Genomic DNA, 57,671 nt, shown 5'->3' with positions numbered 1-57,671 from the left:
GTATCGCCACTGTCCGGGCCGATCAGAAACAGTTCTTCGGTAAAGATGGTGCGCTTGTCGATCAGCGGCGTATCGAATGTGTCGTACAGGACCGCGACGTCGATGCGGCCCATCATCAGCCATTCAATCAGATAGGTGGACAAGCCTTGAGCCACCGAGATGGTCGCCCCGGGAAAGGAGGAACGAAAGCCACGGACGAGTTCATGCGTGGCGACTCTCGCGAAGCTGGGGGTAATGCCGATGCCGAAATGACCGCCGGGTGCGCCGTGCAACTCGTCCAGATCCTGCGAGGCGCGTTGCACCTGCTGCAGGATACCTTTCGCATGCGCAAGCATCCGCTGGCCTGCCGGCGTTAGCGTTACGCCGCGGCCGGTCCGCTCGAGCAGCGTATGCCGCAATTCCACTTCCAGGTGCCGCACGAGCCGGCTCAAGGCGGGCTGGTTCGTGTCCAGCGTAATCGCGGCACGTGTAAAGCTGCCGAGTTCAGCGACGTGAACGAATGCCTCGAGCTGCTTCAGGTCCATTGTTGGCAACTCATGTGAAATTCACATATCAGCTAGTTCAATATGGCGATTGTACCGATCCATCATCGTCGCCACAATGCATGCAGCCCATACCAAGCCGCGCCACGCGGCATGACTTCGAGACGACGTTCCATGAAATCCTGCTTGCCGCCCGATTCCCATCCCGTTCGACCCGCTCAACACCTTCCTGCCGGCGCGTGTGACGCGCACTGCCACGTATTCGGCCCTGCCGATCGGTTTCCTTATGCGCCGGATCGCAGCTACACGCCGCCCGACGCCCCGTTTGAGCGTCTCGTTGCGTTGCACGATTTTCTCGGCGCGAGCCGGGGCGTGATTGTGCAGGCGAGCTGCCATGGCACGGACAACACGGCGATGCTGAATGCGATCGCGCGCGGCAATGGGCGCTATCGCGGCGTTGCGATCGTCGACGGCGATGTGACCGACGAACAATTGGCCGACCTCGACGCGCGCGGCGTGCGCGGCGTGCGCTTCAATTTCGTCGCGCATCTGGGCGGGGCGCCCGATCTCGACGTATTCGACCGGGTGCTCGAGCGGATCGAGCGTCTTGGCTGGCACGTCGTGCTGCATCTCGACGCGCAAGACATCCTGCAATATGGCGAGCGGATCGCGCGTATCAAGGTGCCGTTCGTGATCGACCACATGGGCCGTGTACGCGCGGAAGCCGGCGTCGACCAGCAACCGTTCCGGCAGCTTCTGGAACTGATGCGCAACCCGCTCGCATGGGTCAAGGTGTGTGGCGCCGAGCGCGTGTCCGCCGGCCGCCGTCCGTTCGACGACGCGATCCCGTTCGCGCACGCGCTGATCGAAGCCGCCCCCGACCGTGTGCTGTGGGGGACCGACTGGCCGCATCCGAACATCAGCAAGGACATGCCGAACGACGGCGAACTGGTCGATTTGCTGTTCCGCTTCTGTCCGGACGCGGCGCTGCGCGAAAAACTGCTCGTCACGAACCCGGCACGGCTTTACGGATTCTGAGCGAACCGTTTGCTTTATTCACGATTCACTTTTGAACTGCCACATCAAGAATGGCAGCCAGGCGGAAATCCGGAATCGACCGGCTTTCCGCGCGCCATTCGTATCAGGAGACAACAATGACCGGTATGCATTGCCACGGGGCCCGTTCGGCCCATTCGCGAGCGGCGTCATGAACGACCGCGCCGTCATGACATCCCCTGCGCGCAGCGCGAAGAAACCCTTCTATCGCGCACTCTATTTTCACGTGTTACTCGCGATCCTTCTCGGCGTGCTGCTCGGTCATTTCGCGCCGTCGCTCGCCGTGCAGATGAAACCACTCGGCGACGCGTTCATCAAGCTGGTCAAGATGGTGATTGGCCCGATCATCTTCTGCACGGTCGTCACCGGTATCGCCGGCATGGGCGACATCAAGAAGGTTGGGCGTGTCGGCGGCAAGGCGCTGCTGTATTTCGAAGTCGTATCGACGCTGTCGCTTGTGATCGGGCTTCTCGCCGGACATCTGTTTCATCCCGGCACCGGCTTCAATCTGAATCCCGCGACGATCGACACCAAAGCACTCGCCGGATTCGCAACGGCCGCGCATGAACAGAACACGGTCGAGTTTCTGATGCACATCATTCCCGACACCGTGGTCAGCGCATTCTCGAGTGGCAACGTCCTGCAGATTCTGCTGGTCTCGGTGCTGTTCGGTGCGGCGCTCGCGGCTACGGGAGAATACGGCCAGCCCCTGGTTCGCATGATCGACCGCTTCGCGCAGACGTTCTTCGGCATCGTTAACATCATCATGAAGGTCGCGGCGATCGGCGCGTTCGGATCGATCGCGTTCACGATCGGCACCTATGGCATCGGTGCCGTGCTGCCTTTGCTCAAGCTGATCGGCACGTTCTACCTGACGCTCGTCTTCTTCGTGCTGGTGGTGCTCGGCGTGATTTCGCGCCTGCTAGGTTTTAGCATCCTGCGCTTTCTGAGCTATATCCGCGAGGAAATCCTGATCGTGCTCGGCACGAGTTCGTCCGAAGCCGCGCTGCCGCGGATGCTCGAAAAACTTGAACGGCTCGGCTGTTCGAAGTCGGTAGTGGGTCTTGTGATTCCAGCCGGCTACTCGTTCAATCTCGACGGCACCAACATCTACCTGACGATGGCCGTGCTGTTCATCGCCCAGGCATTCAACATCGAGCTCAGTTTGACCCAGGAACTCACGCTCGTGGGCGTGGCGATGCTGACGTCGAAAGGCGCGAGCGGCGTGGCTGGCGCGGCCTTTGTGATGCTGACCTCGACGCTGCTGGTGTTCCCGATTATTCCGGTGTCCGGGATGGTTCTTATCCTCGGCATTCATCGTTTCATGGGAACGGGGCTCGCAATCGCCAACACCATCGGCAACGGTGTCGCCACGCTAGTGGTGTCGGCATGGGAGCACGAGCTTGACCGTTCGAAACTGAACGCCGAAATGTCGCGCCGTCACGCCGAATGACGGGCTAGCCGGCGAAAGACCCCCTCGTGTGTTTCGCTGTCTGCGTGCGCGGCGCGTGCACGCAGCGGGGGCGCGCACGCGCATAAAACAACAAACTGGTTTGGAGACGAAAACATCATGTCAGTGAAAAGAAATGGATTGCTCGGGCGCGCAAATCTTAACGCTGCCTGCGTGGCAACAGCATTGTTGGCGGCTAACGGGGTCGGCGTCGCGCATGCGGACGATTCATCGGCGGCAACTGGCGCAGCGGCGACGCCATCGTCTTTCGTGCAGCTCTATGGACTCATCGGCATGTATATCGACAGTTCGAAACTGAGCACAACGCGTGCGAGCGCGGTGCAGATGGGGGGCGGAGGGATGACCACGTCGTTCTGGGGCATACGCGGCCGCGAAGACCTCGGCGGCGGCAATGCCGTGATCTTCGCGCTCGAGAGTTTTTTCAGACCGAACACGGGACAGATGGGGCGCAACACCACTGATGGTTTGTTTTCGCGCAATGCCTATGTCGGCCTGAGCGGCGCATATGGCACGTTCAAAGTGGGGGAGCAGACCAACCCGACTTATTACAACCAGCAGCTCGTCAACCCGTTCGGCTCGTCGGTGGTGTTTTCGCCGTTGATCGTGCAGTCGTATACCGCGAGCTATAGCAATACGCAGATCGGCGACACGGTCTGGCAAAACGCCGTCGAATACGTTTCACCAAACTACGGTGGTCTCACCGGCACCGTGATTTACGGCGTCAGCAGCACGACGGGTCAACAGGGGAAGGACAATATCGGTTTGCATCTGACCTACGCAAACGGGCCGCTCACGGCAGTGTTCTCCGCGCAGCGTGTACGAACGACAGCGGTTGCGCCGTCGAGCGGCCAATATCTTTATCTCGCAGGCGCGGCTTACGATGCAAAGATCATCAAGTTCTATGGCGCTGCGCAGATGACAAGCAACAACGACGTTGAGACCGGCTCACATACGTATGAGCTAGGGGTTTCCGTACCGTTGTCGCCGTCGAACACGATCCTCGCCGAATGGGCGCGCACGAAGCACAGCGCGCCGTCGAACCAGAGCAATGTGCGCAATACCGGTTCCATTGCCTATAACCATACTTTGTCGAAGCGCACGTATGTGTACGCGGTCTATTCCTACGACAAGCTGACGGCCAACCCATCGGGAAGCACATACGGTGTCGGCATGCAGCATACGTTCTGACGATTCCCTGCTGTTACACCGACCCGGAGACTCGGTGAACAAAACTCGACAAATCTCTACAGCGCCAGCCAACCCGGCTTGCAGGCATCACGCTAGAATTTACCTAAAGCAACGTAGAGAAAACGAACAGCCGGCGGGGAATCTGTCTGGAACGGCTGGAGTTTGAGAGGTACGAGTTAAAAGAAATGAAGTTTCGAAAACGAAATTGCACCGTCGACGCAATCCAGTGGTTCAAGCCGGGTGACCATGCTGCGGTCGAGATGCACGAAGGACTGTGGCGTGTTCTGACGCCTGAGGGGTGGCGGGCTGTTGCACCGGGTAACTGGATCGTGACGGACGACGGCAAAAACGCGTTCCCCATGAAAAATCAGCTGTTCATCAACATCTACGAACCAGCAACCGAAGCAGACTGAGGCCGCTACCTGGTTGATTTCAGACGGACCGGCAGGTCTTTGGCGCTGCCGGTCCGTTATCTCAGACTGCCTTGCGAGGAGCAAAGCGTCGCTTTCGAAGGGCTGGCGTAATGCGCCGGAAGCGCTCCTTCTTATGCTCTTCTTCAAAATGGCTGAGCGACGGCTTGATCAGATCGCTGCGTGACACGATCCCAACCAGGCGCATCGTCTCCCGGTCAGCGACGACAGGCAAACGTTCCAGACCCTGTACTGCCAACCTCGTAGCAACGAGCCGGCAGGTTTCGTCGGGCAAAGCAAAAGCGGGGGGCCGTTGCCGCAGCACGTCGGCCAGACTCAGACGGGCTTTGAGTCCCGAGTCATCCTGACACAGCTGTTGAAGGAACATCCGGTCGATCATGCCAAGCACCGCGCCATCTTGTACCACCGGGTAGGCACGGCGTGTCTGTGTCTCGCCAAAGTACGTTGTCAGTGCATCGGCAACCGTCATGACGGCATCGATCGATTCGACCGACGGCGTCATGACCTCGTCGACATAGTGGCGCTCCAGCGGGTCAACGCCATACTCCCGATAGATGTGATAGCCGCGTCGCGCGATTTTTTCCGTCATGATCGAGCGACGCATCACTACCGTCGAGAATCCGTGCGCAACCAGTGTTGCGGTCAGAAGCGGCAGCAGCGCATTGCTGTCGTGCGTGAGGCCGAATGCGAATACGATCGCCGTCAAAGGCGCGCCGAGGGTCGCACCGAGGGTTGCAGCCATGCAGACGAGCGGCCACAGCGCCGGTTGATTGCCGGGCAGAAAGTGGGCAAGTACGGTCCCGAGTCCGGCGCCGAGCATCAGCAGCGGTGCGAGCACGCCGCCAGAGGTTCCCGAACCAAGCGCAACGACCCACATGACAGCCTTGACGGCCAGTAACGCGAGCGCAATTTGCAAGGCGATATTCTGGTGAAGCAGATCGCCGATCACGTCGTAGCCGACGCCGAGTGCGCGTGGCTCGATGAACCCGCCAATGCCGACGATGACACCGCCGAGCGCGGGCCACCACATCCAGTGAATCGGCAACTTGCCGAATAGATCTTCCGTCTTGTACAAGGCGGCCGAGAGGCCCGAAGCCAGCGCGCCGGACAGCAGTCCGGCAATGACGCAGGAAATGAGCGACCAGCCGTCAGGCGCTCCCGTTTCCAGCGGGAACAACGGTCCCGTGCCAAAAAACGCGGCGCGCGCGAAACCGGCGACAGCACAGGCGAGTGCGACAGGCAGGAAGCTGCGCGGCCGCCATTCGAAAAGCAGCAGTTCGACAGCGAGCAGTACTGCGGCCACCGGTGTGCCGAACACAGCGGTCATGCCCGCAGCGGCGCCGGCGACCAGCAGCGTTTTGCGCTCCGCCGAGGTCACCTTCACACATTGTGCGATCAGCGAGCCGAGTGCTCCGCCCGTCATGATGATCGGCCCTTCAGCGCCGAACGGGCCGCCGCTGCCGATCACGATGCCCGACGACAGCGGTTTGAGCACGGCGATTTTCGGCGACATCTTGCTCTTTCCAAACAGGATCGCTTCAATCGCTTCCGGAATGCCATGTCCGCGGATTTTTTCGGAGCCGTACCGCGCCATCAGGCCGACGATCAAACCACCCGCCACCGGCACGAGGATGACCCATGCACCGAGTGCGTTGTGGGCGGGCGAGCGATCCTCGAACGAGAGGATTCCGAAGAAAAACAGATTGGTGAACAGATGGATCAGATTCAGTAATACAAATGCGGCAAGGGTGCTGATTGCGCCGATGCATGCAGCCAGTACGAAAATGCCAGGCAGGCGCGTATTAGTTGAAAAATCGCGCTTATGAGAATCGGTGCTCATAATTACTCGAAGTCGATCTGTGGAACCTGGAAAGCACCCTCGAGCGATTTCAGCTCGGCACGGTGCAGTTCCGCCAGTTTTGCAAGTACCTTTTCACCCGCTTTCTCCAGATGGACCTCAACCTGACGGCGGTCGGCCTCACTGACCTGACGGCGGACCAGACTGAGTGCTTCACAACGCGATACCAGCGCGACGACACCGTGATGCTGGGCCTGAAGTCGCTCCGCCAGTTCGCCGACGGTTGCCCAGTCGCGTTCCGGATATCCCTTGATGTGCAGCAGCAGCAAATACTGGAGCGGCGTGATGCCCTCGCTTTGGGCGGCCTGCTCCGAGAACCGTTCAAAGCGCCGCATCTGGTAACGAAACTCCGACAACTGCTCGAAGTTGGCCTTGCTCAGCCCGCGAGTCCGTTCTTTCATTGGGTGTATCTGTCAGCGTAAAAACGATAATTATATCATGAGATGATATAAATGGTTGCGAGCCGGCCGTACCCGCCGCATCTGCGGGGGTCGTCGTTATACAGTCTGATTGTCTTTGGCGAACGTCTGACGATACAGGCCGGAGATCAGGTCCACCTGCGTAATCATGCCCACGACCTGGCCGGCAGCATCGAGTACCGGAATGTGATGGTGGCCGTAGTTCGCGAACATGGGCACGAGTTCGGTGATTGGCGAAGCCGCGTCGACCGTGCAGACTTCGGTACTCATCACGGAGCCGACATTTGGCGTGGAGAGTGGATCACGGCGAAGCCAGCCATCGACGTAACTGGTAACAGAGGACAACTTCCCGAATGTTCGCTTATCGATCAGATCCGCCCGGGTCACGATACCCACGAGCTTGTGCGCCGGATCGGTGACAGGCAGGGCTTTTACGCGATTACGTTTGAGCAGACCCCACGCGGCCGCAGCCCGGGTGTCCGGCGCCAGCGTGACGACGTGACGCGACATGATGTCCTCGCACGTCAGTTCGTTAAAGGTCCGCGAAAAGGCCTGAAGCTGCGTCTCGCGCAGCAACGATTCGAGGTCGTCCGGATCGATGTCCAGCATTTCGCTGCGCCTTTTCAGAACCGTTTCCAGATCCGCTCGGGTGAAGCCCGAACGCGACGCCTGTTCGGCAGTTGTGCTGGGATTACCCTGGTTTTGCCGGCCGGCGTGCGGATAGCGATGGCCGGTAGCCACGTGATAGACGATTGCGGCGCAGAGTAGCGCAAGCGACTGCACGGCAATGGGCTCAAGCACGAAAGCGTAGCCCAACGCATGGACGGCGGGGCCGCCCAGCACGGCCGTCAGCGCGACGGCACCCGAAGGCGGATGAACGCACCGAAGCGCGAACATTCCGCCGATCGAGAGCGCGGCCGCGAGCGCCGATGCCAGGATCGGATCCGCAATCAGGCTTGCGCAGGTCACGCCAATCGTTGCGGAAACCAGGTTGCCGCCGACGATGGACCATGGCTGCGCGAGCGGACTGGCCGGCACCGCAAACAGTAATACCGCGGATGCGCCCATTGGTGCGACGAGAAGCGGAATGTTCGCCGCGGACCCGAGCAGGAGATGCATCGAGCCGCCGGTGAACGCAATGCCGAGCAGTGCACCGAGGCAGGATCGCCAACGCTCCTGCCATTTAACGGCAATTGGGGCTGGGATAAAGCTGGAAATCCAGCTGAGTGCGGTGGAGCGGGACAAGATTTGACCAAAAGAAGGTTGGACGAAGTCAATCGCGAGGTCATGACCTTAAGGGGGAACCGTCGCGACACGAAATAGACAATCGCCATTATTATATGGCATTGTGATATAACCTCGCGATTTCCGCTGCCTGCTGTGCATGTGAAACCATTTGCCAACTTTGTCGCCGATCTGCACGGATGAGATGCGCCGAATCTCCAAAAAAAGTCATCAGCTATCAAAATTGCTCATGTTGTGACGTAAAATCCCTGCGTGGTCGATGTGCGAGTGAAGTCCATGCGACCGTGATTCACTCTATAAGATAGGGGCCATCATGAGCGGGAAGAGGAGGTGATGACATGTCGAGTTTCGGCCGTGTGCTTCTTTGTTATGACGCAACCCGTGAGGGACAGCAGGCTCTTGGAGAGGCGGCCGCGCTGGTCGAACAACTCAAAGCGGAAACGCACGTTCTTTCCATTCTGAACAACTCGGCGTGGATACAGGGTGCGGATATCACTTCTGCCGTACCCTTTGACGTCGTGAACAATGCCGCCAAAGAGTTGCTTCAGGACGGGTTGAAGAAGCTCGCAGCGCGCGGAATCCAGGCAACGGGACATTTCGCCGTCGGGGACCCGTTGGATCAGATTCCGCTCTTTGCGAAAGATCTGAACGTTGACCTCGTCGTGGTGGGTCACCGCCACGCCACACGGTTGGCGCGCTGGTGGGCCGGCAAAAATGACGGGCTGCTGCTGGACCGGGTCAGTTGCAGTGTGCTCGTCGTGATGTGTCCGGACGGGCAATGACCGCGTATGGCGCGGAATGGGTCCTCAGACCTGTTCATCGGGGGATGGAGTGCGCGCGGCGCGGGACGTCGCCGCGATCATCAGCGTGTCCTGGCATAGACCATCCTGAGCGATGATCACTCTATCGCGCCGCACTCCGCCTGCGCGGTGATTTGCCGGCAGTCTTTCCGCCGGCGCCGGCGCCGGCGCCGGCCAGTCCAGTCACTGGCAACTCACGTGCCGTTTCCCTCAGCAGTGTGCGCAGCCATGAGATCGCGGGATCGCGTTCCTGATACTTATGCCATTGCACCTTTTCCGCGAACGTCGGAATGTCGATTGGACACTGCAGGATGCGCAGTGGAAATCGCTGCACCATCTGCAAGGCTAACCGTGTCGGCAGGGTGGCGATTCTCGATGTACCGAGGAGTAGTTCCGGGACGAGCGTGAAGGTGGGCGAAATCACGTCCTGCCGCCGAGCGCGTTTTCCTGCGGAGATCAGGCGCGCATCATAGGTTACTCGCCTGCCGCCGCCCCATTCGACGCCCACGTGCGCCAGTTCAAAATATTGATCGGCGGTGATCGTGCCGCCTTTCACCGGGTGGTCCGCGCAGACCAGACACGAGAATGTGTCTTCAAACAACACTTCGGCTGGGTGCCCCGCAACCGTGTTGAATACCGGTGCGATGAGCAATTCGACCTCGCCTCCCTCGAGATGCTCCGGCGACTGAGGGCTGATCGCTCTCAGGTCGAACTGCATCAATGGGGCGAGCGTCGACGCCTTTCTCACTACTTCGGAAAGAAACACGCTGATCACATAGTCGGACGACTCTATCGTGAAGCGCCGTGTCGATGTCGCCGGATCGAATGTTGGTCTGGCTCGCGTGATCGTTTGAATTTGCAGCAGAACGTCTCTGACAGGCTTGACCGGTTCGGTAGCCAGTGGCGTTAGAACCTGAGTCTTTCCGATAGGCACCAGAAGCTCGTCTTCGAAATACTCGCGCAGGCGGGCGAGGGAGCAGCTCGTTGCCGGCTGGCTGAGAAACAGCCGTTCGGCGGCGCGGCCGACGCTGCGGGTGGACAGGATCGCATCGAGCACGACCAGCTGGTTGAGGTCCAGTTTGTTGAAGCGCATCGTCACGTGACCTTTACGGGATAAATGCTCTTCATTTAAACAATAAATTTGGTAAATGTCTCGCGAAATCTATACTTGGTGCAAATAGCGGCCCTCTGTGGCGCGCACAAAACCTTCGGAGACAGAGAATATGGAGGACCGCCGTAACCGCAACTCGATTCCGCGGCAGTGGGGGCTGGTGGCCTGCCTGACCGTCGTGAGCATGCTGGCCCAGATCGACAAGAATATTCTCGTACTGATGGTGGGGCCAATTCAGCGGGATTTCGGCGCGAGCGACGTCCAGATCAGCCTTCTTATCGGCGCGGCATTTGCCGTTGCCAATATTGTGGTTGGGCTGCCGTCCGGCTGGTTAGCAGATCGATTCAACCGGCGCGTTGTCATTGCCGTGGGCGTGGCGATCTGGTCGCTTGCCGTGGCTTCCAACGCAGTCGCGTCGGCGTTCGTGGCGCTCCTCGTGGCCCGAATCATCGTCGGCGGCGCGGAGGCATTGATTCCGCCTTCGTCCTACTCGTTGATTCGCGACGGGGTCGACGAACAGCGTCGGGCACGTGCTTTGTCCGTGTACACCATGTCGCTGATGCTCGGAACCGGGCTGTCGCTCGTACTGGGTGGCCCGTTGCTGGGCGCAATTCAATCCGCGGGTATCCGCTCCATCCCTTTCATCGGCACGGTCTCTGCGTGGCAGGTCACGTTATTTCTGATCGGTGTCATCGGGTTGCCCATGAGTCTGCTCATTTTTCTTGCGAAGGAGCCGGGGCGGCAACGGGAAGCATCCTCGGATGCGAGCCGCGGTCTGTCGGGAATCGGCCGTTACCTGGTCGCCAATCGAGCGATATTTCTGCCGCTATTCATCTTTGCCGTCTCTCACGCGATGATCACTTTCGGGCTTGGGAGCTGGATGCCGACCATGACCGCGCGCCGCTTTCATCTCGGTCTGCGTGAAATCGGCCTGATGCAGGGCGGCCTGTTACTGACGATGGGCCCGCTCGGTTTGTGGCTCGCCGGCATGGCGATGGACCGGAAAGGGGGCAGGAGCCTGGCGGGCGTTGCACGTGTCGGCGTGCTCGTGACGATCGCTGTGACGGTGCTGACAGTCACGATGTGCCTGATCGGCTCGGTGACCGCGTTCTGGATCGTCGATGCCATGGTGGTGCTGTTTTCATGGACGTTTATGGCGGTCACGTCGACGGTCGTTGCGAAAACCGCGCCTGCGTCGATCGTGGGCGCTGTCATGGCGATCGTCCTGGTTTTGAACGGCTTGATTGGACAAGGCGGCTCTCCCACGTTGATCGCGCTGGTCAGTCAGCATGGGTTTGGGGGCGGCCACGACGCGTTGCCCCAGGCGATGGCTTCGGTATTCGCCGCCGCGGGCGCCGTCGCGCTCTGGGCCGCCGTCGTGCTTTATCGCAACTTTCTTCGCTGGGACGGCGTGGGCGCCCCCGTAGCATTGCAGGCTCATATCGGCGACGCGCGATGAAAATTGAACCGTAGGCCAGAAGGGTTGCAGGAAATCGCTACCTCATACAACGATTGGTCTGCTCCCTGTTCGAGTTGCGAATCGCAGTTATAGCGATCGCCTCCGGGCAGGGTTTATGGAGGAGACAAGGAGACATGGAAATGAAAACAAAACTATTAATTAGTATAACGATGTACATGGCGATTTCAGGCAGCGCTTTTGCCCAGTCTAGCGTGACCCTTTCGGGCCTGCTCGGAACGGGCATTGCGTACAGCAACAATGCGGGCAAGGGGAGCAGCCTGTATCAGATGACCGGATCCCATGCGGTGCCCTTCTGGGCGATATCGGGCAGGGAGGAGCTGGATACGGATACATCCGCGTTCTTTCGGCTGAGCCAGTACGCTTTTCTGAACAACGGCACGAGCTCGCCCTTCGAAAGCTACCTGGGTCTGAAATCAAACAGAGTGGGTACGGTCACGCTGGGGTCCATGTATGACCTTCTAGCCGACCTTGTTCCGTTCACGTCTGAACGCTTCACTTCTTTTCTGGCGACTCATCCCGGCAACCTGGACCGGACCGTCGGCAACTCGCTGAACAACCTGGTCAAGTACAAATCGCCTGTGTTCGGCGGCGCGCTTCAGTTTGGCGCTCAGTACGGGTTCGGACAGCAGGGTTCGACCACCAACACGGGTCGTACCGTTGGCGCGGAAGCCAGCTTTTCCAGCGGCCCGTTCCAGTCGGTGCTCGTTTGGGAATCGGTGAATGGCGTGCCGTATGCGCCATACACGAGGCTAGGCGTGAGTGAGTTGTATGGCATCAATTTCAGTGCCAATCCCTCGCGGACTGTCAGCCAGAACCAGAACACGACCACACTCGGCGTGGCTTACGCCGGCGACACAGTACGTGTCATGGGCAACTACAGCTATACGCACCTGACGGCCGCGGGCCAGGCGGAAACGGCGCAGTCCATCGATGTCGGTGCGTACAAATACATCACGACGCAAATGCGCATCGGCGGCGGCTATTCATACACGAAGCTGGACACCTACAAATGGAACCAGCTTCATGCCCACCTCGACTATGCGCTTTCGAAGCGCACGAGTCTTTACCTGCTCGGCGTGCTGCAAATAGCCGGCAGCGGGCAACTGGCCGTGCTTCGAAACCAGGCGCCGGCGTCGTCGTCGCGACAACTGGAGCTTGAGGCCGGGATGACGCATCTTTTTTAAGTAGAGGGCCCGTCTGGCGCTTTTATCACACGGGCGCGGCTGGGCTCGGCATGACGGGGTCGCGGTGCAGGATCGAAATTCACAAGGTAGATGGAGAAATACGATGCAGTGGGATGTCATTGTGGCCGGCGGCGGTCCGTCGGGCCTAACCGTTGCCGCGGAACTGGCGGGATCCGGCGTCAAAACGCTGGTGCTGGAGCGACGTACCGAAGGGGTTCAGTCACGCGCCGGCACGATCCTGCCACGCGTGCTTGAGTTGTTCGATGCGCGAGGCATCGCGGACAGGTTCATCGAGAAAACGCGCAAGATTGCCGAGTACCCGTTCCGTCCGTCCCACATCTGGGCAGGCTTCCATCCGATCGAATGGAAGTATCTGGAAACGCGCTTTGGTTTCACGTTGGGCTTGCCACAGAATCTCACCGAGGAGCTGCTGTGGGACTGGGCCGTGGAAAGCGGTGTGAAGGTGCAGCGCGGCGCGGAAGTACGGGACGTCCGCCAGCACGCCGATGGCGTTGAAGTCGATGTGGCCGATGCCTCGGGTGTCATCTCGACGCTGCGCGCGCAGTACCTGATCGGCGCCGACGGCGGCCGCAGTACCGTCCGCTCGAAAGTGGGCCTGCCGTTCGAGGGGCGTTCCGGCACATTCCGCGGCATCGTGCTCGATGCTGAATTGAAGGCGCCGTGGCCCGGCGGACGGATCAATGTCGACAATGAAATGGGCTGGGTGCGCGGCTACACCTTTGGCGAGGGGATTACCCGATTCAATATCGTGCATCGGGACCGCCGCCATGCGCCGAAAGACGAGCCCGTTACGCTCGAGGAAGCACTGCAGTGCATTCGTGACGTACATGGTACCGATTACGGCATCGAGAAGTATCGCTGGGCATCACGATTCGACGATCAGATGCGCGCGGTGCCGAGCCTGCGCCAGGGACGTACTTTCCTGGTTGGCGAATCCGCGCGTATTCATTACCCGGCAAGCGGCGTGGGCATGAATTTCTGTTTGCAGGACGCGTTCAATCTCGGCTGGAAGCTCGCCAACGTCATCAACGGTGTCGCGGATGTGGCCACGCTGGACACTTACGACACGGAACGTCTTCCCGTCATGCATGCGCTGCTCGACAGCGTGAAGGCGCAGTGCGTGCTGCAGTTCAACTTCGAACCGGAGGCGGTGGCGCTCAAGCGTCGCATGCAGGAGCACATCGTTCCGTTGCCCGATGTGCAGCGCAAACTGGTGCTGGAACTATGCGGTCTGGAAGCGCCTTATCCGCGCGACGCGGATAGCCATCCGTTGACGGGCCTGCGTTGTCCGGATTTCGATCTCGTGTTGCTTGACGGACGTTCCGTCGCGGTGACGGAGACTTTGCGGAATCGGCACTTCGTGTTGCTCGATCTCGAAGGATTCAGCCGCCAGTTCGGGACGCTCGATGTGTCCGGGTTGCCCGTCACAGTGTTGCCGGCACGCGCCGCGCATATCCCTGCGTCGATGGACGGCGTGAAAGCACTCCTGGTGCGTCCGGATGGATACGTGGCGTGGGCGAGCACGGAGGTGGCGCGTGCCGGCGAAGCTGAAGCGCAACTCGGCAAATGGCTCAAGCGGTGACATCATGAACGAACGACGAATTCTGCTGACAGGTGGCTGGATCCTGAGTATGGATCCGGCGATCGGCGACCTGCGTAAAGGCGACATTCTCGTCGAGGGGACGGACATCATTGCCGTCGAGCCTCACATCGACGCCCCCGATGCCGAGCATGTCGACGCGCGCGGCATGATCGTGCTGCCTGGGTTTGTCGATACGCATCGGCACACATGGCAAACCTGCGTGCGCCATCGCTATGCGGATATCGATCCGCAGATTTACTTTGCCGAGATGCTGGGCGCCAAAGGTGCCGCGTTCCGGCCGGAGGATGTCTACATTGGTACGATGCTCGGCGCCGTTTCCGCGCTGGACGGCGGTATCACCACGATGCTCGACTGGTCGCATGTGCAGAACACGCCGGAACATTCGGACGCGGCTATTTTAGGCCTGAGGGACGCAAATATTCGCGGCGTGTTTGCCCACGGCTGGCCGCTGGTCGACGGTGCTTCGTGGATGTTCGACAGCCAGCGCGACCACCCCGATGACATCCGGCGTCTACGCGAGCGGTTCTTCTCCTCAGACGATCAACTGCTCACGCTGGCGATGGCGGCGCGCGGCCCCGAAATGGCGCGTCGCGACGTCTGGCTAGCCGATTTGCGACTCGCCCGCGAACTCGACATCCGCTCGACTATCCACATGGGCGCATACGCGCGCAACGCGTCTGTGAAGGCCATCGCGCAGATGCATGACGCCGGCGTATTGTGCGACGACCTGACCTTCGTGCATTGCTGCTTCTGCGGCGCGGACGAGATTGCGATGATGGCCGACGCCGGAGTCAGCGCCTCGCTTGGCGTGCATTGCGAATTGAATGCGCAGGGCATCGGCGACATTCCGCTGGATCGACTGCTTGCGGTTGGCATCCGGCCCAGCTTGAGTGGCGACACCGAAACAAAATGCTCAGGCGACATGTTCACGCAGATGCGGCATGCGTTCGCCTATTACCGCTCGTGGATGGGCGGCAACCATTCGAGCGTGCCGAACGCGCCAGCCACGCTGTCCATGCGCGACGTGCTCGAGTTCGCCACAGTCGCTGGCGCGCGCGCGAACGGTCTCGATCACAAAGTCGGTTCGCTTACGCCAGGCAAGCAGGCCGACATCATCATGATCCGCTGTGACGACCTGAATCTCACACCGGTTTCCGACGCGGTGGGCGCCGTTGTGCTGGCCGCCCATCCGGGCAACGTGGATACCGTCTTTGTCGCGGGGCGCGCTGTGAAGCGGCATGGCCACATGCTGGATGTCGACCTCGACGCGCTACGGCAGCGCGCGCTGGCCTCCCAACAGTACATTCTCGGACTGCAATGAGAGACGCCGCCATGCCCTTGCCGCTCGATCCTGAACTGGCCGCCATTGTGTCGGCCCTGCGCGCCGCTCACGCACCGCCACCGTTTTCCGGCACGCCTGAGCAAGCCCGCGAGCGGATGCGGCGCGCCATCATGGCGGCGCGCGAACGGTCTCCGTTGCCCGTCGTCGGCGTGGTGGAAGATGCGCTTGCCGGGTTCGGCGGTGCCCACGTGCCGGTGCGTGTCTATCGTCCGCAAGATGCGCAATCCGGGTTGGCGACGGTGGTGTTCTTCCACGGTGGCGGGTTCGTGCTCGGCAGCATCGAGCTGATGGACGACATCGCACGCAAGCTGTGTCGGGACCTGAACGCGGTCGTTGTCTCTGTCGAGTACCGGCTGGCGCCGGAGCATCCGTTTCCTGCTGCCCATGACGACGCGGTGACGGCCACGCTATGGGCCATCCGCAATGTCGCGGCGTTGGGGGGAGACGCATCGCGTATTGCGGTGGCAGGGGAGAGCGCCGGTGGCAACCTCGCTGCTTCAACGGCCCTTACGCTGCGCGATCGGGGAGAGCGTCTCACGGCACAACTGCTCGTGGTGCCCGGTGTCGATCTGGCTCGAGACACCTTGCGGATCGAAGCGAAACGGAGCGACTTCCCGATGCTGTCGCCGTCGGATCTGCGCGATATTTCGCGGCTTTACTTGGGGTTGAACCCGGCGCAGGGAGGGATGTTTCCGCCGTCTCCTTTGCACGCTGCGGATTTCTCCGGGTTGCCACCCGCCGTGATCGCCGTTGCCGGGCACGACCCGCTTTGCGAGGAAGGACTCGCCTATGCGGAACGTCTTGGCGCTGCCGGCGTGCCCGTGCAGGTGCACTGGTTCGAAGATATGTTCCATCCATTCCTGGCCTTCTTCGACGCTTCAGCAGCGGCGCGCCGCGCGAATGACGAGATTTGCCAGGGCTTTGCCGCGTGGCTTGAGCAATGCGCGGTGCCTGTCGCCCGGTGAAAGAGACACCTCAAGGTCACGATTAATGTAAATTGGTCGTACTTGAAAATGCCTTTCAGCGGAGAGACCCATGAAAAACGGAAAACCAAAACGGACGCGTCAAGATGCGGACAATCTTTTCCCCGACCTGCAGCACAGCGGCACCCATCTCGCGAGCCGCCCTGATAACCCGTTCGGAGAAAAAGTAGCTGCGCCGATCGCTCGACGTGAGCGTGACGAGGCCTCGTTGTGGAAAGATAACCTCGTCACCTTGCCGGCAGCGATCGAGTTGCCGCCGGGATATAAGTCGGTGCCGCACGTGCGCGAGGCGATGGAGAAGGCATGGCGTATGAAATGGGTCAGGGAAAGCGGCAATGAGGTTGTCGCAGAATTTCCTGAGGGCTGGGCGGCCATTCGACCCCCGAGCGGCGCAGTGGAATTGAGGGACGCGACCGGCGTGGTCCGTGCCGTGTACGGCTGGGCAGAGGATGCTGAAGTGAGACTCCTGCCGCGCTATAGGGTCGAATCGCAGGCGAACAGTTCGAGCGGTCTCGGCAGCCTGGTCGTGCGTGATCGCGAGAACGGAAACATTCTTGAGAGGTCGTCGATCTGGTCTGCTCAGACCGGGACAAACCACCCCGATTGGGCGAGGCTTTCGACATGGCTGGACAAGCAGTATCCCGGCCACCGCGATCCCCTGCGTTTGTGGGCGGATTGCGAAGACAACCTCAGTTGAATTCAGCTGATCGAGAATCCGGCTCCCAATGAAGCCGTTCCCAGGAAATCAAACGCTGCTATCTCGTGCGAGGCAAGCGAGAAAAGCGGCAATCGCGGGGCTCTGCCCACGTTCCTTCAGGTAATAGATGTATTCATCGATCGTCGTGCGTACGCCGCGCAAGCCAAGCACGCACAGATCGGGATGCTTTTCGACCTCACCGAGTGGAAACAGGCTGCCGCCGAGCCCGCGCAGGATCGCTTCCCGAATGGCCTCCCGGCTGCCGATCTCCGCGACTCGCACTGGCGCGACCCCCGCGGCTGCAACGATCTCTTCGGTGCGCTGACGTGTCACCGAACCATCTTCCCGCATCAGCAGCCGCACCTCGCCCAGCATCGACGCGTCGATCTCGGTGAAGCGCGCCAGCGCATGCGTGCGGTGGACGACCAGCACCAGTGGATCCGTGGAAATCACACGCCGCGCCAATCCCTCCGCAGCGTTGAGTTGCGAGGACACCGCGAGATCGATGCGGAATTCGTGTAACGCATTGAGCATCTCTTCCGAATTGCCGATCCGGCAGGTCAACTCAATGCTCGGATAGGCCTCCGAAAAGCGGCCGATCGCATCCATGATGTAGTACGGCCCGGTCGCCCCGAGCCGCAAATGACCCTCGAACAAGCCGCCTGCATGACGCAGCGTCGTGCCGGCTTGCGCTTCGAGGGCGATCATTTTCTCAATCACCGGCAATAGCTTGACGCCTGTCTCGGTCACTTCAAGCCTGCGTCCACTGCGATAGAACAACTCCGCACCGTAGGTCTGTTCGAGTTGTCTGATCTGCGCCGCGATGGTCGGCTGACTCAAGCCGAGATGCCTCGCTGCGCGCGTGATGCTGCCCTGTTGCACGGTCGCGTGGAATGCTTTTAGCTGATCGTACAAACTCCGTCTCCTTTATTTTCAGAACCCTTCAGGCTAACGGTGCGTTATGTCGAGCGTGTGAAACGGTCCCTATCTCGACGACCGCAAAGGTTTGCGCGGCCGCCTTTACCCCAGAAAGCTTGGGGGCCTACCCAGGAAACCTCGGGGAACTGGTCAAGTCCGCGACATGTGCGGCAAGTACTAATAGGGGTGTTCTAAACGACTGGACCATTCAACCATGCACAGACTCAGATCGGCTGCGCGCTGCGCGGCTTTGCTCCTCACAGTCGCGCTGGCGGCTTGCGGGGACGGCAGCAGCAGCGGTTCGTCGGCCGCGCCAGCCGCTAACAGCCAGACGCCCGCTTCTGACGCAAATGCACAGGAGTCGTCGTCCGGCACACCCGTCGTGCATTGGGCGCCGGATTCTGGCGCGAGCGCCGCCCACTGACCCGTGAATCGGGCCCTGCATCGCCTCTTCCCACATCACCAGACTTCTCATGTCCTCTAAAAACAGACGCGATTTCCTGCGCCTTGCCGCGACGTCGGCCGGTGCGCTGGCCACTTATGCAGGCTTTCCTCCGGCCATTCGCAAGGCGCTCGCCATGCCCGCGGCATCGCGCACCGGCACGATCAACGATGTCGAACATGTCGTGATCTTCATGCAGGAGAACCGCTCGTTTGACCACTATTTCGGTGGCATGCGCGGTGTGCGCGGTTTCAATGATCCGCGTCCGCATCTGCTGCCCAACGGCGCACCCGTGTGGCAACAGCCGCCCGCCACGGTGCAAACGCAACGCTACAATGCGCGCGGCCTCGATCCAGCCGCGCCGTACGTGATGCCTTTTTATCTCGATCCGGCGCGGACGAGCGAATTCCAGCCGGGCACCGATCACGGCTGGAGCAGCGGCCATCTCGCGTGGAACGGCGGGAAATGGGATCAATGGGTCAACCAGAAGCAGGACGTGCTGACGATGGGCTATCTGAAGCGCCACGATCTTTCGTACCACTACGCGCTCGCCGAAGCATTCACTGTGTGCGACTCGTACTTCTGCTCGGTGAACGCCGATACCGCGCCCAATCGCATCTATCTGTGGACGGGCACGATGGATGCCCGCAACGCTTACGGCACGAAGCCGAACGGCCCAGGCCTCGGCGAGCGGGACGGCACGAATGGCTATACGTGGACGACCTATCCGGAGCGGCTCGAAGCGAACAACATCAGCTGGAAGCTTTACCAGGGCGGCACAGGCTTGCCTGGCGATCCAACGGATAACTTCACCGACAACTCGCTGGAATTCTTCGCCCGCTATCAGGTGCAGGAAGGTGCGAGCGGCCCAGTCGTTGACAAGGGTGCGTCCCAGCACACGCTCGCCGAATTCAAGGCCGATGTGCAGAACAACCGTCTGCCGCAGGTATCCTGGATCGTGTCGCCGTACAAGTACAGCGAGCACCCTGCGGCCTGCGCCACCGACGGTGCCTTCTTCATCAACATGATTCTCGAAGCGCTCACGTCCAACCCCGACGTCTGGGCAAAGACGGCGTTCTTCATCAACTACGACGAGAACGATGGGTTGTTCGATCACGTCGTTCCGCCGATGCCGCCCACGACGAGCGGCGTCAACGGGCAGGGCATCGTGTCGGGCGATCTGCTGGCGAGCCTCGGTGACGAACTGCTCGATCTCGACAAATACCCTGGCGAAAAAGGCCCGCTCGTGCCGGGCGCGGATCCTGGCGGCATCCAGCCGATTGGGCTTGGAACGCGCGTGCCGATGATTGTCGTCTCGCCGTGGACTAAAGGCGGATGGGTATGCTCGGAGGTTTTCGATCACACGTCCGTGCTGCAATTTCTTGAAGCGCGCTTTGGCGTGGCGGAGCCGAACATCAGCAAATGGCGCCGTGCGGTGTGCGGCGATCTCACGTCGGCGTTCGATTTTTCCGGACGTCCCGATACCGAGGCGGTGAGCTTCACTGTGCCGCAGCACATCTCTTCGTCTGGGCTGGCGTACCAGGTGCCGGCCCAGCAGACGATGCCCGTGCAGGAACCCGGAACGCGGCGCGCCCGCGCACTGCCGTATGAAATGTATGTCAATAGCCGAATCGCGGGGCATGACGGCAACGTGTGGCTCGATTTCGCCAATACCGGCGATGTGGGCGCGGCGTTCTACGTCTATGACCGGCTCCGTCCAACCGACACGCCGCGCCGCTACACCGTCTCCGCGAAGGACAAACTGTCGGATTACTGGAGCACTTCGGCATCGCAAGGCGCCTACCATCTCGCGGTGTACGGGCCGAACGGCTATCTATGCGAGTTCCAGGGCAATACGAAGCTCGCGACGGATGGCCGGCATGCAAACCCGGAAGCGCGTATTGGCTACGACGTGCGAAACCGGCATATCTATCTGGAGGTGCGCAACAGCGGCAATGCGACGTGTCATGCGACAGTCGACAACGCGTATGGTCACGGCCGCGGGCGCCACTACACGCTGCGACCCGGTGATACGGTTCAGGATCACTGGGAGTTGAGTTCGAGCCATGGATGGTACGATCTGACGATTTCCGCCAGCACAGCCGGAGGAGATTCGACGGACCCGGTCATGCGGCGCTTCGCGGGTCACGTCGAGACTGGGCGGCCGAGCAGGAGCGATCCCGGGCCGGGCAGAGGGTGACGCGACGATAGCGTAGACCGACGCATGGCATGGCGGCTGAAGATAATCGGCGGCCATGCCACTCACTTTGTGCTGGTCGCGACGCCCCCGACCCTTTGCGACCCGCAAAAACGACCATGCAGCAATTGAAATACCTGATCGGCTATCCGGCATCTCTGCAAGAAAAAGTCCAGAAGCTAATTGCCGAAGAACAACTCGGCGCTTATCTAAGCGCGAGGTACCCCGGCACGCACGAAGTGCAAACAGATAGGGCGTTGTACGAATACTGCGCGGAGCTCAAGCGCGAACACCTTCGCAACGGCGCGCAGATCGACAAAGTCGCCTATGACAGCAAGCTCGACGTCGTGCGGCATGCACTGGGCCTTCACACGAGCATCTCGCGTGTGCAAGGCGGCAAGCTGAAGGCAAAAAAGGAAATCCGCGTCGCGTCGCTATTCAAGGACGCCGCGCCGGAATTCCTGAAAATGATCGTTGTACATGAACTCGCCCATCTGAAAGAAAGCGACCATAACAAGTCGTTCTATCGCCTCTGCGAGTTCATGCAACCGGGCTACCATCAGATCGAATTTGATCTGCGCCTGTATCTGACGTATCGCGATCTGAAGAAAAGCCAGACCTGAACGTGAGGCTTCAGGTTTGGGGTTTCGGGCAACGCTTGCCACCCGGCACGCAGCACCGCATCAAGCAGCAACCGCCTTCACCGCCGACGCCGTCAACAACACCGGAATCGACTTCGAAGTCGGCGTCCCCGCACCATCGGCGACCGAAGAGAGCGGCACCAGCGGATTCGTCTCCGGATAGTAAGCGCCGAGACATCCACGCGGAATGTCGTACTCCACGAGCAGGAACCCAGCCGCGTGACGCTCGATCCCGTCGGCCCATACACTCTTGATATCCACGCGCTGGCCCGCAACGAAGCCCAGCATCGCGAGATCGTCCTTGTTCGCGAACAGCACGCGCCGCTGCCCATACACGCCACGATAACGGTCGTCGAGGCCGTAGATCGTCGTGTTGTACTGATCGTGTGAGCGCGTCGTCATCAAGGTCATCAGCCGCTCGCCGTGCTCCGCGCGCGCCTGATGTATCGGCGTGTCGACATCAATGGCATGCACCAGGAATTGCGCTTTGCCGCTCGGCGTTTTCCAGATCCGATCGCGCGACGCCACGCCGAGGTGAAAACCACCCGGGTGCTTCAGGCGCTCGTTGTAATCGTGGAAGCCGTCGATCACTTTCGCGATACCGTCGCGAATCAACGCATAGTCGGCCGTCTGGGCGAGCCAGTCGACCTTGTCGCTGCCGAGCGTGGCGTGCGCCATCCGCGCGACGATCGCAATCTCGGACAAAAGATTCTCCGAGGCCGGCTTGTTCATGCCGTACGAGATGTGCACCATGCTCATCGAATCTTCGACGCTGACGCCTTGCGCCACACCGTTCTGCAGGTCGATCTCGGTGCGGCCGAGGGTCGGCAGAATCAGCGCGTCGCGGCCATGGATGAGATGGCTACGGTTCAGCTTGGTCGTGATGTGCACGGTCAACTCGCACGAGCGCATCGCGTCCCACGTGCGCGGCGTGTCCGGCGTTGCGATCGAGAAGTTGCCGCCGAGGCCGATGAATACCTTCACCTTGCCGTCGAGCATCGCCTGAATCGTATTGACGACGTCGAGGCCATGCTCGCGCGGCGGCTCAAAATCGTAGACTTCGCCGAGCCGGTCCAGGAACGCCTGAGTCGGCCGTTCTTCGATACCGACCGTGCGATCGCCCTGCACATTCGAGTGCCCGCGCACCGGGCACAAGCCCGCGCCGCGGCGGCCGATATTGCCGCGCATCATCATCAGGTTCGACAGGATCTGCACCGTCGGCACCGAATTCTTGTGTTGCGTGAGGCCCATGCCCCACGTCGAAATCACCGCGCGGCCCTTCACGTAGATGTCGGCGAGCTTCAGCACGTCTTCGAACGGCACGCCCGATTCGGCGACGATCGTGTCCCAGCTTTCGGCACGCAAATCGTCGGCGAACGCGTCGAAGCCAACCGTGTGTTCGGCGATGAACGCGACGTCGAGCACCCGTTCCAGGCCTGAGGCCAACGCTTCGTCGTCGAGTTCGATCACGCGTTTGGCGACGCCCTTGATCAGCGCAAAATCGCCGCCGACTTTTGGCCGGATGAAAACGGAGCTGATCTTCGTGCTGCCCATCGTGATCATTTCCACCGGATGCTGCGGACTTGCAAAGCGCTCCAGGCCGCGTTCCTTCAGCGGATTGATCGACACAATGGTCGCGCCGCGCTTCGCGCACTCGCGCAGCTCGCCGAGCATGCGCGGATGATTGGTCGCCGGATTCTGGCCAAAGATCAGAAGCGTATCGGCGTGTTCGAAGTCGTCGAGCGTGACCGTGCCTTTGCCGATGCCGACCGTATATGGCAAGCCGCGGCTGGTCGCTTCGTGGCACATGTTCGAGCAATCGGGGAAATTGTTGGTGCCATACATGCGCACGAACAGCTGATACAGGAACGCGGCTTCGTTGCTGGCGCGGCCCGAGGTATAGAACGCGGCGCTGTCGGGATTGTCGAGTCGCTTTAGATGATCCGCTATCAGATCGAAGGCTTCGTCCCAACCGATCGGCACGTAGCGGTCGCGCACGGCGTCGTAGACAAGCGGGTCGGTCAGGCGGCCGTGTTGTTCCAACTCGAAATCCGACTGGGCCATCAGTTCTTCGACGGTGTGTTGCTCGAAGAACGCCGGCGTTACGCGCTTGCTGGTCGCTTCGGCGGCCACGGCCTTGACGCCGTTTTCGCAGAACTCGAAGGTGGACGCATGCTCGCGATCCGGCCACGCGCAACCCGGGCAGTCGAAGCCGTCCGGCTGGTTCTGTTTGAACAGCATGCGGTAGTCGCCGCCCGTCACCTTTTCCTTGAGCAGGTTGATGGCGACGTATTTGAGCGCGCCCCAACCGGCGGCGGGGTGCGTGTACGGTTCGATGCGAGCTTCAGGTTTCTTCATGATCTTGCCGCGGATGTGGCTTGGACGAGGCTTTTATGCCGATGCATAGAAGCCTACTGTGTTCCAAAAGCAGCGCAGCATACAGAAAATCGGAAAGCGGAGGGGTACAGTTACCGGGTATTTGTCATAGACTGACGGTCCCGCCCATGCGTTCGTTTGAGCCAGGTCCTTGAAACTGTACGAAAAACTCGCCGATGAAATGACCGAAGCCGTGCGCCGCGGCGTTTTCGCGGCGGGCGAGCGGATTCCCTCGGTGCGGCAGGCGAGTCAGCAACACGGCGTCAGCATCAAGACGGTGTTGCACGCGTATGCGTTGCTGGAAAGCCGCGGGATTGTCGAGACCCGTCCGCAGTCGGGCTATTTCGTGCGCGACGCGGTGGCGACGGCGGCCGCGCTCGACGAGCCGCGGCTGAGCCGCCAGCCGGCGGCCCAAACACCGCCGGTGGCCGCCGCGGTCGACGTGAGCCGCCTCGTGCTGTCGACCCTGCGCAGCATCCGCGCGCACGACGCCGTGCCGCTCGGCTCGCCTTATCCCGATCCGTCGCTGTTCCCCTGGCGGCGCATCAACCAGTACGCGAATGCGATTGCCCGGCGCCACGCGAGCTGGAACCTGATCGACGACTTGCCGCCCGGCAATCCCGAGCTGATCCGCCAGATCGCGCGGCGCTATGCCGAGAACGGTGTGCCTGTGGATCCCGACGAGATCATCATCACGCTCGGCGCGACCGAGGCGATCAACCTCAGCTTGCAGGCGGTCGCCAAACCGGGCGATACCGTCGCCGTCGAGTCGCCGACTTACTACGCGATGCTGCACGCCATCGAACGTCTCGGCATGCGTGCCATCGAAGTGGCGACGCACCCGGTCCACGGCATCGATATCGAGGCGTTGGCGCAGGTGATTGCGAGGCAGAAGATCGCCGCGTGCATGGTGATGCCGAACTTCCAGAATCCGCTCGGGTTCCAGATGCCGGACGCGCGCAAGCAGCAACTGGTCGAACTGCTCGCGGCACACGAGATTCCTGCCATCGAGAACGATGTTTATCAGGAGCTGTACTTCGGCGAGGCGCGGCCGTCGACCCTGAAGAACTTCGACACCAAGGGGCTGGTGCTGCATTGCGCGTCGTTTTCGAAGAGTCTGACCGCGTCGTACCGGATCGGCTGGGCAATGCCGGGGCGCTACCGCGCGCAGGTCGAGAAGCTGAAGTTTCTCAACACGCTGACGACGCCCTCGGTGCCGCAAGTCGCCGTCGCCGATTACCTGAAGCAGGACGGCTATGACCGGCATCTACGGCACGTGCGCAAGGTCTACCGGCAGCAGGCGAGCATCATGACGGCGATGGTGCAGCGGTTTTTTCCGGCGGGCACGCGCATGTCGACGCCGCAAGGCGGTTACGTGCTGTGGGTGGAGTTGCCTGAACGTGTCGATTCGATGCGGCTCTATGAGGCGGCGCTCGCGCGCAGCATTACGATCGGGCCGGGCATGATGTTTTCGATGCGCGACGACTTTCGCCACTTCATCCGGCTCAATTACAGCTATCCGTGGACGGCGCAGATCGAGGCGGCGTTGAAGACGTTGGGCGAACTGGTGGCGCACATGGCTTGATGGCGCCTGGCAGGGCATGAGAAAAGCGAGGAGACATTCACAATGGAAGACGACGAACTCGATCCGGTACTGGCCGCCATCCTGGCGCAGTTGTGGCGCGCGTATCAGGAAACGCCCGGCGGCGCGTGGTCGCTTGCCAAGCTTTCCAAGCAGGCGGATGTTCCGATGAGCGGATTGCGGCGACAGTTGACGGCACTCGTCGACGGCGGTCTGGTGGACACCACGTTCAACGAGGAAGGCACGGGCACAGCGCGCCTGAGCGAGATGGGCCAGGGCCTGTGCGCGGATTTATTCGGCGAGGGCGGCGCGCCTGATGATGAGCCGACGGACCCCCCGCCGCAGCTTCATTGAGTTGCGGACGCGCGTAGCAGATGAATTCGGCGCGGGGACGACGGTTGCGCCCTCAGTATCCAGAGGTTGTGGCCGCTTGCCGTATCAGGTTGCCGACGTGCCCGCTCGAAGCTATCGGACACGCTTCCCGGGCACCAAAATACAGAATTCGTTATGGGCGGGATAACGAATAATAATTTTTCCACTGAAATTGACCTTCGAATATGGCCCTCTATGCTGGAGTCGTGCCCGGCCGTGTCCCGAGCGAGCGCTGTGGCAGGCACCTCACCTGGAAACCATCTTCGGAGAATTCATGAAAACAACGTTGGCGCGAGCGCTGCATCACTCATTGCGCATCAAAACCGTCCGAACCGTGCTCGCCGCCACACTCGGCGCGACCCTGGCGTTCAGCGCGGCGGCAGCAGCAGCGGCGACCCCGCAGCCGCTCGGCATTGCCTTCGTCTACCTCGGTAATCCGGGCGACGCCGGTTGGACTTATGCGCACGAGCAGGGCGTAAAAGAAGTCGAGGCGAAATTCGGCGACAAGATCAAAGTGACACGCGTCGAGAACGTGCCGGAGTCGGCGGATTCGGAGCGCGTGTTTCGCGATCTGGCGTCCAAGGGCAACAAGATCGTCGTCGGTTCGAGTTTCGGCTTCCAGGATTTCGAGCTGAAGGTCGCCAAGGATTTTCCGGACGCCGTGTTCGAACATGCGACCGGCTACAAGAAGGCCGCCAACTTCGCCACCTATGACGTGCGGACCTATCAGAGCGCCTACCTGGCCGGACTGGTCGCCGGTTATACGACGAAGTCCAACACGCTCGGCTTTGTCGGCTCGGTGCCGGTGCCGGAGGTGGTGCGCAACATCAACGCGTTCACGATGGGCGCCCGTTCAGTCAACCCGAACGCGCGCGTGAAGGTCGTGTGGATCAACAGCTGGTTCGACCCGGGCCGCGAAAAGCAGGCCGCCGAGACGCTGATCGGCCAGGGCGCCGACGTGCTGATCCAGAACACCGATTCGACCGCGACGATGCAGACGGCCGAACAGAAAAAAGTGCATGCATTCGGCTGGGATTCCGACATGAAGAAGTTTGGGCCGAACGCGCAGTTGGGCGCATGCGTGAGCAACTGGGGTGTGTATTACACGTATCTGGTGCAGCAGGTGATGGCGGGTACGTGGAACAATTCGCCGGTGTGGTGGGGGCTGAAAGAGAAGGCGATCGATCTGGCCGACATCAACACGGACGCGGTGTCGCCGGCAGCGCAAAAGGCGTTGAACCAGAAGCGTGACGACATCGTCTCGGGCAAGTTCAACCCGTTTGCCGGTCCGATCGCGGATCAGTCCGGCGTGGTGAAGATTGCTGCGGGCAAGTCGTTGAGCGATGCGGAACTGCTGCGTTTGAACTGGTTCGTTCAAGGCGTGGACGGTTCGCTGCCGAAGTAGTGAATTGCCTGGTTTGCCTAACTATTATTAAAGATTAAAGGAGATCGCCCGTGAGTCTTACCGTCACGACAGATGCCGGTGCTGCTGGAATCGCAACGGCCTATCCGCCACAGGGTTTAACGCCGACGCACGAGCAGGTCGTACGGCATTTGCGGCATTCGAGCCGGGTGGCGGAGCGGGCGACATTGCTGGGGCACCACCCGTTCGGCGCCGTGCTGGTTGGCCCGGATCAGGAGACCGTGTTGATGGAGCAAGGCAACGTCGACACGGTGAATCATGCCGAGTCGGTACTGGCTCGCGTGGCGGCGTTGAATTTCACGCCGGAGTTCTTGTGGAGTTGTACGTTGTACACGTCGGTCGAGCCTTGCTGCATGTGTGCCGGCACGATGTATTGGGCCAACATCGGCCGCGTCGTGTTTGGCATGACCGAGAAGCGCTTGCTGGAGGCGACCGGCGATCATGCCGAGAATCCGACCATGAGCGTGGACTGCCGCTATGTGTTCGACCATTGCCAGAAACATGTCGAGGTGATCGGTCCCGTGCCCGACATCGAGGGTGAGGTGATGGAGGTTCAGCGCAGGTTCTGGAGCGGCAGGTAGCGCTATTGCCCCTCCACCGGCGCGAGCGTGGCGAGGCCACAGAACCAGTCGCCGCCGTGCGGCTTATATTTCCACTGACTGTTGTTCTGCTTGATCACAGTGGAGCACTGGTCATTCACAACGATCCCCGGATTCGCGGCGGTGCATTGAAGCATCGCGGTTTCGATTTGTTGTAGCGCGGGCATCACGGCTTTGCGCGGCGTGTCCGAATTGGCCGGCACATCCGGCGTTCCTGTCTGCATGTTTTCGATCAGCCTTTGCAACTCCTCGATCCGCGTCGTATACCACGTCCCCAGACACGCCCCATCGCGGCAATTCGTTTCCCGCCACGCCCACTTGCTGTCGCTGTCAGCGAGGAAGGCGCGACGGTTGCTGACTCGCCGCCGTACTTTCCAGTACAGTTGTCCCAGTGTGTCATCGAGCTTCGCGAGCGCGGGATCGTTGCAGATCATCCGTTCGGTGAGCGAGCGTCCCCGGTGGCAGTCGAAGCTGGTAGCGTGCGCGGGCAGATGCGTGAGCATCAGTGCGGCGACAAGAATGGGGCGGAAAATTTTCATGGTGATCCCGGCAGTGCAAGGGTTTTTCATGCCATGGATGATCGGCCGGGTTGCCGGAACGCAGACGCTCGAAAACAGCGTGAGTTCAGGTGGGTGATTACCAAATCTTGCTTTGCGCGAGGCACACGGGAACGGCTAGGGCAAGCCCGTAAGTATTTGCCGGGTGGTTTCAGGCATGGGCATTGCAACTGCGGATGAGTAGGCATGCTGGCCGCCACACCGCGTGAGGCGACGACCAGGCCCGACGCATTCACACGTGGGTGCAGGTGGGCATACATGCGGGCCATAGCGGCGCGCACGCAAACGCGGGACGTAAAAACGGGAGAAAAAAATGAAACAGCACCTCGTTCGATGTATGTGTGCGGCGGTCGGCGTGCTGGCTCTGCCAGCAGTGGCGTCCGCGCAATCGCAGGCTTACACGAACAGCACGGTCAACGTGCGTGCCGGGCCTGCTTCCGATTACCCGGTCGTGACGCAGTTGCCAGGTGGCGTCCCGGTTAGCGTGATGGGTTGCATCAGCAATTACGAATGGTGTGACGTCGCTGCGCCGAACCTGCGCGGTTGGGTTTATGCGGGCCGGCTCAGCTATCCCTATCAGGGCAGCAATGTGCCGGTGATGAGCTACGGCACGGTGATCGGGCTGCCGATCGTGACGTTTTCGATCGGTACCTACTGGGGCAATTATTATCGGGGCCGGCCGTGGTACGGCCAGCAATCGCGCTGGGCGCATCATCCGCCCCCGCCACCGCCGAGACCCGGTGCCGGACGGCCACCAGGAGGCCGTCCGCCGGGGAACGTGGGGGGGCGACCGCCAGGAGGTCAGCCGGGTAATGCGGGCGGACGACCGCCGGGAGGTCAGCCGGGTAATGCGGGCGGACGACCGCCGGGAGGTCAGCCGGGCAACGCGGGCGGACGACCGCCGGGAGGTCAGCCGGGCAACGCGGGCGGACGACCGCCGGGAGGTCAGCCGGGCAATGCGGGCGGACGACCGCCGGGGGGGCAGCCGGGTAACGCGGGAGGACGGCCGCCGGGTGGCCAGCCAGGCAATGCAGGAGGACGACCGCCAGGAGGTCAGCCGGGCAACGCGGGCGGACGACCGCCGGGTGGCCAGCCAGGCAATGCAGGAGGACGACCGCCAGGAGGTCAGCCGGGCAACGCGGGTGGGCGACCGCCGGGAGATCAGCCAGGCAATGCAGGTGGACGTCCGCCGGGTGGCAATGGTGGTGGCCGCCCGCAAGGCGGCGGTGACAGGCCCTCAGGTGGCGGAAAAGAGGGCGGTGGCGGAGGTAACCGGCAACCGGATCAGCGTGGCTGACCGGGGTAACGGCACAGGTGGGCCAAGGCCAGGATATGGCACCTCGACTCGCCTGACCCTGAGCCTGGTTAGGGGTTCCGCAGCGCTGCCGAGCGCGTGCGGAACCCGCCTGACGCGCTCGCTGTAGCTTCGTCGCCGTCCCCACGTTGGCGGCACAGCGAGCCGTCGCATTTCTTCAATACGCCGCGTTCAGAAACGCCGCACTAACCGCTCGCAAGGTCTCCTGCGAGCGCGGGTCGCTAAGCCGCGTATGCAGTACCACTTTCGAGTTGGGCAGCGGCGGTAAGCCGAGGTGCTCGCCGACATCCACCGCGCCCGCCGGCGCCACGCGCTGCGCCAGCGCGGCCACGGCGAGCCCGGCGCTCACTGCGGCGCCGACGGCCATCACACCGCCCCCGACGAACACCTCGGTCCAGGCAATTCCCGCCGCATCGAGCGCGTCCGTGGCAATCGCCCGAATCCCACACGGCGCGGCGAGCGTCGCCAGCTTTAGCGGCTGCCCCTCGCGATGTTGCCAGCCCGGCGCCGCGAACCAGCCAAGCCGTTCTTCCGCCAGCAGTTGCCCGTCGCGGCGATCGCCTTCGCGCCGGCCGATCGCCGCGTCGATCTCACCTCGCTCGAACCATGCAAGCACATCGCGTGACGCGGCAATGCGCACCTCAATGACGAGCAGCGGATCGTAAGCCGCGAGCCGCCCCAGCAACGCCGGCAGATTGGGCCCCGCCACGTGGTCGCTGATGCCCAGTTTGAGCCGGCGCTCCGGCGCGTCGGCGGTCCCAGCCAGCGCTCGCTCATGAGCGAGCAGTAGTTGCCGGGCGGCGCCGATGAACACGTCGCCGCGCGGCGAGAGCCTCACCACCCGCGGCGTGCGCTCCAGCAAGCGGTAGCCCAAACGCTCTTCGAGCCGTTTGAGCTTGAGGCTCATCGCGGCTTGCGAGGTGTCCATGACTTCGGCGGCGCGCGTGAAGCTGCCGAGATCCGCAACCAGCACGAAGGCCTGGATCGCATCCAGATCGAGAGGACGGGAGAGCGCGGCCATATTGAAACTTTATCGCAGATATAAAACACCATATCTTGCTGTAATGACCGCTGCGGCGCAAGCTCGCAATCAGTCGAAACCACGAGGAGTTCGCCATGCTTGCCAAACAGTATTCGCACCGTTTGCCTTCCAGTTACGACATGGGGATCATCCGCGAACGTGCGACACGGCGCGGCCCGCTGTGGGACGCGACTGAAGGGCTGGGATTCAAGGCGTTCGTCGTCCGTGAGCGCGGCCGCTATGGCGCCACTGCGAACGTTTACGCCTCGGTGTATCTATGGCTCGATGTCGAGCAAACCGCCGACTTTTTCATGGGTTCGCGCTTTCAGAACGTGATCAACGACTTCGGCCGTCCCGACGTCGAAACCTGGCTGCCGCTCGATGCCCGCAAAGGACCGGCGCACCACGCGCTCGCGTTGTATCGCGACGAGCAGCCGATCGGCGAGCAGGACAACCGCGCCGAGTTGCGCGCCGTGCTTACCGCACAGAACCGTCGTATCGCGGAGCAGGACGATGCGGTGGTCGTGGTCTCCGCACTCGATGTCGCCAACTGGAAGCTGATCCGCCTCACGCTATCGGCGGCGGCGCCGGTCGCCGCGGCGGGCCGCACGGTCTACGAGGTGCTGCATCTTGCGCGTCCGGGCATCGCGAGCCTGAAGTGAGAGAGGGCGGCATATCAAACAGTAGGGTGGGCGAAACGGGTTCGACAGCGGCGCGGGCGGTGTCTTGTCCGCCCGCGCCGCTCGTTGCCCGCGTGGCATTGGCCGCCCACCTGACAGGGCTGGCGCTGACGGCCGGTGCAATCGCCGGATGCGCCGGATTAATGGTGCTGTCGCTTCATTGGCTGACCCGGTAGCCGGACAGTCGTGCACTTCGCGCCATGCATCGCGATTAATGTGCGCCGGTCTCGCGTAAACCCCGGTGCGCCGCGTACACTAACTTGCCGATGTGGGGTTAGGGGGCGCACAAATGACACGCGAAGCGACATCAGATTCGACGATGGGAGCAACGCCTGAGGGCACCCGCTACCGGCCGAATCTGGCCGAGGGGGTGCTGGCGTCGGAGCGTACGGTGTTGCGGCTGATTACCCGCAACACGCCGCTGCCGGAATTGCTCGATGAAGTATGCCGCCGCGCGGAAGCGCTGCTCGGCGACGGTGCGTCCTGTTCGATCCTGTTGCTGGACGCCGACGGCGTGCACGCGAGAGTGGGCGGCGCACCCTCGCTGCCGGCGCACTTTAGCGCCGCGATCGACGGCGCCGCGATCGGCCCAGGGGTGGGGTCTTGCGGCACCGCGATGTACGAGCGGCGCATGGTCGCCGTCGAAGATATCGAAACCGATCCGCTGTGGGTCAATTTCCGGCACCTTGCCTTGCCAATCGGTTTGCGCGCGTGCTGGTCGGTGCCATTTGAAAACGATGCCGGCACGGTGCTGGGCGCGTTCGCGGTCTACCATCGCACCTCGCGCCGACCGAGCGCGGAAGAAGCGGCGATGCTCTACGATATCGGCCACAGTGTCGGTCTCGCCGTCCATCAGGACGCCATGGCGCAACGTCTCGCGCACAGTGAAGAGCATCACCGGCTGGTTGTGAACCATCTGAACGAAGGCATCATCGTGCAGTCGCGCGACGGCGTGGTGCTGGCCTGCAATCCGAGTGCGCAACGCATTCTGCGGGCGAGCGCCGAACTGATCGGCCACGACATTCTGACGGTCATGGTGCGCGCCTATCACGAGGACGGTTCTATCGTCACCGAGGCTGATCGGCCGACCACTCAGGTGCTGGCATCCGGCAAACCCATGCTTGGCGTCACGATCGGTCTGGAGCTGATCGACGGCGATGTCATCTGGATTACTGAAAATGTCGTGCCGATCATCAAACCGGGCGACAGCGAACCCGGTTCAGTGCTGATCTCGTTTACCGACATCGGGCCGGTGCGCGAGGCGCAACGACAGCTCAAGTTTCTGGCCACCCGCGATCCACTTACCGGTCTCTACAACCGCGCCTACCTGGCCGAGCGAATGCGCGATCTGTTCGCGCCGGGTGGCGTGGCCGGAATGGGCGAGCTGGCGCGGGTCGCTGTGCTGTTTGTCGATCTGGACGGTTTCAAGAAGGTCAACGACACCGCCGGTCACGAGGCCGGGGATGCGCTTCTATGCAGTGTGGCGCAGCGGTTGTCGGCGTGTGTCGCGCGGAACGACACGCTCGCGCGTGTGGGGGGCGACGAGTTCGTGATCGTGGTCAGCGCTTACGAAAACACGGGTCATCTGATCGCGCTCGCCCAGCGCATTCTCGACATGATCGCCGTGCCGTTCGCGGTGGCGGACAACGAGTACTACATGGGTGCGTCGATCGGCATCAGTCTCTTTCCCGACGACGGGCAGGACGTCCCCACGCTAATGCGCAACGCCGACTCGGCGATGTACCACGCGAAACAATGCGGACGTAACAATTTTCAGTTCTTCACGGTCGAGCTGAATCAGCATCTGCAACGCCGCTTCATGATAGAGCAGGCGTTGCGGCGTGCGCTTGCCACCGACGAACTGAGCCTCGTGTATCAGCCGATCGTCGACAGCCAATGCGGCCGCACGATCGGCGCCGAAGCGCTGCTGCGCTGGTACAACGCCGAATTGGGCAATGTTTCGCCGGTGGAATTCATCCCCGTGGCCGAAGACGCCGGTCTGATCGTCGAGATCGGTTCCTGGGTGCTGGCCCGGGCCTGCGAGCAGGTCGCGCAATGGCGGCGCACGCTGGCGCCGGAGTTGATCGTCGCGGTGAATCTGTCGCCGCGTCAGTTCAAAAACGGCCTCGTGGAGCGGATCGAGCGTTGTCTGGAGCAGTCCGGGCTCGAGCCGGAGGCGCTGGAACTGGAGATTACCGAGCGGCTGTTGATGAGCGACAGCGACGCCGTGCTGCCGATGCTGAGCGCGTTGAGCGCGATGGGCGTGCGGATTTCCGTCGACGATTTCGGCACCGGATATTCGTCGCTGTCGTATTTGAAGCGATTTCCGCTGCATAACCTGAAGATCGATCGTTCCTTCGTCGCGGGCTTGCCGGATCATCGCGATTCGATCGCGATCACCCAGGCGGTGGTGGCGATGGCCCATTCGCTAGGCATGAATGTCACGGCTGAAGGCGTGGAGACCGCCGAGCAGGCGGCGTTTTTGCGCGGGATCGCCTGCGACAAGCAGCAAGGGTATTTTTATAGCCGGCCGGTTGGGGCGAGTGCTTATGCGCGGAGTTTGTGTGACGCTCAGATGGGGCTGGCCGGGGCTTCATGACTGTTGCTGATACCTCTCTGACCCCTCCGGCCATGGTCGCAGGCGCTGGCGGGGCTAACCCGCGTCACCGGGCGGGTTAATACAACAAATCGATCCCTCCGCTGCGGGCATCAGACTCGATTGTTCAGTTTTGCAAACAAGTGCCTTCGCGTTCCCGGTATTTATCCGCGCTCCCTGTTTCTCTAAAATTCTCCCATCGAAATGTAAATTCAGCGCCGTGCCAAAGCGGCCCCGCGCGGTGGGAGCCGTTATGCCAGCCTTGATCAAGAATCAGCTTTACCGGCCATCGGTGGTCTTGCCGATGGTTGCCCTCATGCAGGTGATGGTGTCGCAGGATTTCAACCTCGGGCAGGTCGGCTGGGTTGTTGCGACGCGCGGTGCGCAGGCGGCACTGCAACGTTCGCGCGAATTGATCTGCGCCGTGCATTGCCACGCCTGAACACAATCAGGCGCAATTTCCATTCAATCGACTGTCGCCGGTCCCGTGCGAGCCGAAAACAGGTCGCAAGGCGGCGCGCGGACCTTACAGAGCGCGACAGAATCAACGAGGAAGGGGCGATAAAGGCAACCCGAGGCGCTGAGGGTAAGATGCTACGACCAGCACCGCAGCCTCGGGAGATCTGCCATGCCACAGCACTTCGACGCAGTCGTGATCGGCACGGGACAAGGCGGTGCGCCGCTCGCTGTCCGCCTCGGTGAAAGCGGCCGAAAAACCGCGGTCATCGAACGTGCGGCCTTCGGCGGGACTTGCGTGAATGTGGGCTGCACGCCGACCAAGTCGTATGTGGCCAGTGCCCGTACGGCCCACGCGGCGCGCCACGCCGCGGAGCTGGGCGTGCAGGTGAGCGGTGCGGTCAGCGTCGATCTGGCAGCGGTCAAGGCGCGCAAGGACGGGATCGTCGGCCAATCGCGCGATGGCGTCGAGAAATGGCTGCGCGGCGCGGATAACGTCACTGTCTTCAACGGCCATGCACGCTTCACCGGCGCCCATACGCTCGCTGTTATCGGCCCGGACGGCGCGGTGCTCGATGAACTCAGCGCCGACGAAATTTTCATCAATACCGGCACGCGCGCAGTCGTGCCGCCGCTCGACGGGCTCGAGCGGATTCGCTACTACACCAACTCGAATCTGCTTGAGTTAACCGAGTTGCCGGGCCATCTGGCGATTGTCGGCGGCAGCTATATCGCGCTCGAATTCGCACAGATTTTTCGCCGCTTCGGCAGCCGGGTGACGGTGCTGGTGCGCGGCGAACGCGTGCTCACGCGCGAGGATGCCGACTTCGCCGATTCCGTCCAGAAGGTGCTGGCGCGCGAAGGCGTCGAGTTTGTCTTCGGCGTGCAGCCCTCGCGGGTCGAACCGCATCCGCATCACGAGAACGAGGTGTGTATCGGCTTTGAGCAGAACATTCCCGCGCTCGAAGCATCGCACTTGCTGTTCGCCACCGGCCGCGAACCGAATACCGACGACCTCGGCCTTGCCGCCGCCGGCGTCGCGACGGACAGGCACGGCACGATTCCCGTCGACGGCCAGTTGCGCACCAATGTGCCGGGCATCTGGGCGATCGGCGACATCAACGGACGCGGCGCCTTTACCCACACCTCTTACGATGATTTCCATATCGTCGCGGCCAATCTGCTCGACGGTGGCTCGCGCAGTGTCGATTCGCGAATCATGGCGTATGCGGTGTTCGTCGACCCGCCGCTCGCGCGCGTGGGGCTCTCGGAGGCCGACGTGCGCAAGGCCGGCCGCGACGCGCTGATCGCGACCATGCCGATGACACGGGTGGGCCGCGCCCGCGAGCGCGGCGAGACCGACGGTTTCATGAAGGTGATGGTCGACGCAAAGAGCAAGCAGATTCTCGGCGCGGCGATCCATGGCATTGAAGGCGACGAAGCGCTGCATACGTTCATCGACATCATGACGGCCGGGGCGCCGTATCCGACGCTGCAGTACGCCATGCATATTCATCCAACCATCAGCGAACTGGTGCCGACTTTGCTTGATGGGCTCAAGCCGATGAAATAAGCGGTGTACCGGACGGTCAACCGGGCGACGTGACGTGTGCCGCGGGCGAAAACGCACAGTGAACCGGTTGCCAGGAATGACCAATCGCTGAGATCGCGTCGCCATAACAGGATTACACTCGAAGTGGGACGTATCCTGGAGCAAAATCATGACTAGTACCGACCCTAAAAGCACTTTTCACGGTCTTCCTTTGACCCCGGAACAAGACGCGGAAGTCAGACACTACATCAAGAGGCAGAAGCAACAGGGCGCGGCGTGGGACACACCTGAGCTGGCGTCCATGCTTCGCGACATGCTGGAGCCCCCGGGCGACGACGACGCCGATCTCGATTCCACTTTCGACGAAACGAGAGCCGCCACGGAACGCGCGGCCGCATCGATCGACGAAGCGATGGACCCGATCGAAGCGAGCGAAGAGCGGAACGCGGCCATGGAAATCGAGGCCATGAAGGGATTCAAGCGCTGAGCCCGCATGACGGAGCCACCGGCGATTGAAGCGTATCGGCCCATCGACCTTGTACGGAGTGAGGACTTCGTTTTGCCCGATAGCAGCCGATCGTTCATCAGGGAGAAGGCATGAGCATTAGCGTCGTCCGGCTTGGGTCGCCAAGGGCAGCCGACGAAGGGGTGCGTATTGGTACCGTTCGGCGACCGCCGCGGGGCGTACCGCGGACGGAATTCAGCAGCCGCGACTACTACGATGTGTGGCTGCCTAACCTGTCACCTGATCCAGCGTTAGTGAAAGAGGCCAAGGCGGTCACCAGCAACGCTGATTGGGCCGCGTTTGCGAAAAAATTCCGGGCGGAGATGAATGGTGGCGATGCCAGCAAGGTGTTGGACCTGCTTGCCGCATTGTCAAAAACGACGCACTTTTCCATCGGCTGCTATTGCGAAGACGAAAGCCGGTGCCATCGCAGCATTCTTCGTCAGTTGCTGGACGAGCGGGGTGCGCTGATCAGGTGATGTATGCGGACGCGGCTGGTCTGCATTCGACAAGTCCCATTGTCATCGCCGATAATCGCCAGCGTGCATGCTCGGCATACTCCGGGTCCGGCTCGCAATCGCGGTGCGCCACGCCGGCAAGCTCATCTCTTCACAATCGCAATTACAGAATCAGGAAACCGACCGATGGGTAAGGGACGCGTCGAAGCCTTCAGCGATGGCGTGATCGCCATCATCATCACGATCATGGTGCTCGAATTGAAGGTGCCTGAAGGCAACGATCTCGCCGCGCTGCGCCCCGTGATCCCCGTGTTCTGCGCTTACGTGCTGAGTTTTATCTACGTCGGTATCTACTGGAACAATCATCACCACATGTTCCATGCCGTGCAGCGGGTCAACGGCGCGGTGCTCTGGGCCAATCTCCATCTGCTGTTCTGGTTGTCGCTGCTGCCGGCCGTCACCCATTGGGTCGGCGAAAACCATCTGGCTTCGTGGCCGACCGCGATGTACGGCGCCGTGCTGTTCATGTCGGCGATTGCCTATTTCATTCTGACCCGCGTGCTGATCCGCGAGCACGGCACGGAGTCGACGATTGCGAAAGCGCTCGGCAACGACTTCAAGGGCAAGGTCTCGGTCGTCATCTATCTGGCGGGTATCGTGCTGGCATTCGTCCAGCCGTGGCTCTCGGCTGCGCTCTATACGCTGGCTGCGGCGTGGTGGCTGGTGCCCGACCGGCGCATCGAACACCTGATGGAAGCGTAAGCATGTTGCTTACGCTCAAGCTCGCGCTGGTGCCGGCGTTTCTCGCCGCGCTGACCGTGGCGGGGCGCGTATGGGGACCGTCGGTGGCGGGATGGCTGGCAGGACTGCCGGTCGTGGCCGGCCCGATCGTGCTGTTGCTCGCGTTGGAGCGTGGGCCGGCGTTCGCGGCGCTGGCGTCGGCGGCATCGATCGCGGCCATAGCCGCATCCGAGGCGTTCAATTTTGCGTATGCGTGGACTTGCCGGCGGTCAGCGTGGTCGCTTGCACTGATGGCCGGCATGCTCGGATGGGTTGGCGTCGCGATGCTGCTCACGCATTTACCGGGTGGACTGGTCTGGGCGGTGGCGGCGGCCTGCGTCGCTGTTGCCATTTCTCAGAACGGTTTGCCGCGCGTCACGGCCCCCGTGCCGACGGTGCGCCTTGGGCTCGGCGAACTTGCGCTGCGCATGCTCGCCGGTGCGCTGCTGACGGTTGCGGTGACCACACTGTCCGCGTCGATGGGTGCGATGTGGAGCGGACTGTTGTCCGTGTTTCCATTGCTCGGCATCGTGCTCGCGGTGTCGGCCCAGCGAGCGCATGGCGCGGACTTCGTCGCGCTGTTGATGCGCGGCATGGTGATTGGCCGCGGCTCGTTTGCAGCGTTCTTCGCCGTGACCGCGGCGATGCTGCCACATTACGGCGTGTGGCTGAGCTTTGGGTGTGCGGCGGTGGTGTCGATGGTGGCGCAGGGGATGACCGGGCGGTTGCTTCGCGCGAAGCGGCCAGTGCAGGCGTTGTCGCGGGAGCTTGCCGAACAGCAGTCGGCAGACTGAGGCGGTTTGGCCGATACTGGCATCATGACTTCGCGTACCCAAAGCCCCCCAGCCACCCGAATCGGCCTGATCTCCGACACGCACAACCTCGTGCGTCCTGAAGCCCTGCAGTACCTCGCAGGCTGCGATGCGATCATCCACGCGGGCGATATCTGCAATCAGGCGGTGCTGGATGCACTTGCGCAGATCGCACCGGTCACAGCGGTGCGCGGCAATAATGACATTGAAGAACCGGTCGCCTCGTTACCGACGCACGTCAAGCTGACCGTGCAACAGGTGACGATCCTCGTCGTGCATGACATCGCCGATGTGGGCGACGATCCGTGTCGTGAAGGCATCGACGTGGTCGTAACTGGGCACTCGCACAAGCCCGCGATCAGCGAGCGCGACGGCGTGCTGTTCGTCAATCCAGGCAGTGCTGGACCCAGGCGGTTCAAGTTGCCGATTTCCGCTGGCATGCTAATTATCGAAGGTGCGCATGCAAGTGCGACGTTCGATTCTCTGGTGACATGAAAAAACGGGCCGGCAAAAATCTGCCGGCCCGTTTTCGGACACGCTAACGCGAATTACTGTGGTTGCCAACCGCCAACCGCCAACCGCCAACCGCCAACCGCCAACCGCCAACGCGGATGACACGCGTACAACTTCCGGCGGCTAGCTCCCGCGCAACCCAGAATCAGGCACGCGCCGTAGCAGCAACAGCGTAACTTTCATCCATCTCCGCCGCCTGACGCTCGCCGCGCAGCACTGCATGCGCTTCCGCACGCGTTGCGACACACGGACCCGAGCCGAGCAACGGCTTGCGAGCCGTTTCACGCAGTGCGAACACCGACACGATTCCGATCAGCGACGCGCCCATCAGGTAGTACGCGGGCATCATCAGATTGCCGGTGCTATTGACCAGCCATGCCGTCACGAGCGGCGTCGTTCCGCCGAACAGCGACACCGAAATATTGAAGCCGATCGCGAGCGCACCATAGCGAATCTTCGTCGGGAACAGCGCCGGCAGTGCAGACGGCATCACGCCGGTGAAGCACGACAGCAGCACGCCGAGAATCATCAGGCCGCCGAACACCGGCAGCACCGTGCCCATGCGAATCAGCAGTAGCGCGGGAATCGACAGCGCGAACAGACCCACGCAGCCGAACAGCATCACCGGCTTGCGGCCGATCGTGTCGGACAGATGGCCGGCTGCCAGCGTCATCGGCATCATCAGGACCATCACGAGCAGCACGAGAAAGAGGCCGTGCGTTTCGTTGAAGTGCAGGGTGGCCGACAGATAGCTCGGCAGATACGAGAGCGCCATGTAATCGGTGACGTTGAAGATCAGCACGAGGCCGACGCACAGCAGAAGCGGCTTCCATTGCTGCATGAGCAACTCGCGGAAAGATTGCGTCGGGAGCGCTTTGTCTTCAGCTTCGCGTTGTTCAGCCTGCTTCTTGAACGCAGGCGTTTCTTCGAGCTTCATCCGGATGTACAGACCGACCAGACCCAACGGACCCGCGATCAGGAACGGCACACGCCATCCCCAGGAGAGCAGCGCATCGTTCGACAGCGTTGCCGTCAGAACCGCGACCGTACCCGCGCCGAGCACATAGCCGATCAGTGTGCCGAACTCGAGGAAGCTGCCCATGAAACCACGGCGCTTGTCCGTCGAGAATTCGGCAATGAAGGTGGCGGCGCCGCCGTATTCACCCCCGGTCGAGAAGCCTTGCACGAGGCGTGCGACCAGCAGCAACACCGGCGCGAAAATGCCGATCGTCGTGTAGCTCGGAATCAGGCCGATCGCGAAGGTGCCGAGCGCCATCATGATCATCGTCATCGCCAGTACGCGCTGACGGCCGATGCGATCGCCCAGCGGCCCGAACACCATGCCGCCGACCGGGCGTACGAGGAACGCCGCGGCAAACGTGCCGAAGGTGGCGATCAACTGCGCGGCCGGACTCGCCGACGGGAAGAACACTTTGCCGAGCGTGACAGCAATGTAGCTGTACACGCCGAAATCGAACCATTCCATCGCGTTGCCGAGCGCCATGGCGCCGACAGCCCGCTTGAGGAGAGATTTGTCGACGACGGTGATGTCGTCGAGTGAGAGGCGTTGTTCTTCTTTGTGATGTCGCCAGAAGCCGTTGCTGGAAGCGGTCAAGGTGAAAACTCCAATGACTGCGACGAAACTCATGAAAACGCGCATGAACGTTCCGCCACGGGTGCTGGGGAAGTGCAGTTTCGCGAGCGATGGCGATGGCGTCTCTTTCGCCGGAGGGGCGATAGAGGAAATGGGCGCGCAAAAGAAAATAAAACGCCCGTGCCTCGCGAACGATTCGCGAAAAAACACTCGTCTAGATTGTGCTGACTGTTGCATCTGCGTGGCCGTGGAAGGGGGGCAGATGCATGAGGACGCTGGGGTGGCTGAAAGCTGGCCCATGCGCCGCTGGAAGGCTCGAAACGAAAAAGGCCGGTGCTGGATCGCCGCTCATGGGATGAGATCAGGCGGGGAAACGACCGACAAGCCTTCTTGTATAAAAACTGTTCAATTCGACAGGGTGGCGTGCGGAGAAACCGGCACTGCAAGGCACCACATGGCGCCATAAACCACTGTCAAAAGAACGTGAATGAAGGTGAAATGCTGTTGGAACGATGAACATGATAGCACGATGACCGAGGATCGCGCAAACCCGGAATCGAGCGGGAGGCTTGGGGACGGTACTCAATCCCTTGCGGGGTGGGGGATTGAGCGGATTGCAGCGGTATGAAAAAAGACTTAAAAACGCGCCAGACAGGCGAAAAAAAACCGCGCACGCGGCGCGGTTTTTTCATACGGCTGATCGCCAATACTGGCGTGCAGTCGAAAGCGTTTATTACTCAGCTGCCGGCGGCACATAACCCTGCGCCGTATCCGCGCCTTCGCCGAAGAAGAACTTTTCGGTCTGCTTCATCAAATATTGACGTGCGCGCGGATCAGCCATATTGAGGCGGTTTTCGTTGATCAGCATGGTTTGCTGCTTCAACCAGGCCTGCCAGGCTTCCTTCGAAATGCCTTCGTAGATCCGCTTGCCGAGTTCGCCCGGCAGCGGCGGGAAATCGAGACCTTCGGCTTCCTTGCCGAGCTTCGCGCATTGAACCATACGAGTCATGCTGTGCTTCTCCTGTAATCGATGTATGTGGGGCGGGCAGTCGCTTTATATGGGGACGCTCAGAGCTGTTTCATCAGCACGAGAGACTTGCGCTGCCAGTTGTAGAGTCGGCGGCGGTCTTCAGGCAGGTCGTCGACCGTGACCTTGACGAAGCCGCGCTTGAGGAACCAGTGTTCGGTGCGCGTGGTGAGCACGAAAATCCGCGTGAGGCCGCGTGCTCGCGCGCGTTGTTCGATGCGCTTGAGCAGGCGCTCGCCGTCGCCGGTGCCTTGCGCTTCCGGCGCGACCGTCAGGCAGGCCATTTCGCCGATGCGCTCCTGCGGATACGGGTACAGCGCCGCGCAGCCAAACAGTACGCCATCGTGCTCGATCACCGAGAAATGGTCGATGTCGCGTTCGATCTGGTGGCGGCCTCGCCGTACCAGCGTGCCGTCGGATTCGAGCGGCTCAATCAGCGAGAGAATACCGCCGACATCGTCTGGCGTGGCTTCGCGCAGGCTTTCGAGGTTCTCGTACGAGATCATCGTGCCCACGCCGTCGTGCAGGAACAGTTCGAGCAGCAGGCTGCCGTCGAGCGCGTAGGGGATGATATGGGCCCGAGCGACGCCGCCGCGGCAGGCACGGATCGAGTGCTTCAGATAAAAGCCTGCGTCGCCGGTGACTTCGCCGCTTTCATGCAGCTTGTAGGCGTCGTCGAGCGACAGTTCGCGGACCAGTTCGGGCCCGTTTTCGCCGGTTTCCATCAGGCCCGGCGTTTCGGTCAGGAACACGATCTTGTCGGCGCGCAGCGCGATCGCGGCGGCGGAGGCGACGTCTTCCATCGACAGATTGAATGCCTCGCCAGTCGGCGAGAAGCCGAGCGGCGAGAGCAGCACGAGCTTGCGGCTCGCGAGCGAATGACGGATCGAATCCGCGTCGATCTTACGCACCACGCCGGTGTGGGCGAAATCGACGCCGTCCAGAATGCCGACCGGGCGCGCCGTCACGAAGTTGCCCGACACCACGCTGATGTGCGCGTGCGCCATTGGCGTGTTCGGCAAGCCCTGGCTGATCGCCGCCTCGATATCCAGACGCACTTCGCCGGCCGCTTCTTTCGCGGACTCCAAAGCACGCGCGTCGGTAATGCGCATGCCGTGCGAAAACTCGGACTCCACGCCATGCAGGCTCATCTGCTCTTCGACCTGCGGTCGCGAGCCGTGCACCAGAACGATCTGGATGCCCATGGCCTGCAGCAGCGCGATATCGGACACGAGTGCGTTCAGGAGCCCCTGGTGCACCACCTCGCCGCCGAAACCGACGACGAACGTCTTGTTACGGAACGCATGGATGTAAGGGGCGACTGAGCGCATCCAGTCGACGAATTGCGCGTGCTGGGCGAGGTCTTCCGTTGCTCCGGCGGGGGCCGGAGCGCTCGCGGGCGCGGGGACGAGGTCGGTTTGGGAATTCATGCCGGGGATTATAATGCGCCCCCATGTCGAATGTACCCAAAAGTCCCGCTACGGCGAACGAGAATGCGGCGCCGGCCGCCGATCAGGTGAAGCCCGGCGACGCTGCACGCCGCGAAGCGCCGGACGCTAACCGCAACACGCCGGAAACGGCGCGTGAGCCGCGACGCAACGCGGAAGGCGCGCAAGCGTCGGCGCAAAAAAATAATCCGCCGCGTGAGGCGCGCCGGGAAGCGGGCGCGCAGGCGCCGAAAACCGCTCATGAGGGGCGCGAACAGCCGCCACGTGGCGATGCCGCGCGCAAGCAGGCGAATACCGGCGGCGTCGGGCAGCCTACGGTGCGCCGCGACGATGGACGCGCGCAGAACGCGCCTCGCGCTCAACGCCAGCAGCAGGGCGATGAACGGCGCGCACAGTCCGAAAACACACGAGATCCCAATCAGTCGAAGCGTGGCGACGGACGTGCCAATCAGCAAAGCGGTGCGCCCGCGCAGAAATCGCCGCAAGCAGGCGATGCGCAAAACGGCCAGCCCCGTCGCGAGCCGCGCCCGCCGCGCGTGCAACGCGTCGTCGAACCGAATCCGATTCCGCCGATCACTTTCCCCGAAGCGCTGCCCGTCTCCGGCCGGCGCGAGGAGATCGCCAAGGCGATCGCGCAGAATCAGGTCGTGATCGTCTGCGGCGAGACCGGCTCCGGCAAGACGACCCAGCTACCGAAAATATGTCTCGAACTCGGTCGTGGTCTCGGCGCGGGCGGCACGGGCCTGATCGGCCACACGCAACCGCGCCGGATCGCGGCGTCGGCGACGGGCCGGCGCATCGCCGAGGAACTCGGCACGCCGTTCGGCGAAGTGGTCGGCTATAAGGTGCGTTTTACCGACAATCTGTCGCCGGGCGCGTCGGTCAAACTCATGACCGACGGTATTCTGCTCGCCGAAACGCAAACCGATCCGCTGCTGAACGCCTACGACACGCTGATCATCGACGAAGCGCACGAGCGCAGCCTGAACATCGATTTCCTTCTGGGCTATCTGAAGGAAATCCTCGTCAAGCGGCCTGATCTGAAGCTGATCGTGACCTCGGCGACGATCGACGCGGATCGCTTCGCGCGCCATTTCGGCAGCGACGAGAAGCCTGCGCCGGTGATCGAAGTGAGCGGCCGGCTCTATCCGGTCGAGATGCGTTATCGGCCGGTCGCGGAAGACAGTCCGGCGGTGAAGTCGGCGGAAGGCTCGTCGTCTTCTTCGTCGTCGCGCGAAAAGCCGAAGACGCAGCGCGAGGCCGACCGTGATCTGATGGAAGCGATCGTCGATGCGGTCGACGAGTTGTGCCGCGAAGGCCCCGGTGACGTGCTGGTCTTCCTGCCCGGCGAGCGCGAGATTCGCGACGCCGCCGAAGCGCTGCGCAAGCACCATCCGCCGCATACGGAAATTCTGCCGCTGTTCGCGCGCTTGTCGGCCGCTGAACAGGAGCGCGTGTTCCGCACTTCGAACGCGCGCCGCATCGTGCTCGCGACCAACGTCGCCGAAACCTCGCTGACCGTGCCGGGGATTCGCTACGTGGTCGATACGGGGCTCGCGCGCGTGAAGCGCTACTCGTATCGCAACAAGGTCGAGCAACTGCAGGTCGAATCGATTTCCCAAGCCGCCGCGAATCAGCGGGCAGGGCGCTGCGGCCGCGTGGCCGATGGCGTGTGTATCCGTCTGTACGAGGAAAGCGACTACCAGGGCCGCGTGCGTTTCACCGATCCGGAGATTTTGCGTTCGTCGCTGGCGTCGGTGATTCTGCGCATGAAGTCGCTGCATCTGACGGCGATCGAAACGTTCCCGTTCATCGAGCCGCCGCCCGGCCGCGCCATTGCCGACGGCTATCAATTGCTCAACGAACTGGGCGCCGTCGACGACGACAATCAGCTCACGCCGCTTGGCCGCGAACTCGCGCGCTTGCCGCTCGACCCACGTGTCGGCCGGATGATTCTCGCCGCGCGCGATCAGCAGGCGTTGAAGGAAGTATTGATCATCGCCAGCGCATTGTCGGTGCAAGATCCGCGCGACCGGCCGATCGAAGCGCAGGAGCAAGCTGACCAGGCGCATCGCCGGTTCGCCGACGAGCGTTCCGAGTTCCTGCAATGGCTGAAGATCTGGAACTGGTTCGAAGAAGCGATCGCGCACAAGAAGTCGAACCGGCAATTGCAGGACGAGTGCCGCAAGAACTTCCTGTCGCAATTGCGCCTGCGTGAGTGGCGCGACGTGCACTCGCAACTGCTCACGGTGGTGCGTGAGCACGGCTGGCGCCTGAACGAGGCCGAAGCAACCTTCGAGCAGATTCATCTCGCGTTGTTGACTGGCTTGCTCGGCAACATCGGCTTGAAAGCCGACGACGAACCGTATTTCCTCGGCGCGCGCAGCATCAAGTTCTACCTTTGGCCGGGCTCGGCGCTAGTGAAGAAGGCCGGCAAGTGGGTGATGGCCGCGGAACTGGTCGAGACGAGCCGTTTGTACGCACGCTGCATCGCGAAGATCGAGCCGGAATGGATCGAGAAGATCGGCGAGCATCTGCTGAAAAAGTCATTGTCCGAGCCGCATTGGGAAAAGCGCGCGGCGCAGGTATCGGCGTTCGAGCGCGCGGTGCTGTACGGCCTGCCGATCTATCACCGGCGGCGCGTGAGCTTCGGCAAACAGGACCCGGCGCGCGCGCGTGAGTTGTTCATTCGCGGCGCGCTGGTGGAAGGCGAGTTCGATACGAAGCTCGCGTTCTTCGCGCACAACCGCAAGCTGCTCACCGATATCGAACAACTGGAACACAAGTCGCGCCGTCAGGACGTGCTGGTCGACGACGAACTGATTTTCGGCTTCTACGATCAGGCGTTGCCGCAAGGCATTTACACGGGCGCGTCGTTCGAGCGCTGGTACCGCGACGAGCTCAAGAAGAGCGGCCAGCCGGAGGACAAGCTGCGTCTGCTGTATCTGTCGCGTGACGATCTGATGCGGCACGAAGCCGCCGGCGTGACGACCGACCTGTTCCCGAAACGGATGACGATGGCGGGCGTCGAGATGGCGCTCACCTATCACTTCGAACCCGGTTCGCCGCGCGACGGCGTGACGCTCGCGGTGCCGCTCTACGCGCTGAATCAGGTCGACGCGCGCCGTTGCGAATGGCTCGTGCCCGGCATGCTTAAAGAGAAGGCGCAACTGTTGCTGAAATCGTTACCGCAGAAGCTGCGGCGTCATTGCGTGCCGCTGCCCGAGTTCGCGGCGGGTTTCGTCGATCGTCATAGTGGTCCGCGCTTCGGCGCGGGCGGTTTGCTCGAATCGTTGATCGCGGACATTCGCGAGCAGACCCAGGTCGCGATGAAGCAATCGGATTTCAAGCTTGAGACGCTGACGCCGCATCTGTTCATGAACTTCAAGGTCGTCGACGAGCATGGGCGACAGCTCGCGATGGGCCGGAATATGTCGCAACTGCGCGCTGAACTCGGCGGGCAGGCACAGCAGCATTTTCAGAAGATTGCGTCGGGTGCGGCTGGGGTGGCGTTGGCGGATGCGGGCGGCGGTGGCGGCGTGGCCGTTGGCGCGCAAGCGAGCGGAACAGCCAACGCGGGCAGCGGTGCGGTGTCGCGCGGCAAGGGCGCCGCTGCGTCCGGTTTGCAAACCGCGTCGCAAGATGGCGCGCAAGGTACCGCGCTGTACGAAAAACTGACGACGTGGAATTTCGGCAAGCTCCCCGAGTTGCTGGAAATTCGCCGTGGCGGCCAGACGTTGTTCGGCTATCCGGCGTTGGTGGATCGCGGCACACACTGTGACGTCGAAGTCTTCGATTCACCGGACGAAGCCGCGCGCATCCATCGCGCGGGGCTGCGGCGATTGTTTGCGTTGCAACTGAAAGAACCGATCAAGTATCTGGAAAAGAACCTGCCGGGTTTGCGCGAAATGGCGATGCAGTTCATGCCACGCGGCACCCAGGAAGAATTGCGCGATCAACTGATCGACACCGCGCTCGACCGCGCCTGTCTGCAAGACCCGCTGCCCGCCGATGACGTCAGTTTCCATACGCGCCGCGACGAAGGCCGCAGCCGTCTGACTTTGTTGGCGCAGGAAATCTCGCGGCTGGTGGGGCAAATTCTGAGCGAATACGCGACCGTGACGAAGAAGCTCGTGCAGGCGAAGTCGTTCATGGCGGCGTATGCAGACATGCAGAACCAGCTCGATGGGCTGATCGGCAAGCGTTTCGTGGTCGACACGCCGTACCCGCAGTTGGCGCACTTCCCACGCTATCTGAAAGGAATCGCGCTGCGCGTCGACAAGCTGAAGGCAGACTCGGCGCGTGACGCCCGGCAGTTCGCCGAGTTTCATCCTCTGTTGCAGAACTACCAGCGCGCGGTCGCGCAGCGCGGCGGTGTGCTGGATCCGCGCTTGTCGGAATTCCGCTGGCTGCTGGAGGAATTGCGGATTTCGCTGTTCGCGCAGGAATTGCGTACGCCGATGCCTGTGTCGGTGAAGCGCTTGTACAAGGTGTGGGAGTCGATGCAGCGCTGAGTGGCGCGTGGAGTGGTGAGGGGGTGGGGGCGTCGCAGAGGTGCCCTCTCTATCTGGGCGGCGAGGGATGCGGGCAGCAACGCTTTTGCAGCGCGCATAAAAAAGCGCGCGACACCGCTCCTTTTGAGAGCGACATCACGCGCAAAGGGCGGGGCCCTTTCGGACCCGCGCCTGCTCGCTGCCAGTACAGCAACGCTGTTGACTTCGACGCGACGGGCTTAGATCGAGCCGGTCACGCTTCTTGCCTAAGTTTTACCAGTGCATGCCCGCGCCAACCGACGCGCCGAACTGACCACGCGAGTCGGTCGTACCTTGCACCTTGTAGACCCACTTGCCGGTTTCGGACAACTGCGACACGCCGATCGCCATGGCCGACTGGCCGCCATACGTGCCACCCGCAATTGCCACCATGCCGTGACCCGGCAAGACCGCTTGCGGCAAGCCGGCAGCCGCCAGCGCTGACGCCGTGCCGCCGTACGAATCACGGCGTGCCGAGCGGATCTGGTCGTCCGTGTAGCTGTTGGCCTGGCCAACCGCGCCGCTTACGCTTTGCTGCAACTGGTTGACGTTGACGGCGTCCGTGCCTTGCACGCCGGCTGCGACGTTGGTGATCTGACGCTCCTGACCTGCTGCGCCGACCGATACCGTATTCGCGCGATCCGCGACCGAGCCTTGACCCAATGCAACCGAGTTGTCGGCGCTTGCGTTCGCCGAAGCGCCGAGCGCGGTGGCGTTGTTGCCGCTAGCGACCGAGTTCGCGCCCATGGCGATTGCATTCGTGCCGGTGGCGTTGGCGTTGGCGCCCACAGCGACCGAATGCGTGCCCGAGGCCTGTGCACCTTCCGTATCGGTGTTGCCGTCGGCGCTGAAGAACGGCACGTTTGGGTTCACGGCGATGTTCTGCACCGCGTTGCCGATGGCCGCGTTCAACTGACCGAGGTTGACAGCGTCGCTGGCGTCCACGCCGTCGGCGACGTTGTGGATGACCGTACCGCCGCTGGCTGCATCGCCACCGAGCGTTACGCTGTTCTTGTTGACGCTGCCATCTTCGTTCTGGTCGTACATCACCGCGCCGTCGAGTTTGGCGGCGGTGGCTGCGCCCTGGCTGGCGACCGCGTTCAACTGGTTGACGTTGACGGCGTCGGTGCCTTGCACGCCAGCGGCTACGTTGGTTATCTGGCGTTCCGCTCCGGCTGAACCGACCGATACGGTGTCCGCTCGATCCGCGACGGAACCTTGGCCGAGGGCAACCGAGTTGGACGCAATTGCGTTCGCTTTATAACCGAGGGCGGTTGAGTTATCGCCCTCTGCCGTGGAGAGCGTGCCGACGGCGGTGCCGAAATTGCCTTGCGCCCACGAGCTGGTGCCGGCGGCGAAGGATTTGTCGCCCGACGCTACCGAACCGCTGCCGATCGAGACTGAATGGTCGCCGCTTGCGATTGCGTCATCTCCGCTACCGTCAATGCCCGTCGCCTTGAAATAGCGCGATGCGCTGGCCGTGGCGGCCTGCAACTGGCTGACGTTGACCGCATCGGTGGCTTGTGTGCCATCTGCGACGTTGGTGATCTGACGCTCACTGCCGGCGGAGCCGACTGAGACGGTGTTGGCGCGGTCGGCGACCGAGCCTTGACCCAGGGCGACGGAACCGTCGGCGCTGGCGGAGGCCATATTGCCGAATGCAGCACCGCCAAAGCCCGTTGCCGAGGCGTTGGTGCCGATCGCGGTGGAGACTGTGCCGGTGGCCGACGCGCCAAAGCCGATTGCTGTATCGCCCGCCATGCCGGCGACGGAGTGTGCGCCGAGGGCCGTGGAGTAATCCCCAGCAGCGGTGGAGAGGGTGCCGACAGCGGTGCTTTGCGCGCCGTCTGCCCACGACGACGTGCCGCCTGCCAGCGCTTGCGGGCCCGACGCATCGGCGCCGCTGCCGATCGCGACGGAGCGGTCGCCGGTGGCGGCGGCATCGTCCGTGCCGTCGGCGGGGCCGTTTGCCTTGAAGTAGTGGAGGCTGCTGCTTTGGACGAGGGTGTCGACCTTGCTGTTCACCGCGCTCAACTGGCTGACGTTGACCGCGTCGGTGTCCGCTGCGCCTGCTGCGACATTGGTGAGACGCCGTTCATTGTTCACCGAACCAATGGAGACTTCGCCCGTTGCGGTGGGTGCTGCAATTGCCGTGGCACCGGCGCCAACCGGCGTGTAAGCGGTTGCGGTCAGATCCGCGGTAGTGGTCGAGTTGGCGCCAAGCGCGACGCTGTTGTCTGACGTGGCCACCGCGCTATAGCCGATCGCAACTGAATTGTTACCGGCAGCACTTGCAGCAGTGCCCACGGCCGTGGCACCTATCTTTGACGCCGTGGCCTTGTCGCCGACCGCTGTACCGAAATCGCCCAAAGACCACGCTGCGTTGCCAACGGCGGTGGAGCCGGTGGAAGTTGCCAACGCATTTGCGCCTGCGGCGACCGCGGCCTTGCCAGAAGCCGTCGCATTGCGATCGACGGTCGGGTCCACTGCACTGGCATCGAAATAGTTAGTGGCTGCGTTGCCAGCTGCACACGCAGCCGACGCTCCACCCATCAACGTTGCCGCAGCCAACACGGCCTGTGCTACCACCAGCTTCCGTGCCGTTCCGCGTTTCGTCTTCGACCGAGCCGTTTCCGACGTGGCGACCCACGTTCCCGTCGCTTCACGCCAAACCGATTTGTAGATTTTGTTCATTATTTAAGAAACTCCGCGGTTATTGCGTGCGTGGACTGCACATGAAAGCGCGGCGATTCGAATAAGGCGTCATCGCCCTGGTATGTCGCGAACAAAATAAGAACATATAGACCGCGGTATCTCCGTCGTCCGTTTTACGTGTCCTGCTGAATTTTTCGCGCGTCCGAATCGCCTGCTTCACGCTCTTAAGTCCACAGGATTAAGTGCATGGGCGATGATCGGCGGGATTGTCAGGTGCGGCGGGGAAGAGATGGAATAAGCCAATTCTTAAACGATCAAAAATAAATGACGGATTGTAATTTAATTTTATTAATTGTTATTTAAGTGTATAAAATTATGAAATATAAAGAATCGTCTTGATTTGTCTTATGTTGATTTTAAAATTATAGGAATGTAATAATTCGTCGATTTGATTAAAATAATGGCATTGTGAAACTCGGACGAGGATTTTCTTACGCGAAGCCGACCTTATTTCAGCAGTGCAGCGGAATGTGCTGACAGTCTCGTGCCCGCATCCCGTCTGATTTCCGTTTTCCCCCGCACGTCGCACCCGCATCCACGTCAACCGCGTGCCCCGGCAAACGTTCTACAATGTCAGCTGTTCTCCGAAGTGAGTTTTCATGCGTAAATTTTTTCTTCCCGGCTTGACTGCCACGTTCGCCGCAAGCGCGGCGCTGGTCGCCGCCGCAGGTTTTTTCTCTCCGGCGGCCCACGCCAACAACGTGATCGTGCTTAATTCGGGCGAAGCCACGCTGAGCCTGATCGACGAGACCACCCGCCAGGTCGTCGGCACGGTGCCGACGGGCAAGGAACCGCATCACCTGATGGCCACGCCGGACAATTCGTCGCTGATCGTCGCCAACTCGGTGTCGAACAACCTGATGTTCGTCGATCCGAAGTCGGGCCAGGTGCAGCGCTGGGTCGAGAACATTGAAGACCCGTACCAGATCGGTTTTTCCCCCGACCGTAAGTGGCTCGTTACCACCGGGCTGCGTCTGGACCGTCTCGACATCTATCATTACGACGGCCAGAAAAACCAGATGACGCTGGCCTCGCGTCTGCCGCTCGCGGTGATGCCGAGCCATATGGCGTTCACCAATGACAGCAAGACGGTTTTCGTCACGCTGCAGGTTTCGGGCGAGCTGGCCGCTATTGATCTGGCCACGCAAACGGTCAAGTGGAAGATGAAGGTCGGCAAGGTGCCGGCCGGCCTGTGGATGACACCGGGCGAAAAGTACCTGCTGATCGGCATGACTGGGTCGGATTACGTCGCGGTGGTCGACTGGCGCAACCAGAAAATCGTCAAGACGATCCAGACAGGCAAGGGCGCGCACAACTTCCGCTCGCTGGCTGACGGCAAGCACGTGGCGGTATCGAACCGCGTCGCGAGCACGATCAGCATCATCGACGAAGACACGCTCACCAATGTCGGCGACATCACCGGTTTGATGCCGGGTCCGGACGATATGGAACTTTCCGCCGACAAACGCTATCTGTGGGTTACCTTCCGCTTCGCGAAGCATGTCGGCATCATCGACCTGAACACGCGTAAGCTGATCCAGACGATTGCCGTCGGCCGTTCGCCGCACGGTATCTATTTCTTCAATCGCGCGCCGGTCACGGCGCCGAACGGCGCATGATGCGGTAATCAATGAACCGTCAGGAATGAAGTAACAGGCCAGCACCATGTTCCATCTGATTTTTTCTTCGCTCGACAGCTTCGTCTCAGCCATGCAAACGCTGCTGTACGTCGACGTGGTGCAGCCGTTGCTGTTCCGCTTCAATCTGATGGACTACGACGAAGATACCTACGACAGCCTGTATTGGGTCATCGTCGGTGTCGTCGAGGTGCTGGCGATGTACGCGGTATTGCGCCCGCTCGAGGCGCTGCGTCCGGTGGAGCGGTGGGAAAGCCGCAAGGCCGTGCGCGTCGACGTGATTTACACGTGGATCGCCAAGCTCGGCATCCTCAACCTGTTCTTCTTTTTCGCGTTGCAGCCATTCTTCGACACCGTTCAGGCCTGGCTGCGTCTGCACAACATCGCGAATATCGAATTCGACAATCTGTGGCCAGGCGTTACCACGCAGCCGCTCGTCACGTTCGTGATGTATCTGCTGGTGCTCGATTTCGCCGGTTACTGGTATCACCGCTGGGAGCATCGGGTCGGCGTCTGGTGGGAGCTGCACGCGGTGCATCACAGCCAGCAGCAGATGTCGCTGTGGTCCGACGACCGTAACCATCTGCTCGACGATCTGATGCAAGCATCGTTCTTCGCGGTGATCGCACTGGTAATCGGCGTGCCGCCGTCACAATTCGTCGTGCTGGTGGCAATCACGAACCTGGCGCAGAGCGTGCAGCACGCGAACATTCGTCTCTACTTCGGCTGGCTCGGTGAGCGCCTGCTGGTCAGTCCGACTTTCCATCGCCGTCACCATGCGATCGGCTATGGCCACGAAGGCCTGAAGTACGGTTGCAATTTCGGCGTGCTGTTCCCGTGGTGGGACATGTTGTTTCGCAGCGTGTCCTGGAGCCGGGAGATGGAGCCGACCGGCATCCGCGATCAACTCGAAGGCCGGCGCTACGGTGACGGATTCTGGGCGCAGCACTGGCTTGCCTTCGTGCGCATTGCCGGGCGCCTTTCGCCGAAGCGTCGCCGCACCGAAGGCAGCGACGCCGCGCCAGTTTGAGCATTCTTTCTCCCACGCCGCCGGTTTTCCCGGCGGCGTGCCACGTGGTTTATCCTGTCCACGTTTGCGCGCGCGACGCGGGTTCGTGTTCCGATCCGCATTCCGGTCCGTTTGCCGGATCCTTCGCCTGTTTGTCGCGCCGCGTCCCTTATTCCATCGTTTCGTTCACCGGCACTGGCTCGCATGAATGATCTGTTGCGCTCGTTCGGACGTGCGCTCGCAAGCGCGCTCCACCCGCGCATGCTCTGGCTGACCTTCCTGCCGTTTCTGGCAGCGACGGTCGGGTGGGGCGTGACGCTATGGTTTTCCTGGCAGACGCTGATCGGCGCGACCCGCACGTGGCTCGAAAGCTGGTCGTTCACGGTCACGCTTTATCGTCTGTTCGACTGGCTCGGATTCTCGGCGCTACACGCGGCGATCGCGCCGTTTATCGTGATTGCGATGGCGATTCCGCTGATCGTCGTCACGGTATTGCTGCTGATCGCCACACTGTCGATGCCGGCCGTGATCCGCTTTCTGTCGGCACGGCAATTTGCCGGGCTCGAAATGCGCCACGGCGGAACGTGGTACGGTAGCCTCGGTCAGGCGTTGTGGACCACGCTTGTCTGTCTGGTGCTGCTGATCGTCACGTTGCCGCTATGGTTGGTGCCGCCGTTCTTCGCGCTGATTCCGCCGCTCCTGTGGGGCTGGCTGACGTATCGCGTCATGAGTTACGACGCGCTCGCACTGCATGCCACGCGTGACGAGCGGCGCGCGCTGGTGCGGCGCTTCCGGCTGCCGTTGCTGTTGATCGGCATCGCGAGCGGATTGCTGGGATCGCTGCCTACGCTGTTGTGGGCGACGTCGGTATGGCTGATCGTGCTGTTCCCGGTGATCACCGCGGTAACGATCTGGATTTACGCGTTCATCCTCGTGTTTTCGGCGCTGTGGTTCGGCTACTACTGTTTGCGCGCGCTGCAACGCATGCGCGCGGAAGAGCACGGTCCGCGGCACGCGGCGCCGGTTCCTTACTGATGAGTTATTGACTAAGCGAAAGAGGCGGCAATGGCATTTGGCGTCATCATTATCGGCGACGAAATCCTGTCGGGCAGACGCATCGACAAGCATCTGCCGAAGGTCATCGAATTGCTGGGCGCGCGCGGGCTGTCGCTCGGCTGGGCGGAATACATCGGCGACGAGCCGGAACGCATCACGGCAACGCTGCGACGCACGTTCGCATCGGGCGATATCGTGTTTTCCACGGGCGGCATCGGCGCCACGCCGGACGACCATACCCGCCAATGCGCGGCAGCCGCGCTTGGCGTGCCGCTCGAGCTGCATCCGGAGGCCGCGACGCTGATTCAGGAACGCATCCGCGACATGCATCCGGCGAACGCGGCGACGCCGCTTGATCTGGCGTCGCCGGAGAACCGGCATCGTCTGAATATGGGCACGTATCCGCAGGGCGCCTCGATCATTCCCAACGGCTACAACAAGATTCCTGGCTTCTCGATCAAGCAGCATTACTTCGTGCCGGGCTTTCCGGTCATGGCGTGGCCGATGATCGAGTGGGTGCTGGATACGCAATACGCGCATCTGCATCACGCGATGCCGCACGCGGAAAAGTCATTGCTGGTCTTCGAGTTGCCGGAGTCGCGTCTGACGCCGTTAATGGAAAAGATCGAGCACGATTTTCCAGGCGTGCGGGTATTCAGCCTGCCGAGCGTGGGCGATGCGGAGCGCGGCGGCGTGTATGCGCGGCATCACATCGATCTCGGTGTGAAGGGCGAACCGGAAGCGGTGGCAGCGGCCTTCGTCAAGCTGCGCGAAGGGGTGCATCTACTGGGCGGCGATATTGTCGAGTTTGAGGCGGCCGCGGCTAAACCGCGCGGTTGATTCTCGGTTGATCCGCCCAACACGGCAGGCTTCGTTCGGGTGCACCCGCGCCCGCTGGCTAGCTTGTTAAGACTCGACGCATCATCGGCCTGTCACATGCAGCGCCGACGATGTGTGTATGCGTTGCGCCCATCGCCTGGCGGTACCCTCAAGTGCCATTACGCGTCGGCTTGCACACGCGGCTGGCGAAGGCGACCCGTTGCATCCCGCCGATAGCGGTACGCGCCTCAGGCGCCGCTGACGCGGACAGCAACGTTCGGGCCGCCGACCAGCAATCAGGCGCCAATCCACGGTAACCCGCGAAAGCACCAGCCCGACACTGTCTTCCGATGCCCCTGGCCGTCCTTGTCGCCTTCGAAGCCTTCCAGCAGGTCATACGCCTTGGTAAAGCCGGCTTGGGCGGCAGCGATCGCGGCGAGCTTCGAGCGCGCGGCGCTGCGGCACAAAAACAGCACCGGCGTATCGGGCGAGGCGATGTGGCTCAGTTGCTGAAGGAATTCCTGGTTCGGCACGGCGCCCGGATAGCGCGTCCATTCCACATGTGCGTATTGCCCGTCGCCGATCACCGGCCGGCCGACCCAATCGAGTTCGGCACGGGTGCGCACATCGACGAGACGCGTGCGCGGGTCGAGTTGCAGCAGTTCGAACGCTTCGGCGGGCGATACCGCGCCCGCATAGGGCAACTGGGTCTCGGTGCGGCGCTTGTCCGCTTGGGCGTACAACTGTTCGAGCGTGCTCATGAGCGCAAATCTCCTTCGGACCAAATAATCATTCTAGCGCGCGGCGAGCAGGGCGCATGCTGTTCAGCGGCGGCGTCTCGCCCGCATAAGCGAGGCGCAGATCGCCCAATATTGGTGCGTTTTTCTGCAGATGCACCAAAATAGAAGCATCGGCAGTGGATGGTTTTACAGATGCACCGACTCGGTGCGTTATGCGATACGCAGATTTAAGGGCTGCATGCCGTTCGGTGCGCCCATTCCCCGCAAATGCGCGCGCAGTGCGGTTTTGCGCCGGGTTGGCGCATACATGGCACAGAAGCTGCTTTATTGGTGCCGATCGATTTGTTCCAGCAGGCTTTTATGTTCGCCCTCAACAATCCAGGGGTGGACGCGCCGGAGCGGGTCAGCTAGATTGGGCGGCGGCTGAATCCGCCGAATTCGTTAATCAGGAGATAGGTTATGAGTAAATCCGTGGCCGACGTCGTTCAACTCGTCAAAGACGAAGACGTCAAGTTTGTCGACTTCCGTTTCACCGACACGCGCGGCAAAGAGCAACACGTTTCGGTGCCGGTGTCGGCATTCGATGAAGACAAGTTCGAAAGCGGCCATGCGTTTGACGGTTCGTCGATTGCCGGCTGGAAGGGCATCGAAGCATCGGACATGTTGCTGATCCCGGACGCGAACACCGCCTTCATCGACCCGTTCTATGAAGAGTCGACCCTCGTGCTGACGTGCGACGTCGTCGAACCGGCTGACGGCAAGGGCTATGAACGCGACCCGCGTTCGCTGGCCAAGCGCGCTGAAGCGTATCTGAAGAGCACGGGCCTGGGCGACACGGCCTTCTTCGGTCCGGAACCGGAATTCTTCATTTTTGACTCGGTCAAGTGGGGCACGGACCAGTCGGGCACGTTCGTCAAGATCGGTTCGGAAGAAGCACCGTGGTCGTCGTCGATGGACTTCGAAGGCGGCAACACCGGCCACCGTCCGGGCACCAAGGGCGGCTACTTCCCGGTCGCTCCGGTCGACACGTTCCAGGACATCCGTTCGGAAATGTGTCTGCTGCTCGAACAGATCGGCATCCCGGTCGAAGTGCATCACCACGAAGTCGCGGGCCAAGGCCAGAACGAAATCGGCACGAAGTTCTCGACGCTGGTGCAACGCGCCGACTGGCTGCAGCAAATGAAGTACATCATCCACAACGTCGCGCACACGTACGGCAAGACGGCTACGTTCATGCCGAAGCCGGTGGTCGGCGATAACGGTTCGGGCATGCACGTTCACCAGTCGATCTGGAAAGACGGCCAGAACCTGTTCGCAGGCAACGGTTACGCAGGTCTGTCGGAATTCGCGCTGTTCTACATCGGCGGCATCATCAAGCATGCTCGCGCGCTGAACGCGATCACGAACCCGTCGACGAACTCGTACAAGCGCCTCGTGCCGCACTTCGAAGCACCGGTGAAGCTGGCTTACTCGGCTCGCAACCGTTCGGCATCGATCCGCATTCCGCACGTGTCGAACCCGAAGGGCCGCCGTATCGAAACGCGTTTCCCGGATCCGATGGCGAATCCGTACCTGTGCTTCTCCGCGCTGATGATGGCGGGTCTGGACGGCGTGCAGAACAAGATTCACCCGGGCGAAGCTGCCGACAAGAACCTGTACGACCTGCCGCCGGAAGAGGATGCAAAGATCCCGACCGTGTGTGCCGGCCTCGACCAGGCGCTTGACTCGCTGGACGCGGACCGCGAATTCCTGACGCGCGGTGGCGTGTTCACGGACTCGATGCTCGACGCGTACATCGAACTGAAGACGGGCGAGCTGCAACGCTATCGTCAGTCGGTGCACCCGATCGAGTTCGAAATGTACTACTCGCTGTAAGCGGCAATGGCGCTTCGCCCTTCAAACGGCGAAGCGCTTTGCCCGACGCTCGC

Annotated in this window: 47 protein-coding genes (1 of these 47 cut by a window edge); 33 read left to right on the top strand and 14 right to left on the bottom strand. The window is 61.8% G+C overall.

Features of this window, described 5'->3' with window-relative positions; genetic code table 11:
- Positions 1–524, bottom strand: the 5' portion of a protein-coding gene (locus PQQ52_RS10855; protein ID WP_408210272.1) for a LysR family transcriptional regulator. 400 nt of this gene lie to the left of the window's left edge; the window shows 524 of its 924 coding nt (coding positions 1–524); the start codon lies at positions 522–524; its stop codon lies off the left edge, out of view.
- A 132-nt stretch (positions 525–656) separates the two neighbouring features.
- Here PQQ52_RS10855 and PQQ52_RS10850 point away from each other — a divergent pair, with 132 nt between their 5' ends.
- The 4 genes from PQQ52_RS10850 (at position 657) to PQQ52_RS10835 (ending at position 4,610) form a co-directional block, all read left to right on the top strand.
- Positions 657–1,520, top strand: a complete 864-nt coding sequence (locus PQQ52_RS10850) for an amidohydrolase family protein (protein WP_408210269.1) — start codon at positions 657–659, stop codon at positions 1,518–1,520.
- 169 nt (positions 1,521–1,689) lie between these two features.
- The gene (locus tag PQQ52_RS10845; protein WP_408210266.1) at positions 1,690–2,991 is read left to right on the top strand and encodes a dicarboxylate/amino acid:cation symporter; all 1,302 of its coding nucleotides are present in this window, start codon (positions 1,690–1,692) and stop codon (positions 2,989–2,991) included.
- Between the two features lie 117 nt (positions 2,992–3,108).
- Positions 3,109–4,197, top strand: coding sequence for a porin (locus tag PQQ52_RS10840; RefSeq protein ID WP_408210263.1), 1,089 nt, complete (start codon positions 3,109–3,111; stop codon positions 4,195–4,197).
- A gap of 185 nt (positions 4,198–4,382) precedes the next feature.
- Positions 4,383–4,610 (top strand): hypothetical protein, encoded by a 228-nt coding sequence (locus PQQ52_RS10835; RefSeq protein ID WP_408210260.1) that lies wholly within the window; start codon positions 4,383–4,385, stop codon positions 4,608–4,610.
- A gap of 61 nt (positions 4,611–4,671) precedes the next feature.
- Here PQQ52_RS10835 and PQQ52_RS10830 read toward each other — a convergent pair whose 3' ends face one another.
- From PQQ52_RS10830 to PQQ52_RS10820, 3 genes are all read right to left on the bottom strand, one after another.
- Complete coding sequence (locus PQQ52_RS10830) at positions 4,672–6,468, bottom strand: chloride channel protein (protein ID WP_408210258.1); 1,797 nt, start codon at positions 6,466–6,468, stop codon at positions 4,672–4,674.
- Positions 6,469–6,470: 2 nt separating this feature from the next.
- The gene (locus PQQ52_RS10825) at positions 6,471–6,887 is read right to left on the bottom strand and encodes a MarR family winged helix-turn-helix transcriptional regulator (RefSeq protein WP_408210255.1); all 417 of its coding nucleotides are present in this window, start codon (positions 6,885–6,887) and stop codon (positions 6,471–6,473) included.
- 96 nt (positions 6,888–6,983) lie between these two features.
- Positions 6,984–8,150, bottom strand: coding sequence for an HPP family protein (locus tag PQQ52_RS10820; RefSeq protein WP_408210252.1), 1,167 nt, complete (start codon positions 8,148–8,150; stop codon positions 6,984–6,986).
- A gap of 338 nt (positions 8,151–8,488) precedes the next feature.
- Between PQQ52_RS10820 and PQQ52_RS10815 the strand changes: the two genes are divergently transcribed.
- On the top strand, positions 8,489–8,932 hold the full coding sequence (locus tag PQQ52_RS10815) for a universal stress protein (protein WP_408210249.1): 444 nt from the start codon (positions 8,489–8,491) through the stop codon (positions 8,930–8,932).
- A 121-nt stretch (positions 8,933–9,053) separates the two neighbouring features.
- Here PQQ52_RS10815 and PQQ52_RS10810 read toward each other — a convergent pair whose 3' ends face one another.
- Positions 9,054–10,043, bottom strand: a complete 990-nt coding sequence (locus PQQ52_RS10810; protein WP_408210247.1) for a LysR family transcriptional regulator — start codon at positions 10,041–10,043, stop codon at positions 9,054–9,056.
- 130 nt (positions 10,044–10,173) lie between these two features.
- Between PQQ52_RS10810 and PQQ52_RS10805 the strand changes: the two genes are divergently transcribed.
- The 6 genes from PQQ52_RS10805 to PQQ52_RS10780 all read left to right on the top strand — a co-directional run bounded on the left by PQQ52_RS10805 (position 10,174) and on the right by PQQ52_RS10780 (position 17,371).
- Complete coding sequence (locus PQQ52_RS10805; RefSeq protein WP_408210244.1) at positions 10,174–11,520, top strand: MFS transporter; 1,347 nt, start codon at positions 10,174–10,176, stop codon at positions 11,518–11,520.
- A 134-nt stretch (positions 11,521–11,654) separates the two neighbouring features.
- Positions 11,655–12,725, top strand: coding sequence for a porin (locus PQQ52_RS10800; protein WP_408210242.1), 1,071 nt, complete (start codon positions 11,655–11,657; stop codon positions 12,723–12,725).
- A 64-nt stretch (positions 12,726–12,789) separates the two neighbouring features.
- On the top strand, positions 12,790–14,328 hold the full coding sequence (locus PQQ52_RS10795) for an FAD-dependent monooxygenase (protein ID WP_408210239.1): 1,539 nt from the start codon (positions 12,790–12,792) through the stop codon (positions 14,326–14,328).
- Between the two features lie 4 nt (positions 14,329–14,332).
- A complete protein-coding gene (locus PQQ52_RS10790) occupies positions 14,333–15,670 on the top strand; it encodes an amidohydrolase family protein (RefSeq protein WP_408210236.1) in 1,338 nt (445 codons plus the stop codon).
- Complete coding sequence (locus tag PQQ52_RS10785; protein ID WP_408210233.1) at positions 15,667–16,656, top strand: alpha/beta hydrolase; 990 nt, start codon at positions 15,667–15,669, stop codon at positions 16,654–16,656. The genes PQQ52_RS10790 and PQQ52_RS10785 overlap by 4 nt, the downstream gene beginning before the upstream one ends.
- A 70-nt stretch (positions 16,657–16,726) precedes the next feature.
- Positions 16,727–17,371 carry a hypothetical protein gene (locus PQQ52_RS10780; RefSeq protein ID WP_408210231.1) on the top strand — a complete coding sequence of 215 codons (645 nt, stop codon included), beginning with the start codon at positions 16,727–16,729 and terminating at the stop codon, positions 17,369–17,371.
- Positions 17,372–17,419: 48 nt separating this feature from the next.
- Here the strand turns inward: PQQ52_RS10780 and PQQ52_RS10775 are convergent, their stop codons facing one another.
- Complete coding sequence (locus PQQ52_RS10775) at positions 17,420–18,286, bottom strand: LysR family transcriptional regulator (RefSeq protein ID WP_408210228.1); 867 nt, start codon at positions 18,284–18,286, stop codon at positions 17,420–17,422.
- A gap of 476 nt (positions 18,287–18,762) precedes the next feature.
- On the opposite strand from PQQ52_RS10775, the gene PQQ52_RS10770 reads away from it, so the two are divergent.
- Positions 18,763–20,931: a phosphocholine-specific phospholipase C gene (locus PQQ52_RS10770; RefSeq protein WP_408210225.1), complete on the top strand. Its 2,169-nt coding sequence runs from the start codon at positions 18,763–18,765 to the stop codon at positions 20,929–20,931.
- A 116-nt stretch (positions 20,932–21,047) separates the two neighbouring features.
- Positions 21,048–21,551 carry a M48 metallopeptidase family protein gene (locus PQQ52_RS10765; RefSeq protein ID WP_408210222.1) on the top strand — a complete coding sequence of 168 codons (504 nt, stop codon included), beginning with the start codon at positions 21,048–21,050 and terminating at the stop codon, positions 21,549–21,551.
- 60 nt (positions 21,552–21,611) lie between these two features.
- Here the strand turns inward: PQQ52_RS10765 and PQQ52_RS10760 are convergent, their stop codons facing one another.
- Positions 21,612–23,927 carry an FdhF/YdeP family oxidoreductase gene (locus tag PQQ52_RS10760; RefSeq protein ID WP_408210219.1) on the bottom strand — a complete coding sequence of 772 codons (2,316 nt, stop codon included), beginning with the start codon at positions 23,925–23,927 and terminating at the stop codon, positions 21,612–21,614.
- 169 nt (positions 23,928–24,096) lie between these two features.
- On the opposite strand from PQQ52_RS10760, the gene PQQ52_RS10755 reads away from it, so the two are divergent.
- From PQQ52_RS10755 to PQQ52_RS10740, 4 genes are all read left to right on the top strand, one after another.
- The gene (locus PQQ52_RS10755) at positions 24,097–25,530 is read left to right on the top strand and encodes an aminotransferase-like domain-containing protein (RefSeq protein WP_408210216.1); all 1,434 of its coding nucleotides are present in this window, start codon (positions 24,097–24,099) and stop codon (positions 25,528–25,530) included.
- A 42-nt stretch (positions 25,531–25,572) separates the two neighbouring features.
- Positions 25,573–25,881 (top strand): winged helix-turn-helix domain-containing protein, encoded by a 309-nt coding sequence (locus tag PQQ52_RS10750; protein WP_408210213.1) that lies wholly within the window; start codon positions 25,573–25,575, stop codon positions 25,879–25,881.
- Positions 25,882–26,173: 292 nt separating this feature from the next.
- Positions 26,174–27,304 carry a BMP family ABC transporter substrate-binding protein gene (locus tag PQQ52_RS10745; RefSeq protein ID WP_408210210.1) on the top strand — a complete coding sequence of 377 codons (1,131 nt, stop codon included), beginning with the start codon at positions 26,174–26,176 and terminating at the stop codon, positions 27,302–27,304.
- Between the two features lie 50 nt (positions 27,305–27,354).
- Entirely contained in the window at positions 27,355–27,903 is a 549-nt protein-coding gene (locus PQQ52_RS10740; RefSeq protein ID WP_408210207.1) for a nucleoside deaminase, read from the top strand.
- A gap of 2 nt (positions 27,904–27,905) precedes the next feature.
- Here PQQ52_RS10740 and PQQ52_RS10735 read toward each other — a convergent pair whose 3' ends face one another.
- The gene (locus PQQ52_RS10735; RefSeq protein ID WP_408210204.1) at positions 27,906–28,460 is read right to left on the bottom strand and encodes a lysozyme inhibitor LprI family protein; all 555 of its coding nucleotides are present in this window, start codon (positions 28,458–28,460) and stop codon (positions 27,906–27,908) included.
- Positions 28,461–28,791: 331 nt separating this feature from the next.
- Between PQQ52_RS10735 and PQQ52_RS10730 the strand changes: the two genes are divergently transcribed.
- Positions 28,792–29,775: an SH3 domain-containing protein gene (locus PQQ52_RS10730; protein ID WP_408210202.1), complete on the top strand. Its 984-nt coding sequence runs from the start codon at positions 28,792–28,794 to the stop codon at positions 29,773–29,775.
- Positions 29,776–29,950: 175 nt separating this feature from the next.
- On the opposite strand, the gene PQQ52_RS10725 is transcribed toward PQQ52_RS10730, so the two are convergent.
- Positions 29,951–30,814, bottom strand: coding sequence for a LysR family transcriptional regulator (locus tag PQQ52_RS10725; RefSeq protein WP_408210199.1), 864 nt, complete (start codon positions 30,812–30,814; stop codon positions 29,951–29,953).
- Positions 30,815–30,909: 95 nt separating this feature from the next.
- Between PQQ52_RS10725 and PQQ52_RS10720 the strand changes: the two genes are divergently transcribed.
- The 9 genes from PQQ52_RS10720 (at position 30,910) to PQQ52_RS10680 (ending at position 39,148) form a co-directional block, all read left to right on the top strand.
- Complete coding sequence (locus PQQ52_RS10720) at positions 30,910–31,476, top strand: DUF4865 family protein (RefSeq protein WP_408210196.1); 567 nt, start codon at positions 30,910–30,912, stop codon at positions 31,474–31,476.
- 307 nt (positions 31,477–31,783) lie between these two features.
- Positions 31,784–34,093, top strand: coding sequence for a putative bifunctional diguanylate cyclase/phosphodiesterase (locus PQQ52_RS10715; RefSeq protein ID WP_408210193.1), 2,310 nt, complete (start codon positions 31,784–31,786; stop codon positions 34,091–34,093).
- A gap of 250 nt (positions 34,094–34,343) precedes the next feature.
- Positions 34,344–34,532 (top strand): hypothetical protein, encoded by a 189-nt coding sequence (locus tag PQQ52_RS10710; RefSeq protein ID WP_323044297.1) that lies wholly within the window; start codon positions 34,344–34,346, stop codon positions 34,530–34,532.
- A 186-nt stretch (positions 34,533–34,718) separates the two neighbouring features.
- Positions 34,719–36,119, top strand: a complete 1,401-nt coding sequence (locus tag PQQ52_RS10705; protein WP_408210190.1) for an FAD-containing oxidoreductase — start codon at positions 34,719–34,721, stop codon at positions 36,117–36,119.
- Positions 36,120–36,267: 148 nt separating this feature from the next.
- Entirely contained in the window at positions 36,268–36,585 is a 318-nt protein-coding gene (locus PQQ52_RS10700) for a hypothetical protein (RefSeq protein WP_408210188.1), read from the top strand.
- A gap of 110 nt (positions 36,586–36,695) precedes the next feature.
- Complete coding sequence (locus PQQ52_RS10695; RefSeq protein ID WP_408210185.1) at positions 36,696–37,082, top strand: DUF488 domain-containing protein; 387 nt, start codon at positions 36,696–36,698, stop codon at positions 37,080–37,082.
- A gap of 165 nt (positions 37,083–37,247) precedes the next feature.
- Positions 37,248–37,823 carry a TMEM175 family protein gene (locus PQQ52_RS10690; RefSeq protein WP_408210183.1) on the top strand — a complete coding sequence of 192 codons (576 nt, stop codon included), beginning with the start codon at positions 37,248–37,250 and terminating at the stop codon, positions 37,821–37,823.
- A gap of 2 nt (positions 37,824–37,825) precedes the next feature.
- Positions 37,826–38,635 carry a hypothetical protein gene (locus tag PQQ52_RS10685; protein WP_408210180.1) on the top strand — a complete coding sequence of 270 codons (810 nt, stop codon included), beginning with the start codon at positions 37,826–37,828 and terminating at the stop codon, positions 38,633–38,635.
- 24 nt (positions 38,636–38,659) lie between these two features.
- Positions 38,660–39,148, top strand: a complete 489-nt coding sequence (locus tag PQQ52_RS10680) for a metallophosphoesterase family protein (RefSeq protein ID WP_408210177.1) — start codon at positions 38,660–38,662, stop codon at positions 39,146–39,148.
- 163 nt (positions 39,149–39,311) lie between these two features.
- Here PQQ52_RS10680 and proP read toward each other — a convergent pair whose 3' ends face one another.
- The 3 genes from proP to argA form a co-directional block, all read right to left on the bottom strand.
- The gene (proP, locus tag PQQ52_RS10675) at positions 39,312–40,814 is read right to left on the bottom strand and encodes a glycine betaine/L-proline transporter ProP (protein ID WP_408210174.1); all 1,503 of its coding nucleotides are present in this window, start codon (positions 40,812–40,814) and stop codon (positions 39,312–39,314) included.
- Positions 40,815–41,493: 679 nt separating this feature from the next.
- A complete protein-coding gene (locus PQQ52_RS10670) occupies positions 41,494–41,769 on the bottom strand; it encodes an oxidative damage protection protein (protein WP_074282891.1) in 276 nt (91 codons plus the stop codon).
- Positions 41,770–41,828: 59 nt separating this feature from the next.
- Entirely contained in the window at positions 41,829–43,217 is a 1,389-nt protein-coding gene (gene argA, locus PQQ52_RS10665; protein ID WP_408210171.1) for an amino-acid N-acetyltransferase, read from the bottom strand.
- Between the two features lie 23 nt (positions 43,218–43,240).
- On the opposite strand from argA, the gene hrpA reads away from it, so the two are divergent.
- On the top strand, positions 43,241–47,749 hold the full coding sequence (gene hrpA, locus PQQ52_RS10660) for an ATP-dependent RNA helicase HrpA (RefSeq protein WP_408210168.1): 4,509 nt from the start codon (positions 43,241–43,243) through the stop codon (positions 47,747–47,749).
- 252 nt (positions 47,750–48,001) lie between these two features.
- Here the strand turns inward: hrpA and PQQ52_RS10655 are convergent, their stop codons facing one another.
- On the bottom strand, positions 48,002–50,461 hold the full coding sequence (locus PQQ52_RS10655) for a YadA-like family protein (protein ID WP_408210165.1): 2,460 nt from the start codon (positions 50,459–50,461) through the stop codon (positions 48,002–48,004).
- A gap of 620 nt (positions 50,462–51,081) precedes the next feature.
- Between PQQ52_RS10655 and PQQ52_RS10650 the strand changes: the two genes are divergently transcribed.
- From PQQ52_RS10650 to PQQ52_RS10635, 4 genes are all read left to right on the top strand, one after another.
- The gene (locus tag PQQ52_RS10650; protein ID WP_408210162.1) at positions 51,082–52,101 is read left to right on the top strand and encodes a YVTN family beta-propeller repeat protein; all 1,020 of its coding nucleotides are present in this window, start codon (positions 51,082–51,084) and stop codon (positions 52,099–52,101) included.
- 46 nt (positions 52,102–52,147) lie between these two features.
- Positions 52,148–53,149 (top strand): sterol desaturase family protein, encoded by a 1,002-nt coding sequence (locus PQQ52_RS10645; protein WP_408210159.1) that lies wholly within the window; start codon positions 52,148–52,150, stop codon positions 53,147–53,149.
- 183 nt (positions 53,150–53,332) lie between these two features.
- A complete protein-coding gene (locus PQQ52_RS10640) occupies positions 53,333–54,163 on the top strand; it encodes an EI24 domain-containing protein (protein WP_408210156.1) in 831 nt (276 codons plus the stop codon).
- A gap of 30 nt (positions 54,164–54,193) precedes the next feature.
- Positions 54,194–55,024: a competence/damage-inducible protein A gene (locus tag PQQ52_RS10635; RefSeq protein WP_408210154.1), complete on the top strand. Its 831-nt coding sequence runs from the start codon at positions 54,194–54,196 to the stop codon at positions 55,022–55,024.
- A gap of 275 nt (positions 55,025–55,299) precedes the next feature.
- Here the strand turns inward: PQQ52_RS10635 and PQQ52_RS10630 are convergent, their stop codons facing one another.
- Complete coding sequence (locus tag PQQ52_RS10630; protein WP_408210152.1) at positions 55,300–55,764, bottom strand: rhodanese-like domain-containing protein; 465 nt, start codon at positions 55,762–55,764, stop codon at positions 55,300–55,302.
- 438 nt (positions 55,765–56,202) lie between these two features.
- Between PQQ52_RS10630 and glnA the strand changes: the two genes are divergently transcribed.
- A complete protein-coding gene (glnA, locus tag PQQ52_RS10625) occupies positions 56,203–57,618 on the top strand; it encodes a type I glutamate--ammonia ligase (RefSeq protein ID WP_408210149.1) in 1,416 nt (471 codons plus the stop codon).
- Positions 57,619–57,671 lie beyond the last annotated feature (53 nt).

Origin of the sequence: Paraburkholderia sediminicola (genome assembly GCF_046030555.1) — a bacterium.
GTDB lineage: Bacteria > Pseudomonadota > Gammaproteobacteria > Burkholderiales > Burkholderiaceae > Paraburkholderia > Paraburkholderia sediminicola_E.
This window is presented reverse-complemented; position numbering and strand designations above follow the sequence as displayed.

Bases quoted from the DNA above. Each gene is read 5' to 3' on its own strand.
- PQQ52_RS10850 (WP_408210269.1), top strand. From the start codon at position 657: ATGAAATCCTGCTTGCCGCCCGATTCCCATCCCGTTCGACCCGCTCAA.
- PQQ52_RS10845 (WP_408210266.1), top strand. From the start codon at position 1,690: ATGAACGACCGCGCCGTCATGACATCCCCTGCGCGCAGCGCGAAGAAA.
- PQQ52_RS10840 (WP_408210263.1), top strand. From the start codon at position 3,109: ATGTCAGTGAAAAGAAATGGATTGCTCGGGCGCGCAAATCTTAACGCT.
- PQQ52_RS10835 (WP_408210260.1), top strand. From the start codon at position 4,383: ATGAAGTTTCGAAAACGAAATTGCACCGTCGACGCAATCCAGTGGTTC.
- PQQ52_RS10830 (WP_408210258.1), bottom strand. From the start codon at position 6,468: ATGAGCACCGATTCTCATAAGCGCGATTTTTCAACTAATACGCGCCTG.
- PQQ52_RS10825 (WP_408210255.1), bottom strand. From the start codon at position 6,887: ATGAAAGAACGGACTCGCGGGCTGAGCAAGGCCAACTTCGAGCAGTTG.
- PQQ52_RS10815 (WP_408210249.1), top strand. From the start codon at position 8,489: ATGTCGAGTTTCGGCCGTGTGCTTCTTTGTTATGACGCAACCCGTGAG.
- PQQ52_RS10810 (WP_408210247.1), bottom strand. From the start codon at position 10,043: ATGCGCTTCAACAAACTGGACCTCAACCAGCTGGTCGTGCTCGATGCG.
- PQQ52_RS10805 (WP_408210244.1), top strand. From the start codon at position 10,174: ATGGAGGACCGCCGTAACCGCAACTCGATTCCGCGGCAGTGGGGGCTG.
- PQQ52_RS10800 (WP_408210242.1), top strand. From the start codon at position 11,655: ATGGAAATGAAAACAAAACTATTAATTAGTATAACGATGTACATGGCG.
- PQQ52_RS10790 (WP_408210236.1), top strand. From the start codon at position 14,333: ATGAACGAACGACGAATTCTGCTGACAGGTGGCTGGATCCTGAGTATG.
- PQQ52_RS10785 (WP_408210233.1), top strand. From the start codon at position 15,667: ATGAGAGACGCCGCCATGCCCTTGCCGCTCGATCCTGAACTGGCCGCC.
- PQQ52_RS10780 (WP_408210231.1), top strand. From the start codon at position 16,727: ATGAAAAACGGAAAACCAAAACGGACGCGTCAAGATGCGGACAATCTT.
- PQQ52_RS10770 (WP_408210225.1), top strand. From the start codon at position 18,763: ATGTCCTCTAAAAACAGACGCGATTTCCTGCGCCTTGCCGCGACGTCG.
- PQQ52_RS10765 (WP_408210222.1), top strand. From the start codon at position 21,048: ATGCAGCAATTGAAATACCTGATCGGCTATCCGGCATCTCTGCAAGAA.
- PQQ52_RS10760 (WP_408210219.1), bottom strand. From the start codon at position 23,927: ATGAAGAAACCTGAAGCTCGCATCGAACCGTACACGCACCCCGCCGCC.
- PQQ52_RS10750 (WP_408210213.1), top strand. From the start codon at position 25,573: ATGGAAGACGACGAACTCGATCCGGTACTGGCCGCCATCCTGGCGCAG.
- PQQ52_RS10745 (WP_408210210.1), top strand. From the start codon at position 26,174: ATGAAAACAACGTTGGCGCGAGCGCTGCATCACTCATTGCGCATCAAA.
- PQQ52_RS10735 (WP_408210204.1), bottom strand. From the start codon at position 28,460: ATGAAAATTTTCCGCCCCATTCTTGTCGCCGCACTGATGCTCACGCAT.
- PQQ52_RS10730 (WP_408210202.1), top strand. From the start codon at position 28,792: ATGAAACAGCACCTCGTTCGATGTATGTGTGCGGCGGTCGGCGTGCTG.
- PQQ52_RS10725 (WP_408210199.1), bottom strand. From the start codon at position 30,814: ATGGCCGCGCTCTCCCGTCCTCTCGATCTGGATGCGATCCAGGCCTTC.
- PQQ52_RS10720 (WP_408210196.1), top strand. From the start codon at position 30,910: ATGCTTGCCAAACAGTATTCGCACCGTTTGCCTTCCAGTTACGACATG.
- PQQ52_RS10715 (WP_408210193.1), top strand. From the start codon at position 31,784: ATGACACGCGAAGCGACATCAGATTCGACGATGGGAGCAACGCCTGAG.
- PQQ52_RS10710 (WP_323044297.1), top strand. From the start codon at position 34,344: ATGCCAGCCTTGATCAAGAATCAGCTTTACCGGCCATCGGTGGTCTTG.
- PQQ52_RS10705 (WP_408210190.1), top strand. From the start codon at position 34,719: ATGCCACAGCACTTCGACGCAGTCGTGATCGGCACGGGACAAGGCGGT.
- PQQ52_RS10700 (WP_408210188.1), top strand. From the start codon at position 36,268: ATGACTAGTACCGACCCTAAAAGCACTTTTCACGGTCTTCCTTTGACC.
- PQQ52_RS10695 (WP_408210185.1), top strand. From the start codon at position 36,696: ATGAGCATTAGCGTCGTCCGGCTTGGGTCGCCAAGGGCAGCCGACGAA.
- PQQ52_RS10690 (WP_408210183.1), top strand. From the start codon at position 37,248: ATGGGTAAGGGACGCGTCGAAGCCTTCAGCGATGGCGTGATCGCCATC.
- PQQ52_RS10685 (WP_408210180.1), top strand. From the start codon at position 37,826: ATGTTGCTTACGCTCAAGCTCGCGCTGGTGCCGGCGTTTCTCGCCGCG.
- PQQ52_RS10680 (WP_408210177.1), top strand. From the start codon at position 38,660: ATGACTTCGCGTACCCAAAGCCCCCCAGCCACCCGAATCGGCCTGATC.
- proP (WP_408210174.1), bottom strand. From the start codon at position 40,814: ATGAGTTTCGTCGCAGTCATTGGAGTTTTCACCTTGACCGCTTCCAGC.
- PQQ52_RS10670 (WP_074282891.1), bottom strand. From the start codon at position 41,769: ATGACTCGTATGGTTCAATGCGCGAAGCTCGGCAAGGAAGCCGAAGGT.
- argA (WP_408210171.1), bottom strand. From the start codon at position 43,217: ATGAATTCCCAAACCGACCTCGTCCCCGCGCCCGCGAGCGCTCCGGCC.
- hrpA (WP_408210168.1), top strand. From the start codon at position 43,241: ATGTCGAATGTACCCAAAAGTCCCGCTACGGCGAACGAGAATGCGGCG.
- PQQ52_RS10655 (WP_408210165.1), bottom strand. From the start codon at position 50,461: ATGAACAAAATCTACAAATCGGTTTGGCGTGAAGCGACGGGAACGTGG.
- PQQ52_RS10650 (WP_408210162.1), top strand. From the start codon at position 51,082: ATGCGTAAATTTTTTCTTCCCGGCTTGACTGCCACGTTCGCCGCAAGC.
- PQQ52_RS10645 (WP_408210159.1), top strand. From the start codon at position 52,148: ATGTTCCATCTGATTTTTTCTTCGCTCGACAGCTTCGTCTCAGCCATG.
- PQQ52_RS10640 (WP_408210156.1), top strand. From the start codon at position 53,333: ATGAATGATCTGTTGCGCTCGTTCGGACGTGCGCTCGCAAGCGCGCTC.
- PQQ52_RS10635 (WP_408210154.1), top strand. From the start codon at position 54,194: ATGGCATTTGGCGTCATCATTATCGGCGACGAAATCCTGTCGGGCAGA.
- PQQ52_RS10630 (WP_408210152.1), bottom strand. From the start codon at position 55,764: ATGAGCACGCTCGAACAGTTGTACGCCCAAGCGGACAAGCGCCGCACC.
- glnA (WP_408210149.1), top strand. From the start codon at position 56,203: ATGAGTAAATCCGTGGCCGACGTCGTTCAACTCGTCAAAGACGAAGAC.